We start from the raw sequence: 56285 nt of genomic DNA on the forward strand, positions 1-56285 counted from the left end.
TCGCGGGCCGGCAGACGCTATGGTGCCGGCCACCCGGTGCCGGACCCCACAGCCTCGATGCCCAGATCTTACGGCGCGTTCCCGCGCCCCCTCACGATCCTCGCGGCCCTCGGCCTCGTCGCCCTGGCAACTTCCGGCTGCGGCCGGCGCGGCGGCCTCGAGCCGCCGCCCGGCTCCGCCGCCCCGAGCGTGCCCGCATCGCGGGTCTCCACGGGGGCGACCGCGCCGGCGAGCCCGCGGGCCCTGCCCCAGAGCGTGGGGCTGGGCGGCGGCGCCGCCACGCCCGACCCCGACGCCGTGCGGGCCGGTGACGAGCTCGATGCCGCCGCGGTGCCGGGCGTGGGCCTCGAGGCGCCGATCCTGACCTCGCGCGGGGCCAAGCGCGGCTACGTCGTGCCGAAGCAACCCTTCCTCCTCGACCCGCTCCTGTAGGGTCCGTACCCACCGGACCGGTTCAAGGCACTGCGATGCATCACTTCCACTACCGCGACGGTCGCCTCGCCGCCGAGGATGTCGACCTGACGGCCCTCGCCGACGCGGTCGCGACGCCGTTCTACTGCTATTCCACCGCCACCCTGGAGCGGCACTACCGGGTCTTCGCGCAGGCCTTCGCCGGCGACGACGCCCTGGTCTGCTACGCCATGAAGGCGAACTCGAACCAGGCGGTGCTCACCACCCTCGCCCGCCAGGGCGCCGGCATGGACATCGTCTCGGAGGGCGAACTGCGCCGAGCGCTGGCCGCCGGGGTCGATCCGCAGCGGATCGTGTTCTCCGGCGTCGGCAAGACCCCCGACGAGATGGCCGCCGCCCTCAAGGCCGGCATCTACTGCTTCAACGTCGAGAGCGAGCCGGAACTCGCGGTGCTGTCGGGGGTCGCCTCCGGCCTCGGTCTCACCGCCCCCGTCTCCATCCGGGTGAATCCCGACGTCGACGCCGGAACGCACGCAAAAATCTCGACGGGAAAATCCGAAAACAAGTTCGGCATTCCCATCGGCCGGGCGCGGGCGGTCTACGCGCAGGCCGCCGCCCTGCCGGGGCTGGCGGTCTCGGGCGTCGACATGCACATCGGCAGTCAGATCACCGACCTGACGCCGTTCGACCACGCCGCCCGGCTCCTGGCCGGCCTCGCCCGCGACCTGCTCGCCGACGGCCACGCCCTGCACCACATCGATTTCGGCGGCGGCCTGGGCATCCCCTACCGGGACGACAACGCGCCCCCGCCCGACCCCGCGGCCCTGGCCGCACTCCTGCGCCCGCACTTCGCCGGCCTCGGCCTGCGCCCGGTCTTCGAGATCGGCCGGATGATCGCCGGCAATGCCGGCATCCTCGTCACCCGCGTGCTCTACGTGAAGCGCACCGAGGGCCGGACCTTCGTCATCGTCGACGCGGCCATGAACGACCTCATCCGCCCGACCCTGTACGACGCCTATCACGGCCTGCGCCCCGTCCTCGAACCGGGCCCCGAGACGCCCCGCCTCGTCGCCGACGTGGTCGGCCCCGTCTGCGAGAGCGGCGACTACGTCGCGCTCGGCCGCGACATCCCCGAAGTGGCTCCGGGCGACCTCGTGGCGGTCATGAGCGCCGGCGCCTACGGCGCCGTCCAGGCCGGCACCTACAACACCCGCCGCCTCGTCCCCGAGGTGCTGGTGCGCGGGTCGGACTGGGCCATGGTGCGCCCGCGCCAGACCTACGAAGAGCTCATCGGCCTCGACCGCGTGCCGGATTGGCTGTCGGAGCCGGCTTGAAGGATTGGGTGAACGTTTCGGCGTAAGTCTTTGCTCAAGCTCGCTGAACGCCTGAGCGCATCCCCTCTCCCCGCGCGCGGGGAGAGGGCCGCAGGCACCCCGTCGTGCCTGCGGCGAGCGGAGGCGAAGCCGCAGCGTTGGTGAGGGGGCTGCGTCGGATGTGGCTCCTTCGGACGCGCCCCCTCACCGTCGGCTACCGCCTCGCTCCGCCGACGACGGGGTCGGCGAAGCCCTCTCCCCGCAAGCGGGGCGAGGGGATGCGCTCCGGGTGGTCCGCTGCGTCCCGATCCCGGTCAGCGGATCGCGCTGCGCCTCAAGCCGCCAGTTCCGTCTCCAGCCGAAGCGTGGCTTCATCCGGCACATCGAGGGCCTCGGCCAAGTCCTTCAGGAACTTGCGCTCTTGCAGGGTGTCGGGGTCGATGGCGAGGCGGGCCGCCGCGTAGATGCGGGCGGCCTGCTCGGGGTTGTTCGCCCCCTCGGCGATGGTCTCGACGGTGGCCGGGTCGGCCAGCTCGGCTTCGAGCCAGCGGCGGCCGTCGTCGGCGATGCCCGCCGCCGCCAGGGCGTCGTCGAGGCGCCTGCGCTCGCCTTCATCCACGAGGCCGTCGACCAGGGTCGCCGCCACCATGGCGCGCAGCATGGTCCGGGCCTCGTCCTCGCCGACCTGGATGTGGTCGAACGGCGTGGCGCCGGCCGGGGCGGCCGGGGCGGGCGCTGCCGCGGCGGGCGGCTTGTCCGCGGTGTCCTTCAGGGCCTTGGCGGCGAGGCCGACCACGAGGGCGAGGCCGCCCAGCGCCGCCTGGGCGGAGAAGCCGCCGCGCCGGGTCCGCACCAGCGCGTCGACCATGTGTTGTGCTTCGGACATTGGAGGCCCCTGGCTCACCCGATGGAATCGATCCCCAACCCCCGGCGGGGCGCCGCGGTTCAGATCGCGGACCGGCCCGGCCGGCCATGGGCGGATTTGACCCGATCGACCCCGGCGGCCACCATGCTAGCTTGCCCGTCCAGCGCCCATCGGCGCCAGAGGAACCCGATACGATGGCCGAGGCCGACCCGGCGACATCCGGCGTGACGCGCGCCGCCGCGGCGAATCCCGCCGCCGCGAACCCCGCCGCCCCCCGTGGACGCCTCGACCGCCTCGTCGCCCGCTCCCAGGCCGCCGGCCTGTGGGAGGGCGCCTGGCCGATCCTGTGGCGCGGCCTCGGCGTCGTCCTCGCCTTCCTCAGCCTGTCCTGGCTCGGCCTGTGGCTCGACCTGTCGCCCCTGTGGCGCCGGATCGGCCTCGCCGCCTTCGGCCTCGCCCTGGTGGCCGCCCTCCTGCCCCTCGCAAGGCTGCGGCGCCCGAACCGGCGCGCCGCCCTGGCCCGCATCGACCGCGCGGCCGCCGGCCGTGATGCGGCCCTCGTCCACGGCCCGGCCTCGGCCCTGGAGGACACCCTGGCTCTGGGCCAGGCCGATCCGGCGACCCGGGCCCTGTGGGCCCTGCACCAGCGCCGCTCAGCGCAAGCCGTGGCCGGCCTGAAGCCGGCCCCGCCCCGGCCCGACATGCCCCGGCGCGATCCCTTCGCCCTGCGGGCCGCCGTGCTGGTGGCGGCGGTGGCGAGCCTGTTCGTCGCCGGGCCCGAATGGCGCCAGCGCGTGGCCGGCGCCTTCGACTGGACCCTGCCGCCGCCGCCGGCCCCGAGCTTCCGGGTCGACGGCTGGATCGACCCGCCGCTCTACACCCGCCTGCCGCCCCTGGTGGTGACCATGAACGGCGCCGAGCAGCGCCTGCGGGCGCCGGTGAACTCCACCCTCATCGTGCGCATCGCCGGCCACGGGGAGGCGACCCTCGACGCCCGCTCCGGCCTGAAGGCGCTGCCCGGAGCCCCGGCGGCGAACGCCGCGCAGGCGAGCAAGCCGCCCCACGCGGACCTGCGCGAGGACCGGTTCCAGCTCACGGGCGGCACCGCCGAGCTCACCATCGCGGCGAACGGTGCCCCGCTCCAGCACCTCGTCGTCGAGACGATCCCGGACCTCCCCCCCGAAATCCGCCGCCTGGGCGCCCTCGAGGTCAACGCCCGCGGCACCTTCAACCTGACCTACCGCGCCAAGGACGATTACGGCATCGCCTCGGCCGAGGGCATCGTCGAGCCCCTGGCCGGCACCCGCGCCCTGGTGCCGCCGCCGCGCATCGCCCTGGCGCTCCCCGCCGATGCCAGCGGCGAGGCCGACACCAAGACCCTGGTCGACCTCACCGACAACCCGTGGTCCGGCGCCCGCGTGCGCCTGACCCTGGTGGCGAAGGACGAGGCCGGCCAGGAGGGCCGCACGGAGGCGGCCGAGATCACCCTGCCGGCCCGGGCGTTCACGCAGGCCCTGGCCCGGTCCCTGGCGGAAGAGCGCCGCCGCCTCGTCACCTCTCCGGACGAGAGCCGGGGCCGGGTGCTGACGGCGCTGGATGCCCTGCTCATCGCCCCCGACCGGTTCACGCCGCAGCCGAGCGTGTTCCTCGGCCTCATGACCGCCGCGCGCCGCCTGCGCGCCGCCCGCAACGACGCGGCCCTCATGGAGGTCGCCGACCTCCTGTGGGAGATGGCCCTGAAGATCGAGGACGGCGACCTCTCCGACGCCGAGAAGAGCCTGCGCGCGGCCCAGGACAACCTCAAGCAGGCCATCGAGCGCAACGCCCCCGACGAGGAGATCCGGAAGCTCACCGAGGACCTGAAGAAGGCGCTGGACACCTTCATGAAGAACATGGCCGAGCGCCAGAAGGAGAAGGGGCGGACGCCCAAGGCCGACGGTCAGCCGCCGGCGCAGGGGGGCAAGACCGTCACCCCCGACGACCTCAACAAGATGCTGAAGGACATGGCCGACGCCATGAAGCGCGGCGACACGGCGGAAGCCCAGCGCCTGCTGGAGCAGCTGCGCGAGATCCTAGAAAACCTCCAGACGGCGGAGCCCGGCGGCAAGGCCGATCCGAGCTCCCGCGAGATGGCGAAGCAGGCCGACGAACTCGACAAGCTCTCGCGCGAGCAGCAGGAACTGCGCGACCAGACCTTCAAGGACGATCAGGACAAGGACGGCCAGTCGGGCCAGCCCCGCCCCGGCCAGCGCCCGCCGCGCGGCCAGCCCCAGCCGGGCCAGAAGGGCCAGCCCGGCCAGGGTCAGCCGGGCCAGAAGGGCGAAGGCCAGCAGGGGCAGAAGGGCCAGAAGGGCGAAGGCCAGGGCCAGGGTCAGGGCCAGGGCGAGCGCCAGCAGGCCCTGCGCGAGCGGCTTCAGGACCTCCAGCGCAAGATGAAGGACCTCGGCATGGAGGGCGAGGAGGGCCTGTCGGAGGCGGAAGGTGCCATGCGCGAGGCCGAGGGGGCCCTGGGCCAGGGCCGCGAGGGCGACGCCGTCGATGCCCAGGGCCGCGCCCTCGACGGGCTCAAGCGCGGCGCCGAGGGCATGCAGAAGCAGATGCAGGAGATGGCCGAGGGCGAGGGCGAGGGCGAAGGCGAGCAGGAGGGCGGCCAGAATCCGAGCCGGCAGGGCCAAGCCGGCACCGGCGAGAACGATCCCCTGGGTCGCCCCAACAAGGGCCGCACCACCACGGGCGGCAATGCCCGCGTGCCGAACGCGGACGAATCCGCCGTCCAGCGCACGCGCCGGATCCTGGAGGAGCTGCGGCGCAAGCTCGGCGACCCGAGCCGCCCGCGCGAGGAGCTCGACTATTTCGAGCGCTTGCTGCGCCGGAACTGAAAGTCCCGGCGCGCCGCCACCCCCTGGGCGGCCGGTGCGCCGAAGTCCATATGAGGGGCGTGACCCCAGCCGCGAGACCGTGACGCCGTGATGTCCTCCAACGCCCTCGTCCTCGTCGCCTGCGTGGCGGTGGCCGTCATCCTGCTGCTCGGCCTCGTCAACATGATGCGCGGCGGCAGCGCCAACGTCTCGCAGAAGCTGATGCGCCTGCGCGTCCTGCTGCAATTCATCGCCATCATCCTCATCATGGGCGTGGTGTGGTGGCGCTCGGCCTGACGGCGTCGCCCGCGCCGCACTGTGGCGGCGAGGTCTCACCGGCGATCTATCGCGGGGTCGGGTAAGGATTACGGGGCCGGCGGCCTGACGCGGCTCCGCCGGCCCATGCTAGACCTGCCCGGTACAACCGGATCGGTCCCGATGCTCTCCAACACGTCCCGTCTGCTTGCCGGCGCCCTCGCCCTGGCCATCGTTCCGGTCCAGGCCATCGTCCCGGTTCAAGCCGCCGACCTGCGCGGCGGGTCGCTGCCCGTCGCCTACGCGGCCCCGGTCCAGCCCATGAGCATCGTCTCGGAGGTCCGCATCGGCGGCGCCGTGCAGGACCCCGGCAGCGCCGAGCGCGACACCAACAACATCAACGGCGAGATCCTGTTCGCCAAGCCCCTGGTGAGCCTCGATCCGTTCTGGCAGGCCTTCGTGCCCCGCCCCACCGTGGGCGGCAGCTACAATTTCGGCGGCCGCACCAGCTACGCCTATATCGGCGCGACCTGGACCGTGGACCTGTTCCCCAAGACCTTCAACAACATCGTCTTCCTCGAGGGCTTCTTCGGCGCCGGCGCCCATAACGGCCATACCGGCCTGAAGGCCACCACCCCGCCCGGATTCAACTCCCTCGGCTGCAACCCCCTGTTCCGCGAGGCGGCCGCCCTCGGCTTCCGCCTCACCGAGCATTGGAGCATCATGGCCACCGTCGAGCACATGTCGAACGCGGGCCTGTGCAGCAACAACCGCGGCCTGACCAACTACGGCGGCAAGATCGGCTACACGTTCTGACCTGACCCGCTCCCTCGCAGATCGGACGGCCCCGTGGTCACCCTCAACCGCATCTACACCCGCACCGGCGACAAGGGCTCGACGGCCCTCGCCAGCGGCGCGCGCCGCTCGAAGGCGGACCTGCGCATCGAGACCTACGGCACCGTGGACGAGACCAACGCCTGCATCGGTTTGGTCCGCCTCCATGCCGAGCCGTCCCTCGACGCCATGCTGGGCCTGATCCAGAACGACCTGTTCGACCTCGGCGCCGACCTCGCCACGCCGGAGACCGGGGAGCCCCTGCCCTACGAGCCCCTGCGCATGGTCGACGCCCAGGTGAAGCGCCTCGAAGCCGACATCGACAGCCTCAACGCCCACCTGTCGCCCCTGAAGTCGTTCGTGCTGCCCGGCGGCTCGGCGGCGGCGGCGAACCTGCACCTTGCCCGCACGGTCTGCCGCCGGGCCGAGCGCCTCGCCGTGGCCCTGGCCGCCACGGAGGGCGAGATCGTCTCGGCCCCCGCCCTGCAATACCTCAACCGCCTGTCGGACTTCCTGTTCGTGGCGAGCCGCACGGCCAACGCCAACGGCGCCGACGACGTCCTCTGGGTGCCCGGCAAGAACCGCTGATCGGTCGCGGATCGGATCGTCGCCGGCCCGCCCTCCCCGCCCCCGGACACGGGGTGCGTCCGCGCACCCGCGTTGACAAGGCCGAAACCTCGTCGTTACGGTCCGCCGCCTCAATCGAGAGGGTTCTGGATCGCCGGGCGTGCCGGGGGTCCTCCGCGCGCCGCGCCGGCCCTCCCCAAAAACAGTCCGCGCGGAGGATAGTGACCGCCATGAAGGTTCTGGTGCCCGTCAAGCGGGTCGTCGACTACAACGTCAAGATCCGCGTCAAGGCCGACGGCTCGGGGGTCGACCTCGCCAACGTCAAGATGTCCATGAACCCCTTCGACGAGATCGCCGTCGAGGAGGCGATCCGCCTGAAGGAGAAGGGCAAGGTCACGGAGATCGTCGCCGTCTCCATCGGCCCGCAGCAGGCGCAGGAGACCCTGCGCACGGCCCTCGCCATGGGCGCCGACCGGGCGATCCTGGTGAAGACCGACGGGCTCGTCGAGCCCCTGGCCGTCGCCAAGATCCTCAAGGCGCTGGTGGCCAAGGAGAGCCCGGAGCTCGTCATCCTCGGCAAGCAGGCCATCGACGACGATTCCAACCAGACCGGCCAGATGCTGGCCGCCCTGCTCGACTGGCCGCAGGGCACCTTCGCGTTCCGGCTCGAGTTCGGCGACGGCGCCATCGACGTGACCCGCGAGGTCGATGGCGGCCTCCAGACCGTGAGCCTCAAGCTCCCGGCCATCGTCACCACGGACCTGCGCCTCAACGAGCCGCGCTACGCGTCCCTGCCCAACATCATGAAGGCGAAGAAGAAGCCCCTCGAGGAGCTGACCCCCGAGGCCCTCGGCGTCGACGTCACCCCCCGGATCACGGTGCTGAAGACCGTCGAGCCGGCCGGCCGCAAGGCGGGCGTCAAGGTCGAGTCGGCCAAAGCTCTGGTGGAAAAGCTCAAGGTCGAAGCCGGGGTCATCTGACCCCCTTCGGTCTCTCTCCCGTCCCCCCGCCCCTTACCCCCGTGCGAGGCCCGGCGCCGCCCCGGCGACGGGCCCCCGGATACGCTCCGAGGTCCCCCGAATGGCCACCCTCCTGTACATCGAGCACGACAACGGTGCGGTTCGCGACGCGAGCCTGAAGGCGCTCACCGCCGCCACCCAGCTCGGCGCCCCCGTCCACGTCTTGGTGCTCGGCTCGGGCAGCCACCCGGCGGCGGAGGCCGCCGCCAGGCTGGAGGGCGTCGAGAAGGTGCTGGTCTCCGAGGACGCCGCCTACGACCACGCCCTGGCCGAGCCCACCGCCGCCGGCATCGCCGCCATCGCGAGCGCCTACGACGTGGTCATCGCCGCCGCCTCGACCACGGGCAAGAACGTCCTGCCCCGCGTCGCCGCCCTGCTCGACGTCGCCCAGATCTCCGACATCATCACGGTGGTCTCGCCCGACACGTTCGAGCGGCCGATCTACGCCGGCAACGCCATCCAGACCGTGCAGGCGACGGAACCTAAGAAGGTCATCACCGTGCGCACCGCCGCGTTCAAGGCGGCCGTCGAGGGCGGCGCCGCCGCCGCCGTCGAGGCCGTGTCGGCCGCGGCCCCGGCCCCCGGCGGCTCGACCTTCAAGGGCGAGGAGATCGCCAAATCCGACCGTCCCGAACTCGCCGCCGCGCGGATCATCGTCTCGGGCGGCCGCTCCCTCGGCTCGGCAGACAAGTTCAAGGAGCTCATCGAGCCCCTGGCCGACGCCCTCGGGGCCGCCGTCGGCGCCTCGCGCGCGGCGGTGGATGCGGGCTACGCCCCCAACGACTGGCAGGTCGGCCAGACCGGCAAGGTGGTGGCGCCCGACCTCTACGTGGCGGTGGGCATCTCCGGCGCGATCCAGCATCTGGCCGGCATGAAGGACTCCAAGGTCATCGTCGCCATCAACAAGGACGAGGACGCGCCGATCTTCCAGGTGGCGGATTACGGCCTCGTCGGCGACCTGTTCCAGGTGGTGCCCGAGTTCCAGGCCGAACTCGTCAAGGCCAAGGGACAGTAAGACCAAGGGCCAGTCAGATCAGGGGACACTCGTCCGGCCCCGGCCGGCCCGGCGCGGAGAATAAGCTCCCGCGCCGGGCTGCCCTGGACCCGGAAATGGTCTAAGATTCTGGTGCGACGCGCGTTTTCATAGCCGCAGACCCGCCCTGCCCCCGGATGGCTCCGGCGACGGGCGGGCAGCGCTTCGGGGGTTTGGATTCACCGCAATGGGCATCGATATCAGGACCGTCGGCATCGTCGGCGCCGGGCAGATGGGCAGCGGCATCGCCCATGTCTGCGCCATGGCGGGCCTCGACGTCCGGCTGAACGACCGCGACCCCGCCCGCATCCGCAGCGGCCTCGCCACCATCGACGGCAACCTCGCCCGTCAGGTCGCCAAGGGCACGATTCCCGAGGAGCAGCGCCGCAGCGCCATGGCGCGCATCGTCGGGGCCGAGACCTTCGACGACCTCGCCCCGTGCGACCTCGTCATCGAGGCGGCGACGGAGGACGAATCGACCAAGCGCCTGATCTTCAGCACCCTGTGCGCGTCCCTACGCCCCGACGCCCTCGTCGCCACCAACACCTCGTCCATCTCGATCACGCGGCTCGCTGCCTCCACGGACCGGCCCGAGCGCTTCATCGGCATCCACTTCATGAACCCGGTGCCGGTGATGCAGCTCGTCGAGCTCATCCGCGGCATCGCCACGGAGGACCCGACCTACGAGTCGGCGAAGGCGTTCATCGCCAAGCTCGGCAAGACCTCGACCATGTCGGAGGACTTCCCGGCCTTCATCGTCAACCGCATCCTGCTGCCGATGATCAACGAGGCGATCTACACCCTCTACGAGGGCGTCGGCTCGGTGGAATCCATCGACACGGCGATGAAGCTCGGCGCCAACCACCCCATGGGCCCGCTCCAGCTCGCCGACTTCATCGGCCTCGACACCTGCCTGTCGGTGATGCAGGTGCTGTACGAGGGCCTGGCGGATTCGAAGTACCGCCCCTGCCCGCTCCTGGTGAAGTACGTCGAGGCCGGCTGGCTCGGCCGCAAGGTCAAGCGCGGCTTCTACGATTACCGCGGTGAGACCCCGATCCCGACCCGCTGACCGTCGCGGGGCGGCGGATGGCCGCCCGGCTTGGGCGGGTGAAGCGCGGATGGGTTTTCCTCAAGCGCTCGGACGCGTGTCGGACCGCTTCGACGGATCGCGGCGGGCTCCCTCGCCGTCCTGTCAGGGCGCCGCAAATGATGGTCGCGACCTGAAGCCGCCGCAGAAGAGGGTTGTCGAACAAGCACGGCCCCCGCGCGCATCCCCTCGCCCCGCCTGCGGGGAGAGGGCTCTGCCGACCTTGTCGTCGGCAGAGCGAGGCGGCAGCCGGAGGTGAGGGGGCGAATCCGCGTGAGACTCGTCCGGAATCGCCCCCTCACCGTCGCTGCGGCTTCGCCTTCGCTCGCCGCAGGCACGACGGGGTGCCTGCGGCCCTCTCCCCGCAGGCGGGGAGAGGGGATGCGCGCGGGCGCTCTGCGCAACGAGCCAGGGGCTGCCGCAGGCTGAAGCGGGAGCCCGTCGCGGTTCATCGGCCCTCCCCCGCCCCGCGAAGCCGCCGGACGGGACGCCGCGGCCGCACGCAAGCACAGATCGTTCGGTAGGAGGCTACACCCATCCACGTCCCAGGGATAAATTTAATCCCAGCCCCGCAACTCCAGCACACGAAAACGATTCTTCTCCAAATCCCCAAATCTTTGCAAGTTGATCCGTACCCCGTCCGATTGCGTTGGCCTCGGAACGAATCTAACACCTTCCCCAGGCGCACGCCCCGACCGCGAACCGGCCTCGATGACGCCGGCGGGCATGCGACCGATCTGGACCCGTCTTGGGTTGGACGGCACCGGGGATGGCATGACGCGCGGACGCACGAGCCTGCTGGCGGGCGTAGTCGGGTTGATCGGGGTCCCGGTGGAGGCGGCGGAGCTGCCGGGGGAGCGCCGGAAGGGGCCGGCCGAGGCGGTCCGGATCTGCCCGGCCTCCGGCACGGGGTTCTTCACTATTCCGGGGTCGGACACCTGCCTGCGCGTCTCCGGCCGGGCGCGCTTCGAGTACGCGTTCCAGAACGCCTACAGCCGCAACTCCGCCGGCGACATCAGCGGCTACCAGTCCCGCGCCCGCATCAACTTCGACGCCCGGACCCAGACGGATTACGGCGCCCTGCGCGGCTTCACCCGCATCGACGTGGGCAGCCGCACCGGCTTCGCCACCATGCATGCGGGCGCGTTCAACCGCATCGGCAACGCGTTTCCGGCCACCGGCGTCGACACCGCCGGCCGGGTCCAGCAGCAGGTGACCCTCGACAAGGCCTTCGTGCAGTTCTCCGGCCTCACCGCCGGGCGGGCCTCGTCGTTCTTCGACTTCTACGCCCACGACTTCGAGTTCATCGTCGCGTCCCTAGGCTCGAACATCCCCTCCACCAACCTCGCCGCCTACACGGCGAAGCTCGGCCGGGGCTTCTCGACCACGCTCTCCGTCGAGGACCCGCATTTCCGCCAGACGGCGGTCTATTCGAGCCAGAACGCCCGGCCCCTGACGCCGGGCCTCGACGGCGGGTTCGCGGCCCGCGCCGTGGCGCCGATCTTCGTCGGGTCCGGCGCCGACGGGGCGCCGACGGGCATCGGCTTCGTCGATGCGGCCCAGCGCAGCCGCGTGCCCGACCTCGTCGGCGTGCTGCGCTACGACGACACCTGGGGCGCGGCCCAGGCCTCCGCCGCCCTGCACGAGGTCGGCCCCGGCACCCTCGACCGCGACGCCTATCTCGGCACCCACCTCGGCGCGCCCGCCTCCCCCACCAACAGCCGCGACGCCGGCCGCGCGCCCGCGGCCTACGGCTTCGCCGTCCAGGGCGGCGTGAAGGTCAACCTGTCGGCCCTGGCCCCCGGCGACACCCTCTACCTCCAGGCCGCCTACGGCGAGGGCACCGCCCTCTACACCGGCCTGCCGGCCTATGTCGGCCCCTACGCCCAGGCCGCCACGGCGATCCAGGGGGCGCCGTTCTCCCAGTTCCTCAACGACGCCGTGCTGAACCCCCTCACCAACCGCCTCGAACTGTCGACGAGCGTCTCGGTGACGGCCGCCGTGCTGCATTACTGGACGCCGTCCGTGCGCTCGGCCGCGTTCGGTTCCTACGGCCGCATGACCTTCGCCCCCGGCGCGCGCCGGGTCCAGGGCCTCGCCTCGGCCGTGACCGGCACCGGACCGGGCGTGCCCGGCACGCGGTTCTTCGAGCTCAGCCAGGTCCTGCGGGATTCGGACCGGTTCGTCGTCGGCGCCAACCTGATCTGGTCGCCCGTGAAGGAGTTCGATATCGGCGTCGAGGCGATCTACACCCGCTACGGCGTGCAGGATGGCCGCGTCCTCGACCTCAGCCGGGTCCCGACCCCGAATGCGGGCTTCGTCAACGACCCCGCCAACGCCGTCGCCACCGTGACCGGCGTCGACGCGGTCCAGATCCGGGCCCGGGTGCAGCGGGATTTTTGAAAGTCCGCTCCCACGAAAAAGGCCGGCCCCAGGGGGACCGGCCTCATGTTCCACCGTCCGGACGCTCAGCGGGCGGAGTTGGTCGACGGCTGGGTGTTGGCCGGGACGGTGCTGCCGGTGCTGGCGGGCATGTCCGACTTCAGGCCGTTGTTCGGCTGGGCGGCGGCGGCGGGGTTCTGGGCGCCGGCCTTGGTCTGCGCCGCGTAGTCCGGCGGGGACTGCGAGCCCTGCCACGACATCAGGCCGACGATGGCCACCGCCAGGAGGGCGAGGCTGCCGAGCAGGACCGCGAGGACCGGCTTGCCCTTCTTGCCCTGACGGGATTCCTGTCCGTGAAGCTGCTCTGCCATGAAACCCTCGTTGATGGCGCCGACCCCGCGGGGCCGGACGCGCGAATCCGTGATAAAGGTCAAACGCCGGGTCGGATCGGGAGTTCCTGTCCTCAGCGCCCGGTCACCAGCATGATCTTGCCGAGGTGCGCGCTCGATTCCATGAGTTCGTGGGCTTTCGCCGCCTCCTCCAGGGGGAACGTCGCGTGGATGACCGGCCGGATCGTCCCGGCCTCCAGGAGCGGCCACACGTCCCGGGCGAGCCCCCGCGCGATGCCGGCCTTCTCGGGTTTCGGCCGGGCCCGCAGGGTGGCGCCCGTGAAGGTGAGGCGCTTCATCATGATCGGCGTCATGCTGAAGGCGTCGACCTTGTAGCCCTGCATGAAGGCGATCTGGACGAGGCGCCCCTCGATGGCCAGGGCCGACAGGTTTTTCGCCAGGTACGGCGCGCCGACCATGTCGAGGATCACGTCGACGCCGTTGCCGTCGGTCAACGCCTTCACCCGCTCGACGAAGTCCTCCTCGCGATAATTGATGGCGGCTTCGGCGCCGAGGTCGACGCAGAACGCGCATTTCTCGGCCGAGCCCGCCGTGGCGAAGACGCGGGCGCCGTGATGCCGGGCGATCTGGATCGCCGTCGAGCCGATGCCGCTCGACCCGCCATGGACGAGAAAGGCCTCGCCGGCCTGGAGCCGCCCGCGCTCGATCACCGTGGAATAGACGGTGAAGTAGTTTTCCGGGATGCCGGCCGCCTCCACCAGGGACAGGGGCGCCGGGCGCGGCAGGCACTGGCCGGCCTCGGCCACGGCGAACTCGGCATAGCCGCCGCTGATGGTGAGCGCGCAGACCTCGTCGCCCAGGGAAAATCCCTCGGCGCCCTCGCCCAACGCGACGATCCGCCCGGCGACTTCGAGGCCGGGGATCTCCGTGGCGCCCTTCGGCGGCGGATACTTGCCCTCGCGCTGCTGGATGTCCGGCCGGTTCACCCCCGCCGCCACCACCTCGATGAGCACTTGGCCCGGCCCGGCCTCGGGCAACGCCACCGTCTCGACGGCCAACACCTCCGGCCCGCCGGCGGCGGTGAACCGGATCTGGCGCATGGTTTTGGGCAGGGTTTCGGGGAGGCTGGCGGTCATGGCGGGGTTCCCTTTGGCGAGACCCGTCATGTGCGGTGGGGTGGGGTTTTGGCAAGGGATGGGGTTTTTGGGTGGGGCGGATCGGTGCCGCCGGGGGCCGGATCACCCTCTGCTCTGCTCCGGGTGTCCGGGGTGGAGGCGAATTTAAAAGCACCGCTTTAAAGAGCGGTTGACAAACCCGCTAATGGTTGATGATAGCGCTTCGGACCGCTAGGAATGACCTTGGCCGTTTGCGATCTAGCAAAGGAGGGTTTGCCTCTGCCAGGAGAGTAAGTTGACGACTGCAATTCCTGTATCCCGAGGTGGCAGGGATGGCCTGCTGAGTCTATTTTGCGGCGCCGGAGGCCTAGATCTGGGCTTCGAGAAGGCAGGCTTCGATGTTGATGCCGCGTTCGACCTGCGGCCAGACGCAATTCTATCTTATAATTATAACCGGTCGCTTAAGTCGCGCGTTGCACGAGTCGGCAACGTCCGAGATATTACCTGCGAGACGCTTGATTTTCTAGCTGGGCGCAAGTTTGAGCCTCGCGGTATTATTGGCGGTCCGCCGTGCCAAAGCTTCAGCAGAGCGACGCACAGCGGTGAAGATGATCCGCGTCATGATCTTCCGCTCAAGTATGCGAAGTTGTTGAAAGACTTGAATGCGCGTAAGCCCGTCGAGTTTTTCGTGCTTGAAAACGTACCTGGTCTTTTGAAGCATAAGCATGCTGACCGGCTGAAAAATTTTCTTCAAGCGTTCGAGGATGCAGGTTTTAGCGTTACGCAGAGCCTACTCAATGCTCGCAGCTTTGGCGTAGCTCAGAACAGGCCTAGATTGATTTTCATTGGTATAAATCGCAATATTTTCGGAAATCTTGAGTGGGAACCTCCTGCTTCAAAGAAGGGATCAGAGAAGACTGTTCGTGATAAAATTGGCCATCTGCCGGAAGCTACCTTCTGGACGCGTGATTTAGTTCGTATGGAAATTGAGCATCATCCCAATCACTGGTGTATGATGCCGAAGTCGATTAGTTTCTCAACGCCTGGCCGACTTTCTCCGGGAACAGCTCGCGGGCGAAGCTTTCGCACACTCGAATGGGACAGCGTTAGTCCTACGGTTGCTTATGGCAATAGGGAAGTTCACGTTCATCCAAGCTGTCATCGGCGCCTTTCTGTGCATGAAGCCTTATTACTTCAAGGCTTCCCAAAGAATTTTACGTTGATGGGTAGCTTGTCCTCCCAGATTACGCAAGTTAGCGAGGCTGTGCCACCTCCTTTGGCAAAAGCAGTTGCAGTAAGCCTAATTCGCTTTCTTAAGCAGGCGGCACGAGATCTGGATATCGGTAAGGCGGCGTAGTTTGCCCTTGAATGGACTGCGCCTGCAGAGGAGCCAGCGCCTCCCGTTCGTAGCCGATTTCAGCAAGGAGGTCGTGCGTTCTTGCGTTCAGGGTTTCAGCGAGCACTGCATCCTGCTCCATTAGACTGTCTAAATTATCGATCTGGCATGCAGCCGAAAGAATCTGCATTGAGGGGTTCTCGGGCGATGCACCCGGCGAAGGCTGCTGGCGAGTAACCCCAAATGGGTCTGTTAGTCCGACGGGCGGCGGGATAAACTCAAACGCCAAAGAGCACATGGACGGATCGGGATTGTCCATTGGCCGAGTAGAATAGCAGTGAGATCTTTTAAGCTTCACCGACCACTGCTTCTGCTCCGCAAGATGTAGAAGCCACTTCGAAATACCAAGAGAAAACAGGTCTAAAAGGGATCGTCCATCTTTATTTTTTGCAGTTGCAATGGCATTATCAATGTTATCTGTTTCTGGGTCCAAGAGGTCGCATGCACCATTGCTAAACTCGTTACTATGCGCTGCGTTTTCGCGAATCGCATTACAAATAGCGTCAAGTGTCTCCATGTCCATATCACCGGATCTAACGTCAACAGTGAGAAAGAAGAGCCAGCGATGGTTAGCCTTGCTGAGCTGCAGTTCAACTAGACGGTAGATCGCGTCAATCAAACGTCCTGAATGTTTTGCCCGAGTTGGAGCAATTGATCCGCAGGCATCAATATTGACGACATGGAAAGGAGCGCGCCGCCTCAGTTCTGCCAATGTACTCCCATCAGATTTGCAGATTGACTCAAAGCTTCGCGGAAATGTCACCGACTTGTCACTGATATATCCTGCTTGAACGAGCCCCGTCTCACGGACTATTGCGCGTGCCATCAAGGGAGCCTCAACTGCATCACTGAGAAAGCCCACAGATGTGAGATGACAATCTTTTCCAGAGCACATTTCTGCAATAAGCCGCACGTCGAGATAGTCTAAACCCGGTAGAGTTAAGTAGCGTACTTCGGGATAAACTCGTGCCGTGGTGCCATCGGGCATAACGATATCGCGATGAACGAGGTTATTCTGTGCCTTAAGCCTGTCTATCAAGCCAGTGGCCAGCCCTACCCACTGATCCTGACGCACTTTTTGTTTGCGAGGCCTATGCCAGGCAAAAAGCTCAGTCAGCTTTATGGGAACAGCATCTAAGGTAACTTCGTTTGGAAGGGATTCTTCGGCGAATTCATTACCGAAGAATTCATCATCACTTGGAGCCATGAGCACGCATCACTTGGATAATGTCATTGATAAGGGCGGCGCGATCAACAGCCCGCAGCTCGGACAGAACGCCATAAGCCTCAAGAACGACAGACAATGCCGTCGCAAGTGGCACGTCCTCTTTCTTCGGTTGCCGATCCCAAACTATGCTGGCTTCGGAAACGCTTGTAGGAAGCTCGACGAAGGAGGTAGATGTGCGAAGCGGCGGGTCCGCCTCTTCTCCCCGTCTTGCCGCCCAGATCGAGTATGCTGATCCCAAAATCGCCTGCTGTGTTTTTGCGCGGCCTTCTTCGCGTTCCCGTCCAAGATCCTCACTCGCCAGCAGCTTGAGCCGATTTACGAGAAGCCTCAGCGCACGATGCAGCCATTTCTGAATGTAGATATAATGGGGATGGCTGTAATTGAATGATTCTCGATCAATATTTATTGCGCCGTCTAGGCCCTCCAGTACATATATTTCAGCAGTGATTTGCCGAAGTCGGTTCTGTTCAGAAACTTGATAATCTAAAAATCTTTGATCATAGAGCGTTCCACTAGCTTCGCGTACGCGTATTAATGACCCTTGGATATCTTTAGGGCTTATTTTGCTGTTCCAGTATAGATACGCCTCAAACCGAAGCCTTCCACCAGCGCGGCCTAGCGCTGCCTCAGGAAATGGTGCCTCGTCGGCTCCGACCATCATTACGGGTTGGCCAACACGTGAATCGTTCGCAAGCTGCATCGATAGTTCAATGGGCCGCCGTAGAAGTACTCCATCAAATAAGACATCGAAGCTTCCAATGATATCAGCCTGACCTGATACAAGCCCAAGCTTGCTCCTGACACTTTGGCCTGACTTCAGCTCAATGGCTTCTGGGCGCCTATTGCCCTGCGGGACGTCGAGAAATAGGACTCCGCTCCCTCCTTCGAGATCGAACGGATGTCGGTTGATATATTGAAGGGGCAGCGCCAAGCTTAGCTTCCAGATTGAACGCAGGTATTCGTCCAGCTGCTCAAGTGAGGGCGAGCGCTTGGCACCTCGTTCACTCTCAGACGCTGCACGAACAAGTCCTTGGAACCGGGCAAGTGGACTATCGTTGTCGTGCCACGGTAGATTCGCCTTCAACCCCTCCAGCTTCCGTTTCTGGTCAGTTAGGCATCCAATGTGATATTTAGGCGGCGTAACAATCGGTTCACCTGTAGGCCCAAGCTCAGCTTGAGCTTGCCATAGATTTACACTTTGAAGGAGGCGGCGAATTTCAGGCCGAAGCTCGTGAAGAACTATAGTCGTGCCATGCGAATCTTTTTCACATTCAGGCACTTCTTCGGAGCTGATACTGACACGGCCTGCCTCGAACTCGGCGTCTGGAGCCGTTTCTTTTAGGCGGCTTTCGTTATGCGTGCTGAGAACAACTGTTGCCCAAGTGCGAACCCGTTCTCCTTTGGCTTTCGTGATAATCTGGAAATGCTGGGTGAGTTGGGCGACAGCGAACAGCCCGATCCCAATTTTTCCAATCAGCGGACGGCCGCCTGGGCTGAGGTCAGGGTCGGCTTCTTGCGCGGTGTGGAAGACCGCCCCGGCGCTTGTCCGCTTGCTGCTACCGCCAATATTCTGAACAACGTAAGCAAGCGTCTCTGGATTCATCCCGGCGCCATCGTCTCGCACGATGATTTGATCAAATTCCGGCGAGCCGGTTTCAATGACCACGCGCTGGGCATCGGCATCGTAGGCATTCGCACAGAGTTCTCGGAACGCCGCCCATGGTTCGCGGTAAATTCCATCGGTCACCCGAGCGATAATGCGCTGACTAGTGGAAAGGGGCAGCTGAATCACATCACCTTCAACTGCCTGCCTTATCTTCTCGCCTAGTGCGACTGCGTGAGCATTCCGGTCGGACCGTATGGTAGCCGAATCTGAAATCATTAGTTCCTCAGCCCAGCCTACTTATCCGCATCGGCTAGCGAAACGCCATCGCCAGCTGCAAACGAGATGCCACCATTGTGCTTAATAAGCGACTTGCTGACCAATGATTGAGAAATCCCCTGAAGACGACCGGCGAGCTGCTCTCGATCACGGATCACGCATTCCCAAATGACCTCTACTCCCCAGCCTAAGCTTGCCAAGGAAACTCGTGCTTCTTCGTCCCGTCTGACGTTGCCAGAGAGCTTTGGTTCCCAATATTCAGTTCTGGTTTTCGGCTTTGAGGCTAGTCGGCAATTTGCATGCTGATGCCAGAAACAGCCGTGGACAAAGATGGCGAGTTTGTGGCGTGGTAGAACAATGTCTGGCTTGCCGGCAAGATCGCGTCTGTGAAGTCGAAAGCGTAGCCCCATTGCGTGCAGCATTTGGCGCACCGCTAGCTCAGGCCCCGTATTTTTTGAGCGTATACGAGACATCAGCTCGCTACGTTGCGTAGAAGCTGTGATTGTCAGCTTTGCCGCCATTTCTGGCATGCCCCCTTTATCTTACCCTCCATAAAGCCAAAAATCTCGGCCTGAAGGCGCCGGTCGCCAAGCGTTTTCAGACCTTACCGCATATCGTCCGTAACAGCCACAGGTGGTTGATTTACAAGAGTGCTACCCCGCGACAGGTCTGAACTCGTCACTTGCGTCCTCTCGTACGGTCCCTTCAGTCTTAAAAAAGGGGCGGCATACCGCGGAAGATTCAGAAGCGAAATGCCTGCGTTCAAGGTCGCGACTACCTTCTGCTTCTGGTGCGGAGCTGCCTATCGTTTCTCAAGCGGTAAGTGCACGTTTTCTTCGCCTCCTGAAGGCTTAACGGTAAAGGTTCACTCCCTGCTGAAGTCAAGCGCGGCCACCAGCCCCCAAAAAACCCCTACCGCGTGCCGTACATCCGATCCCCCGCATCCCCCAGCCCCGGCACGATGTAGCCGTGGTCGTTGAGGTGGCTGTCGATTGACGCCGTCCAGATCGGGATGTCGGGGTGGCTGGCCCGGAGGTGCCTGATCCCCTCGGGGGCGGCGAGCAGGCAGACGAAGCGGAGGTCCTGGGCGCCGCGGGCCTTGAGGAGGGTGATGGCCGCCACCGCCGAGTTGCCCGTGGCGAGCATGGGATCGAGGACCAGGACCGTGCGGTCGGCGAGATCGGACGGCGCCTTGAAGTAGTATTCCACCGCCTCCAGGCTCTCGGGGTCGCGGTAGAGCCCGATATGGGCGACCCGGGCCGAGGGCATCAGCGACAGCATCCCGTCGAGGAAGCCGGTGCCGGCGCGCAGGATCGGGGCCAGCACGAGCTTCTTGCCGGCGATCTGCGGCGCCTGCATCGCCTGGATCGGGGTCTCGATGGTCACCGATTCGAGGGGCAGGTCGCGGGTGACCTCGTAGGCCAGGAGCATGCCGATCTCGTTGAGGATCTGGCGGAACCCCTTGGTCGAGCGCGCCCGGTCGCGCAGGAGCGTCAGCTTGTGCTGGACCAGGGGGTGGTCGACCACCCGGACTGCCGCCGCGTCCTGCATCGCCGCAAACACCTTCCCGGTCGGGCCGGCGAAAGGCGGACCCGAGCCCAGATGTCTTAGCGCATCGGGGCATCCCCCGCGACGGGTGGGCCCACGAAAAAGGGGCTCCCGGCTTTTCGCCGGAAGCCCCCGTCGTGATGTCACGCCGAAAGAATTCAGACGGAGCGGGTCGAATCGGCGGCGCGCTTCTGCGCCATGTAGGCGTCGAATTCCTCGCGGTCCTTGGCCCGCTTCAGGCCCTCGACATACTCCGAGAACGCGCGGCTCTCCTCGGCGAGCGCCTTGCGCTGGGCGTCGAGGCGGTCGAGCTCGGCCTTGCGGTAATCGTCGAAGGCGCGGTTGCCGGTGGTGCCGTTGGCCGCCTCGTAGGCGGCGGCGAAGCGCGAGCGCCCGGTGCCGCCGGCGTTCCAGGCGTTGCCCCAGGCGCTGCCGCGGCTGGCGAGGCCTCGCATCTCGCTGAGCGCCGGATAGCCGGCGACCTTCCAGGCGACGTAGGCCACGGCCGCCGGCCACCAGTAGATGAAGCCGACCACGATGGCGCCGATCTCGAACGAGCGCTTGGGAAACGGGCCGCTGCGGCAGGCTTTGCCGGAGGACCAGGGGGAAGTGGAGGATAGACTCACGGCTCACGTCTCCGATGTTAATGTGAACGACATTCACTTGCGGATGCGGCGGCGGGCTTTCAAGGGGGCGCGGCGCGCATTCGTGCAAGGGGCGCGGCGCGCATTCGTGCGTCCGCCCGTTCCATGGGGGGGGATGCGCCGTTCCATGGGGGGCGTGTGACGGCGCGCCGTGCCGCGCGCGCGCCGGGCGGTCCCGGCTCAGTCGCGGGCGCGCGCCGGTCCGGCGCCGTGCACCAGGGCGAGGACGCCGGCGCGCAACAGCTCGTACTTGTCGGGCACGCCGGGCCCCTTCGGCAGGTGTCCGGAGGCGGCGAGCGTCGCCAGACCGTGGGACAGGGCCCAGACCTCCAGGGCGACGAAGCGTGGGGCGACGCCGCCGAATCCCTCCGGAAACGTCGATTGCAGGGCGTCCACCAGGAGGTCGAACGGGCTCGGCCTGGGCCCCGCCTCGGGGTTCGGCACGGCGGCCGGCAGCCCCCGCGTCTCGAAGATCGCCGCGTAGTAGCCCGGCTCCTCCTCGGCAAAGGCGAGGTAGGCCTCGCCCATGCGGGTGAAGCGCTCCAGGGGCGTTCCCTTGGCCGCCAGAGACCGGGCCAGGCGCTCGGCGAGGTCGGTGAAGCCGCGCCCCGCCACCTCCTCCAGCAGGGCCTCGCGCCCCCGGAAATGGCGGTAGAGGGCGGCCGGCGTCACCCCGACGAGGCGGGCCGCGTCGACGAGGGTGAAGCCGCCGACGCCGCGCTCGGCGATGAACCGGCGCGCCGCCTCGATCAGGGCCTCCTTGAGGTTGCCGTGATGGTAGCTGCGCCGGTCGTCGGGGCCTTCGCGCCAGGGTCGCACGCTGTTGTCCTCATCGGGTCCGCCCCATCATGACGAGCGAGACGCCAAGCGGTTGCAGACCGGAGCCCTCCCCTAGCACGCGAACGGGATTTTTTAAGCCATCTCTGTCGATTAGTAGACAGAGCGTACGCCATCGACGCACGGGCGCAACAGGGCGCGATCCTAGATCCGGAAGATCGACCCCGCCGCGTCGCGGGCCGCGTTCTTGGCGTCGCGGGCGGCTTCGAGGCGGGCGATCTCGCCCTGCAGGAGGGCGATGCGCTCGGAGAGGTCCGCCACCGACAGGGTGTCGAGGGCCTCGCCGACCCTGTGGCTCGGGCTCGACCCCGAGGGGGTCTCGTCGTCATCGCGCATGGTCGATCCTTCCTTGAACTGTCACCATGCTGGGAACTGTCACCACGCCTGCCCCGCCCCGAGGGGCGCGAGGCCGAGGTGGCGCGCCACCGCGGCGCCGATATCGGCGAAGGTCGGCCTTGCGCCGATGGGTCCGGGCGCGATTCCGGGGCCGAAGGCGAGGACCGGCACCTGCTCGCGGGTGTGCTCGGTGCCGATCCAGGTCGGGTCGTTGCCGTGGTCGGCGGTGACGATACAGAGGTCATCCGCCTGAAGAACCGCATGAATTTCGGCCAGGCGCCCGTCGAAGGCTTCGAGTTCGGCGGCGTAGCCCGGCACGTCGCGGCGGTGGCCGTGCTCCGTGTCGAAATCCACGAGGTTGAGGAAGACGAGGCCGCCGCCGGGCAGGTCGCGAAACGCCGCGAGGGCGGCGTCGAGGCAGGCGGCGTTGCCGGCGGGCTTGATCTCGCGGCCCGTGGCGCGGTGGGCGAAGATGTCGCCGATCTTGCCGACGCTGACCACGGCGCGGCCTTGCGCGGCGAGGCGGTCCAGCAGGGTCTCGCCCGGCGGCTCGACGGCGTAGTCCCGGCGGTTGGCCGTGCGGCGGAACCCCGTCTCCGGAGTGCCGAGGAAGGGCCGGGCGATGACGCGCCCGACCCGGTGGGCGTCGCACAGGTCGCGGGCGACGCGGCAGGTCTCGTACAGGCGCTCCAGGCCGAAATGGTCTTCGTGGGCGGCGATCTGGAACACGCTGTCGGCCGAGGTGTAGCAGATCGGTTTGCCCGTCCGGATGTGCTCGGCCCCGTAGCGCTCGACGATCGCGGTGCCGGCGGCGTGGCAATCGCCGAGGATGCCGGGGAGCTCCGCCCGCGCCACGAGGTCGCCGACGAGGGCCCGGGGGAAGGCCGGGACCGTGTCGGGAAAATACCCCCACGGCTCCAGGACCGGCACGCCCGCGATCTCCCAATGGCCCGAGGGCGTGTCCTTGCCGGCGGCCGTCTCGGCGGCGTGGCCGTAGGCGCCCGTGACCGGAGCGGTGGGGGCGAGGTTCGGCGGGATGCGCCCGGTGGCGCCTTCGGCCGCGAGGCCGAGGCCCAGCGCCGTGAGGTTCGGCAGGCGCAGGGGGCCGGCGCGCAGGCCGGCCCGGTCGCCGCGACCGGCCGCGCAGGACTCCGCGATGTGGCCCAGGGTGTCCGCGCCGGAATCGCCGTAGGAATCAGCGTCGGGGGCGCCGCCGATGCCGACGGAATCGAGGACGATGAGGAGGGCGCGCGGCATCGGGCGGCTCAGGCCGGGACCGGGTCGGCGATGGCGTCGCTCCGCAGGTCGAAGGCGGCGGCGAACAGGGCCCGGGTGTAGGGGTGGCGCGGGTCCGAGAAGATCGTCTCGGCGGGGCCTTCCTCGACCACGCGGCCGTTCTGCATGACGAGGACGTGGTTCGCGAGCGCCCGCACCACCTTGAGGTCGTGGCTGATGAACAGGTAGGCGAGGCCGCGCTCGCGCTGGAGATCGCGCAGGAGGGTGACGATCTGCGCCTGGACCGAGCGGTCGAGCGCCGAGGTCGGCTCGTCGAGGACGACGAATTTGGGTTTGAGGACGATGGCACGCGCGATGGCGATGCGCTGGCGCTGGCCGCCGGAGAATTCGTGCGGGTAGCGGTCCATGGTCGCCGGATCGAGGCCGACATCGGTGAGCGCGCCCGCCACCACGGCCTGGCGCTCGGCCCGGCCCTTCACCGCGCCCTGCACCACCAGACCCTCGGCGATGATGTCGCCCACCGTCATGCGCGGGGAGAGCGAGCCGTAGGGGTCCTGGAACACCACCTGCATGTCGCGGCGGAACGGCCGCATGGCCGCCGGGGTCAGGCCGGCGATGGAGCGGCCGAGGAAGACGATGGGACCCTCGCAGGCCGTCAGCCTGAGGAGCGCGAGGCCCAGGGTGGTCTTGCCGGAGCCCGATTCACCCACGACGCCCACGGTCTCGCCGGCCCGGACCCGGAGCGACACGCCGTCCACGGCCTTCACGTGGCTGGTGGTGCGCCGGAGCAGCCCCTGGCGGATGGGAAACCACACTTTGAGGGGGCCGGCCGCGAGGAGGTCGGCGGCGCCCTCCGGCACCGGGTTGGCGCGACCCGTGGGCTCGGCGGCGAGAAGCCTTTGCGTGTAGGCGTGCCGGGGCCGGGCGAAGACCTCGGCCGTCGCCCCCGCCTCGACGATGCGTCCCTCCAGCATCACGCAGACGGAGGTGGCGATGCGCTGCACGATGCCGAGGTCGTGGGTGATGAACAGCATCGCCATGCCGAGGCGCTTCTGCAGGTCGGCGAGCAGGGTGAGGATCTGCGCCTGCACGGTGACGTCCAGCGCCGTCGTCGGCTCGTCGGCCACCAGCAGGTCCGGCTCGCAGGCGAGCGCCATGGCGATCATCACCCGCTGGCGCTGGCCGCCGGAGAGCTCGTGCGGATAGGCGGCGAGGCGCTGCTCGGCGTCGCGCAGGCCGACGAGATCGAGGAGTTCGAGGATTCGCGCGCGCGCGCTCCTGCCCCTCAGGCCCCGATGGACCTCCAGCACCTCGCCGATCTGCCGCTCGATGCTGTGAAGCGGGTTGAGCGAGGTCATCGGCTCCTGGAACACCATGGTGATGTCCGCGCCGCGCACCTTGCGCAGGTCGCGCTCCGGCAACGTCAGGAGGTCCCGCCCCCGGAACAGGATGCGCCCGCCCGGATGATGGGCGCTGCCGTCGAGGAGGCGCAGGATCGACAGGGCGGTGACCGACTTGCCGGAGCCGGATTCACCCACCAGCGCCAGGGTCTCGCCCGGCGCGATGGCGAAACTCACACGATCCACCGCCAGGGTCTCGCGCTCGCGGGAGCGGAAGGCCACGGACAGGTCCTGGACCTCGAGCAGCGTGTCGGTCATCGGGCGGACGTCATGGAACAAGCCGGGGCGAGAAGATCTCGGTCGGTTATAGCGCGCGCGATGGCGATGGGCGAACGGCGATGCGCGATTGATCGCGCGCCTCCGCGCGCTACAACCCCGTGCGTGATCATCCTGCGCCCCGCCCTTCTCGCCGCCGTGCTCGTCCTCGCCGGCGCGGCCCCCGCCTCGGCGGCCCCGTCGGACGGGGGCGAGACCGTGGAGCAGGCCCTGTGCCGGCTCATCGAATCCTCGGCCAGGGCGCGCGCCATCCCCGTCCCGTTCCTTACCCGCCTGATCTGGCGCGAGAGCGCGTTTCGCGTGGGCGCCGTCAGTCCCGTCGGCGCGCAGGGGATCGCCCAGTTCATGCCCGGCACGGCGCGCGAGCGCGGCCTCGCCGATCCGTTCGACCCCGAGCAGGCGATCCCGCACGCGGCCCACCTGCTCTCCGATCTCAACCGTCAGTTCGGCAATCTCGGCCTCGCGGCGGCGGCCTACAATGGCGGCCCCGGCCGGGTCTCCGCGTGGCTCGCCGGCACCGGCGGCCTGCCGAGCGAGACCCGCAACTACGTCCTGGCGATCACCGGCGCTCCGGCGGAGGATTGGCGCGCGGGCGCCGGCATCGAGATGCCGCCGGACGAGGGCGCAGCCGACAAGAAGGCCGCCGCAGCCAAGCCCGACTCCGAAAAGACCTGCCTTCAGGTGACGGCGGCCCTGCGCGTTCCGTCGCGCGGCGACCGCTTCGCCATCGGCGGAAACGAGGGACCGGCGGCGCCCTGGGGCATCCAGCTCGCGGGCAATTTTTCCAAGGCCTTGGCCCTTCAGAGCTTCACCCGCACGCGTAAGCTCTACACAAGCGTGATCGGCGAGGTTCGGCCGATGATCATCGGCACACGCCTGCGCAATCGCGGGACCCGAGCCTTCTACCGCATCCGTATTCCGGCCCAGAGCCGCGAGGCCGCCGATGCCCTCTGCGGCCGGATTCGCGGCGTCGGCGGGGCCTGCCTGGTCCTGCGCACGTAAGCGTGTCGATCACGATCCGGTTCGCCCGCGATTGCGCCATCAATCCGCCGTGTGCGCCCTGTCACAGGACGGTGACGCCGCCTTCAGAGAGATGCATGACCCGGGTCCCCACCGTCCTTGCCAGCCTCATCGGTCTTGCCTTCCTCGCCCTCGGCGTCACGGCGTGTTCGCCGCTCGCTCTGTTCGATGCCATCGGTCCGCGTGACGATGGCGGTCGGCTGACCCTGCGCAACGCGGCCTTCGGCCCGCATCCGCGCCAGCGCCTCGACGTGTTCACCCCCGTGGCGGCGGCCGGGGGAGCGCCCGTGCTGGTGTTCTTCTATGGCGGCTCGTGGAAGAACGGCACCAAGGAGGATTACGCCTTCGTCGGTCAGGCGCTGGCCGCCCAGGGCTTCGTGACGGTGCTGCCCGATTACCGGCTCTACCCCGAGGTCCGCTTCCCCGACTTCCTCGACGATGGCGCGGCCGCCATCGCCTGGGTCCGGGACAACATCGCCCAGTATGGCGGCGACCCGCGCCGGATCGTCCTCGCCGGCCACTCGGCCGGGGCCTACAACGCGATGATGCTGGGGCTCGACCCGCGCTATCTGCGGCGCGCCGGCGTCGACCCGAAGGTGGTCCGCGCGGTGGCCGGCCTGTCCGGTCCCTACGACTTCCTGCCCCTCGATGCCGGTACCGCCACCGAAATCTTCGGCGAGGCCCGCGACAAGGCCGCGACCCAGCCGGTGAGCTTCGCCGGCCCGCATTCGCCCCCGGCCTACCTCGCCACCGGCGACGCCGACACCATCGTGCGCCCGAGCAACACCCGCAGCCTCGCCGCCCGCCTGCGCGACGTCCGGGTGCCGGTGCAGGAACGGATCTATGCCGGGCTCGACCATTCCGACACCCTGCTGGCGCTCTCGGTGACCTTCCGCTCCAAGGCCCCCGCCCTGGCCGAGATGGCCGCCTTCCTGAGGCAGCATTCCGGCGGCGAGCGTGTTCCGGCCCGGACGGTGAACCGCTGAGCCGAGCGCCGGTCTATCCCCGCCGCAACCGGTCCCGCGCCACACGGTGGTCCGGCGCGTCGGAGAACGCCCGGTGCATCGCCCGCCACAGGGGCGTGCGGGCGAAGCTCTCGTCGAGGGGCAGCGCGCGCTGAATAGACCCGTCGGCGCGGCGGCGCTGCGGGTTGGTGTTGAGCCACGAGTTGGCGTTGGTGATGTCCCAGGTCAGCACGTTGAGGGTCGCGGGCTCGTCCAGCACCACGTCGAGGAAGCGCCGCGCGAGGTCCGACACCGCCCGGTCCCGGCTCGGCAGGTCGGCGAGAAAGTCCTTGTCATTCACGTCGAATTCCGTGACCTCGATGGCGAAGCCGAGCCCCGCCACGTCGCGCAGGAAGCGGCGCAGCGTGTCCTGATCGAGGGGATGCTTGGCATAGAGGTGGCCCTGCAGGCCGAGGCGCCGGACCGGCACGCCGCGCCGGACCATCCCCTCCAGGGTCCGCAGCACCATGGCCCGGCGCGGGGCGATCCAGTCGGCGTCGAGTTCGAGGTCGTTCTCGTTCCAGACCCCGGCCGCCGCCGGATCGGCTTCGTGCAGGAGCGTGAAGGCTAGATCGACGTAGCGCGGTCCGAGGGCGGCGAGCCAGGGACTCGCCCGAAGTCCGTCGGCGCGTCCATTGTCGGGGCCGCAGATTTCGTTGACCACGTCCCAGGCCTCGATCCGCCCGCGGTAGCGCCCCGCCATGGCGCCGATCCAATCGCGCAGGAAGCCCTCGGCGTCGCGGGCGATGCGCTCGCGCGCCCAGGCGGGGATGCCCTCGTGCCAGACCAGGGTGTGTCCGCGCAGGCGCTGGCCGTTGCTCGCTGCGAACGCGGCGGTCTCGTCGGCGAAGGAGAAGTCGATGGGGCCGGGTGCCCGCCACGCATAGGCGAGCTTCATGGCGTTCTCCGGCACCAGGACCCCGCATTCACGGGCGAGCGCCCGGCCGTAGGCGGGATTCTGGCGCAGGGGCGTGATGTTCACTGCAGACCCGTAGGCGACGCCCTTCCTGGCCGCCGCCGCGTTCAGGCCATCGTCCGCCCACGAATCCCGTGGCGCGGCCGAGACGGAGCCGGTGGCCAGAGCGAGGGCGCCAATGCCAAAAACATCGCGGCGGGTCGGCGTCATGCGTCCTCCGGTGGGATCGGGCGCGGGCGCCGGTCGGGGCCGATGGCAACGAAGGTGAACAGGCCCTCGGTGACCTTCATGGTGACCTCGCCCTCGCGCTCGCGGCGCCAGACCTCGGCCTGGATGCGCATGGAGGTACGCCCGACCTTCACGATCCAGGCGTAGATGCTGACCTCGTCGCCGACGAAGACCGGCCGGTGGAAGGTCATCGCCTCGGCCGAGATGGTGGCGCAGCGCCCGCGCGAGCGCCGGGCCGCGACGTTGCCGGCGGCGAGATCCATCTGGCCCATGAGCCAGCCGCCGAAGATGTCGCCGGCCGGGTTGGTGTCGGCCGGCATGGCGATGGTGCGGACCACCGGCGGACCCCGGTCGGTGGGCTGTCGGGTCGGATGAGGAACGCTGTCGTGGGGCATGGGGCTGGTCCGGTGGGGTGAAATCCGGCCCGTCGCAAGCCGCGCGCCGATGCCATCGGACCTAATCCGGCAGGGCGAACACCACGAGGGCATCCCCGGTGCCGAAGCCCGAGCCCTTGGTGAAGGAAGCCCCGCCGGCCGCCACAGCGACGTATTGCCTGCCGTCGAGGGCGTAGGTGATGGGTGGCCCGCCGATGCCGGCGCCGCACTGGAAGCGCCACAGGATCGCGCCGGTCTTCGCATCGTGGGCGTCGAGGTGCCCGTCCTCCTCGCCGGAGAAGACGAGGCCGCCGGCGGTGACCAGCGTCCCGCCGGAGAGCCGGCTTCCCGCCTTCACCGACCATTTGATGGCCCCGTCGCGGGCCAGATCGACGGCCGTGAGGGTGCTGAAGGAGGGCTCGCCCTTGGCCTCCGTGGTCTCGGTGTAGCGGATCTCCGGACGGCCGCCCGAGGCCGGCGCCGTCTTCACCACGTAGGTGGTGGCTCCGTGCCGGACCTGCGCGTAGGCCGTGGCGGCCTTGGGGTCGTAGGCGACGGGGTGCCAGGAGATGGCGCCGAGCGGCCCGGGGCTCACCACCGTGCCGGCGGCGGTCGGCGGCGCGTAGAGGTTCTTCTGCGCGACGAGGGGCGCCGAACGGGTCAGTAGCTTCCCGTCCCTCCGGTCGTGGACGTAGAGCCAGCCGGTCTTGCTCGCCTGCGCCACGGCCTTCACCGGCCCCTGCGGCGTCGCGTGGTCGAGGAGGAAGGGCGGGCTCGCCACGTCGTAGCCCCACTCGTCGTGCGGCACCTGCTGATAGTACCAGCGCAGCTGGCCGGTGGTCACGTCGAGGGCGACGAGGCTCATGGTGTAGAGGTTGTCACCCGGCCGCGAGAGGCCGAAATTCTGCGGTGCCGGGTTGCCGGTGCCGACGTAGATGAGGCCCAGTGCCGGATCGAAGGCCGGGGTCATCCAGAGCGACCCGCCGCCGACCTTCCAGGCATCCCTGTGGGCGGGCGCGGCGGCCTTCTCGGCGGCGATGTCGCGGTGCAGGGGCACCCCGTCGGGGGTGCTGTCGACGAATCCGCCCTCCCAGCCGTCGGCCTTGGTGACGTACCAGCGCCAGCGCTCGGCCCCCGTCTTCGCGTCGTAGGCGGCGAGCCACCCGCGCCGGCCGTAACCGCCCTCGATGCCGACGACGGCGCCGCCGTCGAGGCCGCCCTTCTCGTCCTCGACATGGAGGCCGTAGCCGGCGCCGGCGACCCCGACGATGACGAGGCCGTTGGCGACGAGGGGCGGCATCTTGAAGCCCAGTCGGCTCGAACCCTGGACGGTGCCGGCCCCGAGGGTGTCGGCCAGGGCCGAGGCGGTTTCGGACTCGCCCTCCTCCGGGCGCACGGCCTCGTGGTCCCACACCACCTTGCCGGTCCGGGCGTCCAGGGCGATCACGCGCCCATCCATGGTCGCCTCGAACACCAGCCCATCGGAGACGGCGACGCCCCGGTTCGAGGGTGGCCCGAAGATCTTTTCCGTGCGGGCCTTGTGGACGTAGGTCCAGCGGACCGCGCCGGTCTTGGCGTCCAGGGCCGCGACGTGGTTCTGCGTCGTCGAGACGTAGAGGGTGCCGTCCACCATCACGGGCTCGGCCTGGAAGTATCCGGTGACGCCGGTCTGGAAGATCCAGGCCGGGCGCAGGCGCGCCACGTTGCCGGTGTCGATGGTCGTGAGCCCCGAGAAGTGCCGATTGGTGTGGTCGCCGCCGAACATCGGCCAGTCCTCGGCCGCGCAAGGGCCGAGTCCGGCGAGGACGAGGAGGGGGCCGGCGAGCAGCCGTCGGGTGGTGCGGCGGACCATGGCGTTCTCCTCGGGCCGTTTTTCTTGTTGAAGCGCGCCTCGGCAGGCGTGGCTTGCCGTTATGGATGCACCGGGTGGGCCATCATCGCAATGTGCGCTGGCGTGCCCGCGCGTCGAGGACGAGGCCGAGGCCCAGCATCAGGGCGAGACCGCCGAGGTTGACCGCGATCTGGAGCGGCCACAGCGGTTCAAAGGTGCGGTAGAGGATCCGGCCGACGAGGGCCGCCAGGCAGCCGGCCGCGAAGATCTCCAGGGAGTTCCGGCCGCAGGCGTCGAAGGGGCGGAGCCAGGGGCGGCTCGAGAGCCGCAGCACCGCCGGCGAGGCGAAGACCAGGCTCGTCAGGGCCAGGATGTGGAGAAGGCGCAGGGGGGCGACGCGGCTCTTGTCCGGCGCGGTCATGGCGAGGGGCCGCAGGTCCCAGAGGCCCCATTCCGCCCACGGCAAAGCCTGCAGCAGGGCGCCGACGAGGTAGATCAGGGCGGCGGCCGTGAGGATCGGATGCCGGGGCAGGAGCCCGCCGCGGGCCCGGACCGCGACGCTGAGGGCCGCTCCGATCACGAACAGGAACTGCCACGCGAACGGGTTGAAGTACCAGCCGTCGTCGACGGCGGCCGCGTTGGGAAGGTTGAGTCGGTGATCGACGTTCGCGGCGAGCCAGATCAGGCCCGACACGGCGAGCGTGCCCCACGGGCTGCGCCGCAATCCGACATAGACGAGCGGGAAGAGGGCCAGCAGCAGGATATAGAGCGGCAGGATGTCGAGGTAGTTCGGCAGGGCGTTGAGCATGAGGCCGCGCAGGGCACCCGGCAGCAGGCCCATATCGAGGAGCGCCCGCACGCCGAAGCGCGGGACGAGGCCGGTGAGGTCCATCCAAACGCGCACGACGAGCAGGGTCGCCAGCAGGAGGCCCGCCTGGAACAGGTAGATCTTCAGGCAGCGCCACGCGATGCGCGCGAGGGTCGCCTTCGTGCCTGCGCGCCGGAACAAGCCGCCATAGGCCACCATCGCGGAATAGCCCGCCAGGAGCACGAAGATCTCGGCCGCGTCCGAGAACCCGAAATTGTGCAGGGTGAGCAGCGCCGGCGCGTTGCGGGGAATGTGATCGATGAAGATCGTCAGCAGGGCGAAGCCCCGGATGACGTCGATGCGGGCGTCGCGCCGGCGCGCCGGATCGGGCGGGAGAGCCGCAAGCCCCGGGTCATGGCGTGGTTGGGCGCCCGGCGTGACAGGCCCGGGGTGGGTCAGCGCATCACCGACAGGCTCGTGAGCCACAGCCGGTAGAGGCGCGGCCACAGGGTGACCGACGCCTCGGCGTTGCCGATGCCGAAGCCGTGGCCGCCGACGGCGAAGCGATGATACTCGACCATCACCTTGGCCCCCCGGCACGCCTCGTCGAGGATACGGCTCTGCTGGGGGGCGACCACCTGATCGTCGTCCGCCTGCACGAGGAAGATCGACGGGCAGTCCGCGCCGACATGGGTGTGCAGCGACCAAGCCGCGCTCGCCTCCGGCGTCGGCGTCTCGCCCACGAGGGACCGACGGGTGTTCGTGGTGTCGAAGGGCGGTTGCAGGCTCACGACGGGATAGATCAGGGCCGCGAAATCCGGTCGTGCCGACAACGCGTCCACGGCGTCGACGGGTGCGTAGGAGCGGAAGGCGGAGCGGGCCGCGATCATGCCGCAGAGATGCCCGCCGGCCGAGAACCCCATCACGCCGATGCGGTTCGGATCGAGGCCGAACCGGTCGGCATGGGCGCGGATCACCCGCAGGGCGCGCTGCCCATCCTGCACCGCCACGGCGGGACCGTCGGTCCAGTTCTCGCTGGGAAGCCGGTAGGTCAGGACGAACGCCGTGATGCCCTGCGCCGCGAGCCAGTAGGCCGCCGGATAGGCCTCCTTGACGAGGCTGATGCGCCTGTAGCCCCCGCCACCCGCGACCAGGACCGCCGCGCCGCTCGGCTTCTGCGGAAGGAAGACCTCGAGGGTGGGCGTGGCGATGTTCGACACCGCGCCGCCGTCGTCCTGGACGAGGGCACCGGCCGGTCCACCGCCGCCGGGCGGCTGGCCGGGCCAGAGCGTCAGCCGGGCAAGCCCTGCGGCCGCATGAGTTCTCGGAACGAAGGCTGCCGCCGCAGCGAGACCCATGATGACGGAGCGGCGACCGGGCAGGGAAAACTCGTTCGCCACGCAGCCCCTCCGGACGCCACTTCGCAGAGGCAAAGGCGCCAGGCGAGGAATCCGTTCCATCCGCCCTGTGGACCGGGCCGAAGGATCAGCGGAACGCCATCACCAGGGCGCCGACGGCGATGGCCCACAGGGCCACGGTGGACCAGATGGCGCGCCGCCGCGTGGCGCGGGCGAAGGCATCGAGGCGGTCGGCGTTGCCGGTGCCGGCCTCGTCGAGGCGCACGAGAATGCGGCGGAGGCGCTGCGCCAGGTCGGGAATGTCCGAGACCACATCGGTGATGGTGAGCGCCGCGCGTCCCACGCCTTCGATGCGCCCGAGGGGGCCGAGGTTGCGGGCGATCCAGCTCCGAACCACGGGCTCGGCCCCGGTCCACATGTCGAGCTGAGGGTCGAGGGAGCGGGCGACGCCTTCCACCACCACCATGGTCTTCTGGAGCATCACCAGTTCCGTGCGCGTGCGCATGTCGAACAGGGCGGTGATGTCGAACAGCAGGGTCAGCACCTTGGCCATGGAGATCTCGTCGGCCTTGCGCTGGTGGATCGGCTCGCCGATGGCGCGGATGGCCTGGGCGAAATCGTCCACGGAATGGTGCGCGGGCACGTAGCCGGCCTCGAAATGCACCTGCGCCACGCGCTTGTAGTCACGCAGGATGAAGCCGAGCAGGATCTCGGCGAGGAAACGCCGCTCGGGGTGGCCGAGGCGGCCCATGATGCCGAAATCCACCGCCACCAGGGTGCCGGTCGGATCGACGAACAGGTTCCCCGGATGCATGTCGGCGTGGAAGAATCCATCCCGGATCGCGTGGCGCAGGAACGACTGGATCACCGCGCGCCCGAGCGCCCGCGGATCGTGCCCGGCGGCGACGATGGCGGCGCGGTCGTTGAGGCGAATGCCCTCGATCCACTCGCTCGACAGGACGTCGCGGGCGGTGAGCTCCCAGTCGGGCCGGGGCACGCGGAAATCGACGTCGTCCTTCGTGTTCTGGGCGAGCTCCGACATGGCCGCCGCCTCGAGGCGGAAATCCATCTCCATGGTGACGGAGCGGGCCAGGATCTCCACCACCTCGCGCGGGCGCAGGCGCTCGGCCTCGGGCGACAGGGCGTGGACGATGCGGGCCATGAACCGCATGACCTCGAGGTCGCGCTGGAAGCGCTCGCGCACCCCCGGCCGCATGATCTTGACGGCGAGCACCCGCTCGGTGCCGTCGGCATCGAGAATGTGCGCCTTGTGGACCTGGGCGATGGAGGCCGCCGCGATGGGCGGGCTGAACGAGACGAACAGCGTGGACACGGGTTTGCTGAAGGCGGCCTCGACGACGCGGAGCGCCACCTCCTGCGGGAAGGGCGGCACCCGGTCCTGCAGGGTCTCGAGATCGCGCGCCGCGTTCATGCCGACGATGTCGGGCCGGGTCGCGAGGAACTGCCCGAACTTGACGTAGGACGGCCCGAGCCGGGTCAGCGCCCGCTGCAGGGGGCCGGCCCCCGGGCCGAGGCCCCGTCGTTCCAGCATCCGCCCGGCCTTCAGGGCGAGGCGGAGGTGGGGCGGCAGGTCGCGGGGGTCGATGAGCGACAGCCCACCCTCGCGGGCGAGGACGAAGCCGACATGGGCCCCGCGGAAGAGGGAGCGGAGCATCAGGCGTGCCGCCGATCTCGGTCCCGCCTCGGCTTGTCCCGAAAACCGGATTCCCCTTGCCGGGCCAAGGCGGTCACGAGACCTTCCAGCCCGAATGGATCGCCACGATGCCGCCCGACAGGGGCCGGTGGCTCACATGGCGGAACCCGGCCGCCTCGATCATGCCGGCGAACCGCCCCGGACTCGGGAACTTGCGGATGGATTCCACGAGGTAGCGGTAGGATTCGGCGTCGCCTGCCACCTTCGAGCCCAGGCGCGGGATCACGTGGAACGAATAGGCGTCGTAGATCCGGTCGAGGACGGGCAGGTCGACCTTCGAGAATTCGAGGCAGAGGAAGCGCCCGCCGGGCTTGAGGACCCGGTGGGCTTCGGCCAGGGCGTGGTCGATGCGCGGCACGTTCCGGATGCCGAAGGCGATGGTGTAGGCGTCGAAGCTCTCCGACGGCAGCGGCAGGGCCTCGGCATTGGCGGTGACGAAGTCGATGCGCCCGGCGAAGCGGTTCCCCGCCCGCTCGGCGCCGACGCGCAGCATCGCCTCGTTGATGTCGAGCACCGTGACGTGCGTCGCCGGGCCGCCGGCGTCCAGGGCGCGGAAGGCGATGTCGGCGGTGCCGCCGGCCACGTCGAGGTGGTGGAACGGACGGTTCCGGGGCGGGCGCAGCATCGAGATCAGCTGCGACTTCCAGACCCGGTGCAGGCCGCCCGACATGAGGTCATTCATGAGGTCATAGCGCTTGGCCACGGAGCGGAACACGTCGTCGACGCGCGCCTGCTTCTCGCCGAGGGCGACCTGCTCGAAGCCGAAATGCGTATTCTCGTCGGGGGGGGACCGCTCGGCGTGACTCATGAACCTCACCTCTTGGGGTGAGCGTCATAGCGAAAGCCGGGGCGAACCGCCATGTTCGCCAGCACCGCATCCCGTTTCCGCCCCGATGGTCCGTACCGGAGAGCCATGCCCGAACTGCCCGAAGTCGAGACCGTCCGCCGCGGGCTCGTTCCCGCCATGGTCGGCGCCCGGTTCGCCCATGTCACCCTGCGCCGTTCCGGACTGCGGTTTCCGTTCCCGGAGCGGTTCGCGGAACGCCTGACGGACCGGTCCGTGACGGCCCTGGAACGGCGCGCGAAGTACCTCGTGGCCGGTCTCGATTCCGGCGAGTCCCTGATCCTGCACCTCGGCATGACCGGCCGCTTCGACGTGGCGATGCCCGATGGTAGCAACCTCTCGCCGGGCGACTTCTACCTCGACGGGGCGCTCGGTACCCCGAAGCACGATCACGTGGTCATGGCCATGTCGAACGGCGCCACCGTCACCTACAACGACGCCCGCCGCTTCGGCTTCATGGACCTCGTGGCGACGGCGGAACTGGCGACCTGCCGGCACTTCGCCGCCATGGGCCTCGAGCCCCTGAGCGAGGCCCTGACGCCGGAGGCGGTGGCGCGCCTGTTCCGCCACAAGATCACGCCCCTGAAGGCGGCCCTCCTCGACCAGCGTCTCATCGCGGGTCTGGGCAACATCTACGTCTGCGAGGCGCTCCACCGGGCCGGGCTCCATCCCGGGACGCCGGCGGGACGGCTGGCCGCAGCGGATGGCGGCCCGACCCCGAAGGCGCGCCTGCTGGTCGAGGTGATCCCGCAGGTCCTCAAGGAGGCGGTGGCCGCCGGCGGCTCGACCCTGCGCGATTACGTCCACACGGATGGGAGTGCCGGCGCCTTCCAGCACGCGTTCCGAGTCTATGATCGCCTGGGCGAACCCTGCCGGACGCAGGGCTGCACCGGATGTATTGCCCGTATCGTGCAATCAGGACGTTCGACCTTCTACTGCGAGACGTGCCAGACTCCTTCGACCGAATAGGTCAGTGGACCTGAGACCCGATAAAATTTGTCGAAAAGCGGTGGAAAGGATGCGTCGAATCCTGTCCCGACACTGGGTCCGGCTCGATTGGCGGACCCCGTTAAGGAGGGATTTGCATTCCTGGCCGATAGCTCGTGTTCGGTTCGAGCGATCGCGTACAACGCGGAAGGTTTCGGAGCACGCATGTACCCCCTTCCCGCCAACGAAACGGAGCGGCTCGCCGCCCTGCGCGATCTGGCCATCCTCGATACGCCGCCCGAGATGCAGTTCGACGCCGTCTGCCGCACGGCCTGTTCCCTGTTTCGGGTTCCGATGGCAACCGTCACCCTCGTCGAGGCGGACCGGCAATGGTTCAAGGCCAAGTGCGGCTTCTCGGCCGCCGGCACGCCGCGCACGGGCTCGTTCTGCACCTACGCGATCCTGACCGACGACGTGCTCGTGGTCGAGGACACCTGGGCCGATCCACGCTTCGCCGACAGTCCCCTCGTCACCGGCGAGCCGCATGTCCGCTTCTATGCCGGGGCGCCGATCATCCTCGCCCCGGGTGTCCGCGCCGGGACCGTGTGCGTGCAGGACACCAAGGCGCGGGTCTTCTCGGCCGCGGAGCGGGCGCAGCTGGCCGACTTGGCGACGGTCGTGGCCGCACAGATGTCCCTGCACCGGACCGAGGCTCGCCTGCGCGAGAGCGAGGCGCATTACCGGCTGCTCGCCGACAACACCTCCGACATGATCGTCCGCTCCAGCCTCGACACCCGACGCCAGTACGTTTCCCCGGCGTCGCGGACCCTCCTGGGTTACGAGCCCGACGAACTCGTCGGGACGTTGCCCATGGACCAGATCCACCCCGACGATGCGGAGACCTTCACCCGCGTCCTCGCCGCCCTCGGCGCCGGCCGCATGGCCCGGGCGGTGACCCGGCAGCGCTACCGCCGCAAGGACGGCTCCTGGGTCTGGGTCGAAGTCACCTTCAACCTCACGCGCCACGCCGTGGACGGGCGCCCGACGGGCTACGTCGCGGCCGTCCGAGACGTCTCGGAGCGCGAGGAATCCGCGCGCCGGATCAGCCACATGGCCCGGCACGATGCCCTCACGGATCTGGCGAACCGCACCCTGTTCCGCGAGCGCCTGACCCAGCAGCTCTCCGCGATTCGCCGGGGAGCCGGTGGCTTCTCGGTGCTCTGCCTCGACCTCGACCGGTTCAAGGCGGTCAATGACGGCCTCGGCCATCAGGCCGGCGACGCCCTCCTGTGCCGGATCGCCGACCGCCTGAAGGGTCTCGTCCGGGACGAGGATACCGTGGCGCGGGTCGGTGGCGACGAATTCACCATCATCCAGTCCGGCGCGGACCGCCCCGAGGAGGGGCAGCATCTCGCCCGGCGCCTCATCGAGGCGATCCGCGAGCCCATCGACCTCGAGGGCGAGCGCGTGGTCGTCGGCGCCAGCATCGGCATCGCCCGCGCTCCCCAGGACGGCGACAGCCCCGACGCCCTGTACCGGCATGCCGATCTGGCCCTCTACCGCGCCAAGGCGGCAGGCCGGAACACGTTCCGGTTCTACGAGCCGGGCATGTGCTTCGACCGGACGGTCCGGCCCCGCGCCGCCGGGTAGGGCGGGAGCCGGGTCGCGCGGGGGCCCTGCGGCTCCCGGACCCTACCAGCCGCGGGCATCGTCTCCCGTCGGACGCCGGCCCTGGGGCGTCAGGCGGTCGATCACCTGCGGCAGGGCCTGGGCCAGCTGCGACAGGAGATCGTCCCGCTGCAGGCCCGTCCGTTGCGCGAGTGTGTCGACGGCGTCGGGGCCGAGGGCATCGGCGAGCTGGCGAGGCTGGACCGGACGGTTCTCGCCGTGGCCGATCCAGGATCCCATCATCTCGCCGAGGCCGCCGCGCTGGAAGCGGTCGATGAGTCCGTCGAGCCCGGTCTGTCCGTCGCCGGCCTCGTGGTCGAGGCGCGCATAGGGACCGGCCCCTGGATCGCGCTCGTCCCGTCCGCCACCGCCCTCGCCCGGACCGTCGAGCATTCCGGCGAGGTCGCCGAAATCGCCGCCTTGACCCCCGCCTTGATCGCCGCGCGGCTCGTAACCCGTATCCCGGCCGCGATCCTGGCCGCGATCATCCCCTCGATTCTGGCCGCGATCTTGGCCGAAGCCACCGAGATCGCCGTCGTCACCGGTGTGATCGGGCTCGCGCCGCCCCTGGGGCTCGCTTTGCGCGCCGCCGCCCAGGAGGTCGCCGAGCCCCCCGGCGCCCTTGGACATGAGCAGCATCAGGAGTGCTTGAACGATGGGCGAGAGGTTGCCCAGGCCACCCCCCATGCCACTCCCCATGCCACCCCCCGATCCACCCCCCTGACCCCCGCCCTGCTCGTGACGTCCGCCGCCCAGGACCTGTCCGAGAACGCCGCCGATAACCTGATCGAGGAGGCCCATGGTCGTTTCTCCTATGGTGCGCTGAAAGGTCTATCGCTGCCGGCTGCCGCCCGTGGCGGCGCGCTCATGCGCGGGCAGGTGATCGAGGGGATTGGTCGTCGTGCCGCCCGATCCGACCACCGTGGTCGAATGACCGATGGCCGCGGGCGCGGAGACCTGGCCCGTCGACCGCCCGGCGGCGCGCGCATCCCGCGACGGCACGGTCCCGGGAGTCGGCTGGTCGTTGGGGTTGGCCGCCGACTGGGCCAAGGCGGGCTTGCCGCCGAAGGGGGTGACGAGCATGCCGAAGGCGGCCGAGACGGCGAGGCCCGCGACGAACAGGCTCGTGGCGGCGGTACCGGCGCGGGGGCGCAGGGCATGGCGCCGGCGGGCGGAGGTGGTGGTCATGATCAAGGCGGACTCCGGCGGGAGGGCGGGATCGGCACCGCGCGGTGCCCCATGCCCAACCAAGCCCGGGCCGGGCCGGCTGGTTCCTCCGAGCCTGTCCCGCCGGTCCGCGTTTCAGCCCTTCTTGCGACCGCCCCCGCCCTTGTATTTCGGTTTCTGGCCGCCGAGCCCCTGCGTCGAGCGGGCCTTGGGCCGCTCGGCCCAGGCCGGCGCGGCGTGACCGACGGGCAGCTCGCGGTCGGTGCCCGGCCCCATGTTGTCGAGGGTCGGCTTCGCGATCCGGCTCCGCTTCGCGCCGAAGCGACCGGCCTCGCGCTCGACGTCGCCCTGGCGCGCCATGGGGTCGTCGGAGACGAGGAGTTCCGTGGCCTGGAGGCGCTTGAGCTCGTCGCGCAGGCGCGCGGCTTCCTCGAAGTCGAGGTCGGCGGCGGCCGTGCGCATGCGCTTCTCGAGGTCGGCCATCACCGCCTTGAAGTTGTGGCCGATGGTGGCGGCGTTCTTGGCCAGTCCCGTATCGACCTGGACGTGGTCGCCCTCGAACACGCTGCTGAGGATGTCGGAGATGCCGCGCTTCACGCTCTGGGGCGTGATGCCGTGCTCGACGTTGTAGGCGAGCTGCTTCGTGCGACGGCGCTCGGTCTCGGCCATGGCCCGCTCCATGGAGCCGGTGATGTTGTCGGCATAGAGGATGCAGCGCGCGTCGGCATTGCGGGCCGCGCGCCCGATGGTCTGGACCAGGGAGGTCTCGGAGCGCAGGAACCCCTCCTTGTCGGCATCGAGGATGGCCACCAGGGCGCATTCGGGAATATCGAGCCCCTCCCGCAGCAGGTTGATGCCGATCAGCACGTCGAAGGCACCCAGTCGCAGATCGCGAATGATCTCGATGCGCTCCAGGGTGTCGATGTCCGAGTGCATGTAGCGCACGCGCACGGAATTCTCGTGCAGGTACTCGGTCAGGTCCTCGGCCATGCGCTTGGTCAGCGTCGTCACCAGCGTCCGGTAGCCGGCCTGGGCGACTTCGCGGACCTCGCCCAACAGGTCGTCCACCTGGGAGCGGGCGGGCCGGATCTCGATGACCGGATCGACGAGGCCGGTGGGGCGGATGACCTGCTCGGCGAAGACGCCGCCGGTCTGCTCCATTTCCCACTTCGCCGGGGTCGCCGAGACGTGGATCGACTGCGGCCGCATGGCGTCCCATTCCTCGAACCGGAGCGGGCGGTTGTCGAGGCAGGACGGCAGGCGGAAGCCGTACTCGGCCAGCGTCGCCTTGCGGCGGAAGTCGCCCTTGTACATGCCGCCGATCTGCGGGACCGTGACGTGGCTCTCGTCGGTGAACACGAGGGCGTTGTCAGGCAGGTACTCGAACAGGGTCGGGGGCGGCTCGCCGGGCTTGCGGCCCGTCAGGTAGCGGGAATAATTCTCGATGCCGTTGCAGGCACCCGTGGCCTCGATCATCTCGATGTCGAAGGTGCAGCGCTGCTCGATGCGCTGGGCCTCGATGAGGCGGCCCATCTTCGTCAGCTCGTCGACCCGCAGCTTCAGCTCGGTCTTGATGCCCTTCACCGCCTGCTGGAGGGTGGGGCGCGGCGTGACGTAGTGCGAGTTGGCGTAGACCTTCACGAATTTGAGGTCGTTGATCTTCTTGCCCGTGAGCGGATCGAACTCGGTGATGGACTCGACCTCGTCGCCGAACAGGCCGATGCGCCATCCGCGATCGTCCAAGTGGGCGGGCCAGAGCTCGATGACGTCGCCGCGCACCCGGAAGGTGCCGCGGGCGAAATCGGACTGGATGCGCTTGTACTGGAGCGCCACGAGGTCGGCCACGAGCTGACGCTGCTCGATCTTCTCGTTCAGCGACACCGTGAACGACATGGCGGTGTAGGTCTCCACCGAGCCGATGCCGTAGATGCACGAGACCGAGGCGACGAGGATCACGTCGTCGCGCTCCAGGAGGGCGCGGGTGGCGGCGTGGCGCATCCGGTCGATCTGCTCGTTGATCGAGGATTCCTTCTCGATGAAGGTGTCCGAGCGCGGCACGTAGGCCTCGGGCTGGTAGTAGTCGTAGTACGAGACGAAATACTCCACCGCGTTGTCGGGGAAGAAGCTCTTGAACTCGCCGTAGAGCTGCGCCGCCAGGGTCTTGTTCGGCGCCAGGATCAGGGCCGGGCGCTGCGTCGCCTCGATGACCTTGGCCATGGTGAAGGTCTTGCCCGAGCCGGTGACGCCGAGCAGCACCTGGTCGCGCTCGGCCTTCCTCACCCCGTCCACGAGTTCGGCGATGGCGCGGGGCTGGTCGCCCGCCGGCTCGAACTCGGACTGGAGGCGGAACGGCACGCCGCCCTCGGACTTCTTCGGCCGTTCCGGGCGGTGCGGCGCCCAGTTCTTGCCGTCCTTGAACAGGGGGTTGCCCTCGGTGAGCAGCCGCGACAGGGCATCCACCGTGGCCGAGACGCCGTCGGTGGCGAGCGAGGTGTCGCCGTCGTCGGCGAGCCCTTCCGGGGCGGGCCCGTCCTCGGGCGGGGTCAGGCCCAGGGCCTGGGCAAGGCGCGGATCGACCGCGGCCGCGTCGTGGGTGAACGCGGCCTGCGGCGCCTCGCCAAAGCCCCTCGTGGGCGCGGGTTTCGCCGCCGGCTTCTTCGGTCGTCCGGGCCGGGCCGGGGCGGGCGGCGCGACGTTCTCCACCACCGGCAGGCGGTTTCGGTTCAGGGCCGGGCTGAGCAGGGCGGCGAGATGCTCGTCGAGGGGCTGAAGCTCGGGCTTCGACGCCTTCGGGGCTCCCTTGGGCGAGGAGCCCTTGGACGAGGAGCCCTTGGACGGGGAGCCCGTGACGGTGGAGGAGCGCGGTTTGTTCGGGGCGGCCATGGGGACGATATGGGCCTTCCGACGGGGGCCGGGAAGGGTCTGCCTCCCCGGCGGCACCGCTCCCCGCGAGTCTCCGCGTGCCTACGAGGGCCGGACCCTGCAACTCACACATGGCTCACGCGCGTGTTCGAACGGGCCGCCGCCGAAACCGTTGACCCGGCGGCCCGCCCTCGCGGCCACGGAGCATTGAGTTCATGACGGGAACGGCCCTCATCGCCGGTGCCAGCGGCATCGTCGGCAACAACCTCGCCCGCCACCTCGTCGAGACGGGCTGGGACGTCCACGGCCTCGCCCGCCGGCCCGTGGACATCGCCGGGGTGACGCCCGTGGTCGCCGATCTCACCGACCCGGCGTCCCTGAAGGCGGCCCTCGGCGACGCACGTCCGACGCACGTGTTCATCACCACCTGGATGCGGCAGGCGACGGAGGCCGAGAATTGCCGCGTCAACGGCGCCATGGTCCGCAATCTCCTCGACGCCCTCGACCCTGCGCCCCTGGCCCACGTCGCCCTGGTGACGGGATTGAAGCACTACCTCGGCCCGTTCGAGGCCTACGGGAAGGGCACCCTGCCCCAGACCCCGTTCCGCGAGGACCAGGACCGCCTGCCCGTCGAGAACTTTTATTACGTTCAAGAGGATGAAGTCTTCGCGGCGGCCGCGCGGCGCGGCTTCACCTGGAGCGTGCATCGGCCGCACACCATCGTCGGCTACGCGCTCGGCAACGCCATGAACATGGGCGTGACGCTCGCGGCCTATGCCAGCCTGTGCCGGGAGTCCGGGCGGCCGTTCGCGTTCCCGGGCTCGCCCCAGCAATGGCATGGGCTCACCGACGTCACCGACGCGCGCCTGCTCGCCCGTCACCTCGCCTGGGCCTCCACCACGCCGGCCGCCGCCGATACGGCCTTCAACGTGGTCGACGGCGACGTCTTCCGCTGGTCGTGGATGTGGGGCCGCATCGCGGAGTGGTTCGGTGTCGAACCGGCACCCTATTCGGGCGAGGCCATGCCCCTGAAGCAGCAGATGGCGGGGGCGGCGCCCCTCTGGCGCGAGCTCGCCGCCCGGCACGGGCTCGTCGAACCCGACCTCGACCGCCTCGCGTCGCCCTGGCACACGGATGCGGATCTCGGCCGGCCCATCGAGGTCGTCACCGACATGAGTCGCAGCCGCCGCCTCGGCTTCCTCGATTACCAGCCCAGCGACGACGCGTTCCTCGACCTCTTCGCGAGACTCCGGGCCGAGCGGGTGATTCCGTAGGGGCTCGACCCTGCCCCCGGCTGGACAGGCCGGGGGTCGAAACCCAGATCACGTCGGACACGAGACCGGACGGAGCCCGATGCAGCCGCAAGACCCCGAAACACCCGAACGCCAGAAACCCGAGCTCGACGATGCGACCCTCGCCTTCGCCGGCAAGATCTTCCAGTTCGCCCGCCTGGGGCACGCCCGGGAGCTCGCGGAGCTGTTCGGCCAGGGACTGCCGGCCAACCTGCGCAACGACAAGGGCGACAGCCTGCTCATGCTCGCCGCCTATAACGGCCAGGCCGAGGCCGCGCAGGCGATCCTCGAGCATGGCGGCGACCCGGAACTCGCCAACGACCGGGGCCAGACGCCCCTGGCCGGGGCCGCCTTCAAGGGCGACCTCGCCATGGCCGAGCTGCTCCTGGCCCACGGGGCCCTCGTGGACGGCACCGGCGACGGCAGCCGCACGGCCCTGATGACGGCCGCGATGTTCGACCGCGTCGCGATCATCGACCTGCTGCTGGCCCATGGCGCCGACCCGGACCGGCGCGACGGGGCCGGCCTCACCGCTGCCGAGATGGCCCAGTCCATGGGGGCGGTCGAGGCCCCGGCCCGCCTCGCCCGGGCGCCGCGCCCGAACGCCTGAAGCGGCCTGCATCCGGGGCGGTTCGGGTGTATGGAGCGCGGGCGGCTCCCGACCGTCCGGCCCGATGAGTGACCCATGACCCGCTCGCTTGAGAACCGCCGCATCCTCCTCGTCATCGGCGGTGGCATCGCGGCCTACAAGTCCCTCGACCTCATCCGGCGCCTGCGCGAGCGCGGGGCGCAGGTGCGCCCCCTCCTCACCCGGGGCGCGCAGGAATTCGTGACGCCCCTCGCCGCCGCGGCCCTGGCCGGCGCGCGGGCGCATACGGACCTGTTCGACCGGGCGGACGAGGCCGAGATCGGCCACATCAAGCTCGCCCGCGACGCCGACGCCATCGTGGTCGCGCCCGCCACCGCGAGCCTCATGGCGCGGATGGCCACCGGCGAGGCCTCGGATCTGGCCGCCACGGTGCTGCTCGCCACCACCCTGCCGATCCTCATCGCGCCGGCCATGAACGTGCGGATGTGGCAGCACCCGGCCACGCGGCGCAACCTGGCGACGCTGCTGGGCGACGGTGTGCGCGTGGTGGGTCCCAACGACGGTGCCATGGCGGAGGCCGAGTTCGGTCCCGGCCGCCTCGCCGAGCCGAACGAGATCGCCGCCGCCTTGGAGGCGATGCTGGCGGGGGGCGAGCGGCCCGGCGGCTTCGGCTTCCTCGCCGGGCGGGCGCCGGCCGGGGCCCTCGCGGGACGGCGCGTCCTCGTCACCTCGGGGCCGACCCACGAACCCATCGATCCCGTGCGCTACCTCGCCAACCGCTCGTCGGGCCGCCAGGGCCACGCCATCGCGGCGGCGGCGGCGGCGGCGGGGGCCGACGTCACCCTGGTCTCCGGCCCGGTCTCGATCCCCGATCCGGCCGGGGTCCGGATGATCCATGTGGAGACCGCCCGCGCCATGCTGGTGGCCGTGGAGGAGGCTTTGCCGGCGGACATCGCCGTGTTCACCGCCGCCGTCGGCGACTGGCGCCCGGCCGAGGTCGGCCAGAACAAGATCAAGAAGGACGGGAGCGAACCCGCGCCCCTGCGCCTCGTCGAGAACCCCGACATCCTCGCCACCGTCGCGGGCCGGTCGAGCGGGCGCCCGACCCTCGTGGTGGGCTTCGCCGCCGAGACCGACGACGTGCTCGCCAACGCCCTGAAGAAGATCGCCCGCAAGGGCTGCGACCTGCTGGTGGCCAACGACGTCTCGGCCAGCGGCGGCGTCATGGGCGGCCTCGAGAACACCGTCCACCTCGTCTCGCGCGACGGCTCCGTCGAGACCTGGCCCACCCTCGACAAGGACGAGGTCGGGCGCCGCCTCGTCGCGCGGTTCGCCGCCCTGTTGCCGGTGTGACGCCGTCTCGCTGCCGGTGTGACGCAGTGCGGCGAAAACCGGCGGAGCCGATCCCCCATCCGGCGCGTTAAGGCTTGACTAACCCATGCTCCGGCATCATCCCGGCGTCGCCTGCGACTCCGCCCTGCGCCGGTCGTGCGGCCCCATAGGACCTGACTGACCCAATGCCCAGCGACAGTAGTCGATGGACCGTGCCGCCTTCGGCCGTCCGCGTGCGCCACACCTGATCGCTGATCGGGTTCGCCCGCGATCGGCCCCCGGTGGCCGGTCGAACGAGGTGAGCCCATGACCGTCTTGAAGCTTTCTGCCTTTCCGGCCGCTTTTCGCACGAACCTCCGGCCCGCGAGCGAATTCCGCCTGCGCGTCGCCGGACGTCGGCCCGTGCGCAAGTCCCCCACCAAGTCTCTCGCTAAGTCTGCCCCGAAGAAAACGCGCGATGCCAACGTCGCCCTGATCATGGTGGTGATGATGAGCCTCGTCTTCGCGCCCGTGGTCGCCATGCACCTGTTCGCGACCTTCGGGCCGGTCGACCTCGGCGTGCGGAAGCCCGCCGCCGAAGTCGTGTCGCGGTCCGTGCCCGCCCTGCCCCCGGGCTGAGTCAGGCGCACGGAGTTCCTGTCAAACCGGAGCGCCCCGACCGAGCCTTGGCCCGGGACCGACCCTGGCGCGGGGCGTCCGCTGCGGGGGGCACGGAGGTCGCTCGCCGCGGTCCCGACGGGTCGATGGGGGCTCAGGCTTGGGCCGGCTCCACCTCCTGTGAAGCCGCGTGCTCGGCCGACAGGGCGGCATCCGCCGCCGCAACCTTGACGGCGGCGGGGCGGCCGTTGACCCGGTCGATGTAGGCCCGGATCGCCGGTTCCTCGGGCACGAGCTTGAAGCTCGTGGTCCAGCCGAGCGCCGTGCCCCACAGGACATCGACGGCGGTGAAGCGCTCGCCGAGGAGATACGGGTCCTTGTCCAGGGCGCCCAGCAGGGTCGCCATCACCGTATCGAAATCGCCGTAGGCCGACATGGCGCGCGGGCCGGCCTCGCGCTGGAGGGCCCTGTCGATGACCGCCGGCTCGAAGCTCGACCCGTAATACACCATCCAGCGGAGGTACGGACCGCGCAACGGATCGTCGAGGGCCGGGGTCAGGCCCGCCCCGGGGAACAGGTCGGCGAGGTAGAGGTAGATCGCCGCCTGCTCGGTCACGACGGCGTCGCCGTGGGTGAGCGCCGGCACCTTCCCCATGGGGTTGATGGCGCGGTAGGCCGCCTCGCGATGCTCGCCGGCCTTCATGTTCAGCACCTGCAGCCGGTGCGGCGCGCCGAGTTCCTCCAGGAGAATCCGCACCCCCGTCGAGCGGGTGTTGGGCGAATGGTAGAGCGTGATCTCGGATGCCAAGCGGAATGCCTTTCGCGAATCGTCGGCCGCAGGGTCTGCGCCTGAAGCGGCAGCGTCAATCGGAGCGTTTCATTCGCGGCGCGCCGCGACGGCCTGGGCCAGGAGGCACAGGATCTCGAACGCCAGGGTGGCGCCGGCCAGCGCCGTGATGCCGGATGGGTCGAGGGGCGGGGCGACCTCGACGAGATCGGCCCCGACGAGGTCGAGGCCGGCCAGGGCCCGCACGAGGAACAGGGCCTCCCGGCTCGTGAACCCGCCCATCTCCGGGGTGCCGGTGCCGGGGGCGTAGGCCGGATCGAGGGCGTCGATGTCGAAGCTGAGATAGGCCGGCCCGGCGCCGAGGACGGCGTGGGCCTCGGCTGCCACCTCGGGCAGGCCCCGCACCATGACCTCCTCCATGGGGACGATCCGCACGCCCCGGGCCCGCGCCCAGTCGAGTTCGTCGGCGGCGTCGACGCTGCCGCGCAGGCCGATCTGAACCGTGCGCCTCGGGTCGAGGACGCCGTCCTCGATGGCCCGGCGGAACGGCGTGCCGTGGGTGAGCCGGCTGCCGTCGTACTGGCCGTCGTCGGTGTCGCTGTGGGCGTCGATATGGACGAGGCCCAGCGGTCTGTCGCGGCCGAGCGCGCGCAGGACCGGATAGGTCACGAAATGGTCGCCGCCGACGGACAGGGGCACGATGCCGGCGGCGGCGAGGGGGGCGTAGAAGGCTTCGATCCGCGCGGCGGTGGCGGCGACGTCGATGGGATTGACGCAGACGTCGCCGAGGTCGGCACAGGCCGCGAGATCGTAGGGCGCGATACCCGTGCTGGCGTTCAGCGTGCGCGTGCCCGTGGAGGCCTCGCGCACGCCGCGCGGTCCGAGGCGCGCGCCCGGCCGGTTGGTGGTGGCCCCGTCGAACGGGATGCCGACGAGACCGATATCGATCCGGCCCGGGGCCTCGGCGGGATCGAGGATGGGAAGGCGCATGAAACTCGCGACGCCTGAGAAGCGCGGGCTTTCCATGCCGGATGGCGGGCGATGGCGCGCGATCCGCGCCGCATCCGGTTCCCTCGGCATCGTTCCCCCTTCCCGCGTTCCGAACCGGATCATCGCGTGCGGGTGGGGCATCGATCAAGCGAGGGAGATTGGCGAGGCGAAGCGACACGGCGATGACGCTCGCGTTGACGGATCGGCGGTGCGTGGCTATAGAGCGCGGATTGCCGACGGTCGCGGTCATCCCTGCCCGTCGGCTTCGCCATTGCCCGAACAACCTGCACGCGATCGTACGACACTCCGGCCCGCGGGCCCGTCGGGATCGCCTCAAACGTGATGAGGATGCCCCATGGCCAACACCGTGTCGGCCAAGAAAATGACCCGCAAGATCGCGAAGCGGACCGCTGTGAACCGCTCGCGCCGCAGCCGTATGCGCACCTTCGTCCGCAAGGTCGAAGAGGCCATTGCCGGCGGCGACCAGACCAGCGCGCTGACCGCCCTGCGGGAAGCCGAGCCCGAGATCATGCGGGCCGCCCAGCACGGCATCGTGCACAAGAACAACGCGTCCCGGAAGGTCTCGCGCCTCGCGGCTCGGGTCAAGGCGCTCGCCGCCTAAGCCTTCCTTCTTCAGGACCCATTGCGAAGAAAGCCCGGCAGCGATGCCGGGCTTTCTTCGTTTTCGGCCGTCGCTCGACCGCCCGCGCTCGTCCACCCGCGCTCGTCCACCTGAGCCCGCCTGCTCCGGATCGCCGTCCCTTCCGCGGACTCGGTCGCGGCGGCGGAGGCCATGGCTCGTTAACCCTGATGGCAAATCTCCCGAGTTGAAGAGTCTTAACGCCAAGTGTAGCTTAACGATCGCTTGAGAAGACACGACAAAAGCCGTGCATCCTCGAGTCGAGGGCGAATCATGCACAAGGTCGGTCTGCTCGTTCGACTCGTCGTGCCAAACCCTCGTCCCGATACGTGCTTCTTTCGCTATCCCCGTTAGTCCCGTTGTTAGGAGAACCGTAGCTTATTGTTGATAGGCTGGTTTCATCGGCAAAAGGCGCCCCGGATGCATTGACTCCGGCGCGAAGATCTGGGCTCCGCGAATGGCTCGCGGGGCGCGACGTCAGTCAAGTGTGCGTACGTACCGGTGGCGGCTCTCCGTCCTCGGCGCGAGGAGAGCGATGATGCATGTCGACGGTAGCGTGTCCGGCAACGCCGAGACGGGCATGAGCGGCGTGAGCGGCACCGATCCGGTGGCCGCCTGGGCTCGAGTGAAACGCCGCCTGCGGGCGGAACTGGGAGAGGATGTGTTCGCGAGCTGGTTCGCCCGGCTCGAATTGCTGGAGGTCTCCGGCGCGACGGCGCGCCTCACGGTGCCCACCCGCTTCCTCAAGAGCTGGATCGAATCCCACTACATCGACCGCGTCCTCAACACCTTCCGCAGCGAGGTCGAGGACGTCTCCCGCATCGACGTGTCGGTGCGTGGTCCCGCCGCCGCCCGCCCCGCCGCCACCGCGAGCGCGGCCCAGAAGCCCGCCATGGCGCCGAGCCCCCTCGCCCGTCTCCAGGCCGCCGGCTCCGGGATGCAGGCACCGAGCGACTCCGAGTCCGACGCCCCCGTCTCGGCCCGCGCCGAGGGTGGCTCCGGCGATCTCAACGGCGCGCCCCTCGACAACCGCCTCACCTTCACGAGCTTCGTCGTCGGCCGCTCCAACGCCCTTGCCCACGCGGCCGGCGAGCGTGTCGCCCGCCACGACGGCCAGGGCGCGCTTTACAACCCGCTCTACCTCCATGCCGGGGTCGGCCTCGGCAAGACCCACCTGCTCCACGCCATCGGCCACGCCGCCCGCGATTCCGGCCGCCGGGTGATCTACCTCACCGCCGACCGCTTCATGTACGGCTTCGTCAACGCCCTGAAGACCCAGAACGCCCTGGCCTTCAAGGAGCGCCTGCGCGCCATCGACCTCCTCATCCTCGACGACGTGCAGTTCATCCAGGGCAAGTCGATCCAGGCCGAGTTCGGCCACACCATCAACGCCCTCATCGATGCCGGCCGCCAGGTCGTCGTCGCCTCCGATCGGCCGCCCACCGAGCTCGAAGCCCTTGAGGAGCGCGTCCGCTCGCGCCTCGCCGGCGGCCTCGTGGTCGAGATCGGCACCCTCGACGAGCAGCTGCGCACCTCGATCCTGTCGGCGCGCCTGGCCGCCGTCCAGGTCTCGCATCCGAGCTTCGAGGTCTCGCCGACGGTGGCGACCTACGTCGCCCGCGCCATCACGGCCAACGGCCGCGACCTCGAAGGCGCCGTGAACCGGCTCCTGGCCCACGCCACCCTCACGGGGGCGGCGGTGACCATGGAGACCGCCGAGGCCGCGATCCGGGATCTGGTGAAGAACCGCGAGCCCAAGCGCATCAAAATCGAGGACATCCAGAAGCTGGTGGCCTCGCGCTACAACGTCTCGCGCTCGGACATCCTGTCCGAGCGGCGCACGGCCGCCGTGGTCAAGCCGCGCCAGATCGCCATGTACCTGTCGAAGGTGCTGACCCTGCGCTCCCTGCCCGAGATCGGCCGGCGCTTCGGCGGCCGCGACCACACCACGGTGCTCCACGCCGTGCGCAAGATCGACAAGCTCATCGGCGAGGACAACGTCCTGAACGACGAGGTCGAGCTCCTGAAGCGCATGCTGCAGGATTGAGCCCCGGGCCGGGACACGCACGCGTGCGGTGTCCCGGCCGGATCAACCCCGGGATAGGCCGCCTCTCGCACTTGCGTTCGCGGACCGCCTTCGCCAAGTTGCTCGGCCAGCGAAGCTGCTCGGCCACGATGCCCGGCGCCGCGCGGGGCCGGCTTCCGCGACGTTCTCCTGCGACCACGAGTTTTTGCGATGAGAGTCACTGTCGAGCGCGCGGCCCTCCTTCGTTCGCTCGGCCACGTGCACCGCGTGGTCGAGCGCCGCAACACGATCCCGATCCTGTCCAACGTGCTCCTGCGCGCCGGCCCGTCGGGCCTGGAGCTGCGTGCCACCGATCTCGACATCGAGGTGACGGAGACGATCCCGGCCGACGTGGCGGATGCCGGGGCCACCACGGTGCCCGCGCACGTCATCTACGACATCGTGCGCAAGCTGCCCGACGGCGCCCAGGTCTCCCTCGAGACCAGCGGCGAGACCGGTCAGATGACCATCCGCTCGGGCCGCTCGCGCTTCTCGCTGGGCGCCCTGCCGGAGGGCGATTTCCCCGATCTCGCCGCCGGCGAGCTGCCGAACCGCTTCACCCTGGCGGCCGCCGACCTCAAGCGCCTCATCGAGAAGACCCAGTTCGCCATCTCCACGGAGGAGACGCGCTACTACCTCAACGGCATCTACCTCCACACCACCGAGTCCGAGGGCTCTCTGAAGATGCGCGCCGTGGCCACCGACGGCCATCGCCTCGCCCGCGTCGAGATCGAGGCGCCCGACGGCAGCCGCGACATGCCGGGCATCATCGTGCCCCGCAAGGCAGTCGCCGAGATCATCAAGCTCGTGGAGGACGGCGGCGAGGGCGTCGAGATCGACCTGTCCTCGGCCAAGATCCGCTTCAAGTTCGCCAGCGGCGTGGTGCTGATCTCCAAGCTCATCGACGGCACCTTCCCGGACTACCAGCGGGTCATCCCCTCCGGGAACGACAAGTTCCTCACGGTCCAGCGCGACCAGTTCGCCCGCGCCGTGGACCGCGTCTCGACCATCTCGTCCGAGCGCGGCCGCGCGGTGAAGCTCGCCGTGCAGGAGGGGCGCCTCGCCCTCTCGGTGAACAACCCGGATTCCGGCAGCGCCACCGAGGAACTCGACGTCGACTACGACGCCGCCGCCCTCGATATCGGCTTCAACGCCCGCTACCTCCTCGACATCACCGGGCAGCTCGAGGGCGACACCGCCCTGTTCAAGCTCGCCGACCCGGGCTCCCCGACGCTGATCCAGGACCGCGAGGGCGCGCCCGCGCTCTACGTGCTGATGCCGATGCGGGTGTGATCGCGACCGTTTCGTCCAATCCCATTGAGACCGCGTGCGAGGAGACTTCAGCGGGCCGGGGCCTTCGCCTCACCCGCCTGATCTGCCGCGACTTCCGCAACCACGCCGACCTCGACCTCGCCGTCGGCCGGCGCTTCGTGGCGCTGGTCGGCGAGAACGGGGCTGGGAAGACCAACCTGCTGGAAGCCGTGTCCCTGTTCTCGCCGGGGCGGGGCCTGCGCCGCGCCGATCTCGCCGGCATGGCCCGCACCGGCGGCCCCGGCGGCTTCGCCGTGTCCATGACCCTCGCGGCGGGCGAGGGCGAGCACCGGGTCGGCACCGGCTACGAGCCGCCGGGCTTCGACGGACGCGCCTCGCGCCTGTGCCGGATCGACGGCGCCACCGCGCCCTCCCCCGTCGCCTTCTGCGAGTTCCTGCGCGTGGTCTGGCTCACCCCCGACCTCGACGGCCTGTTCCGGGGGCCGGCCGGCGACCGCCGCCGCTTCCTCGACCGTCTCGTGCTGGCGGTGGACGCCACCCACGGGGCCCGCGTCAACGCCCTGGAGCGGGCGCTTCGCTCCCGCAACCGTCTCCTGGAAGAGCGTCCCAACGACGGGCAGTGGCTGGATGCCATCGAGCGCGAGGTCGCCGAACTCGGGGTCGCCGTGGCGCTCGCCCGCCGCGAGACCACGGAGCGCCTCGACCGGCTCATCGCCGCGGGGCGCGACGACGCCCAGCCCTTCCCCTGGGCGGCCCTGCGCCTCGAAGGCGACCTCGACGACCTCGTCGCCGTCTGGCCGGCCCTCGAAGCCGAGGACCGCTTCCGCATGGCCCTGCGCCAGGGCCGCGCCCGCGACCGCGCCGCCGGGCGTACCCTGAGCGGGCCCCAGACCAGCGACCTCGTGGTGCGCCACGGCCCCAAGGACGTGCCCGCCGCCACCGCCTCCACGGGGGAGCAGAAGGCCTTGCTCATCGGCCTCGTGCTGGCCCATGCCCGCCTCGTCCAGGCCATGTGCGGGATCGCCCCCCTCGTCCTCCTCGACGAGGTCGCCGCCCACCTCGACCCGCGCCGCCGCACCGGCCTGTTCGACGCCCTGGAAGCCCTGTCGGGTCAGGTCTGGATGACCGGCGCCGACCCGGCCCTGTTCACGGAACTGGACGGCCGCGCCGATCTGGTGAGGATCGTCGACGGGCGCGTCGCCGCGCCTTGAGGCGCCGTGGGCCATGTCGATCGCGAATCTCATCCTGTTTGCCGGCGTCTACGCCGTCGCGGTGGCATCCCCGGGGCCCGGCATCGCCGCCCTGGTGGCGCGGGTCCTGGCGCGCGGGACGGGCGGCATCGGGGCCTTCATCGCCGGCTTCGTCGTGGGCGACCTCGTCTGGTTCGGCGTGGCGGCGGCCGGGATGGCCCTCCTCGCACAGTCCCTGACCGTGGCGTTCGTTGCCCTGAAGTACGCCGGTGCCGTCTATCTCGCGGCCCTCGCCTGGAAAGCCTGGACCGCGCCCGTGGAGCCCGTCGAGACCCCACGCGTGGACGCGGACGGCCGGGTACGCCCGTTCCTCGGCGGCCTCGTCCTCACCCTCGGCAACCCGAAGGTGATCCTGTTCTTCCTCGCGCTCCTGCCGGGTGTGGTCGATCTCGAGCACCTGACCTTCCTCGGCTTCGCCGGGATCGGCGCCACGATCGTGGTCGTCCTCGGTACCGTCCTGGCGGCCTATGCCGCGGCGGCGGCCCGCGCCCGGCGGGTCTTCACCTCGGTTCGCGCGCGGCGGGCGATCAATCGCGGCGCCGGGACGGTGATGGCGGGCGCGGCGGTCGCCATCGCCACGCGGTGAGCCTCACGCGAGGGCGGACGGAATGTCGGTCCGGGAAAAATCGTTGCCGACGAACAGAAGCGGAACGCTTTGCGTCCGGGCGCAAGCATAGGAAAAGCAATCGCCGAGGTTGAGTTGCGCCGGGTGGCCCTGGCCCTTGCCGTATCGCGCATAGGCGGAGATCGCTTCACGCGTTTCCGGCTCTGCCAGGGGTACGAGGGCGACGGCAGCTTGCCGCAGGAAGGCCGCGACCACTTCGTGCGCGACTGGGATCGGAACTCTATCGATACGATGCAGGGCGAGCACGGCTTCGAGCACCGAGAGACCGGATGTTGATAAGTGCGGCGCGGTCTCCATCCGTTCGATCAGCAGCCCGGAGCCTGCTTCCCGCGTCAGGATCGCGACGATGGCGGACGCATCGAGGAACATCAGGATTCCTCGTACAAGCCGTCGTAGAAGGCCTTGTCCGCCTTGAGGCCGGTCCTGGGATAGGCCTCCAAGGCATCCTGGATCGGTCGCAACCGCTCGCGCAGCGAGGGCTTGCCCTCCAGCCGCTCGACTTCGTGCGCCAGCGCGATCCGCACCGCCTCGGTCTTGCTGACCTTGGCCAGGGCCGCCACCTTCTCCGCGAGGCGATTGACCTCCTCGCTTCGGATGTTCAGAGGCATTAGGATCGTTCCTGTGTAGACAGTCGAAGCGTAGTGCCTACACGGCGGCCCTTCAAGCCGACCCCCGAAATCACCACCTCAAGGTTTGCGATGACCAGCCGTCTCGACGAGGCCCGCGCCGCGTTGAAAACGACCTTCGGCTACGACGATTTCCGCCCGGGCCAGGACGAGGTCATCGGTGCGGTCCTCGACGGCACCGACGTGTTCGCCGTGATGCCCACGGGTTCGGGCAAATCGATGACCTACCAGCTGCCCGCCCTGGTGGAATCGTCCCTGACCGTGGTGGTGTCGCCCTTGATCGCCCTGATGCACGATCAGGTGCAGCAGATGCTCGGCTTCGGCGTCGCGGCCGCCACCCTCAATTCCTCCGTGCCCGAGGCGACCTCGCGCGAAACCTGGCGCCGGATCCGCTCCGGGGACCTTCGCCTCCTGTTCGTCTCGCCCGAGCGGCTGATGATGGAGGGGTTGATGGACGCCCTGCGCGGCGTCGGCGTCCGGCGGCTCGCCGTCGACGAGGCCCATTGCGTCTCGCAATGGGGCCACGACTTCCGGCCCGAGTACCGCGACCTCTCGCGCGCCCGCGAGGCCCTGGGCAACGTCCAGACCGTGGCGCTGACGGCCACCGCCGACAAGGCGACGCGGGCCGACATCACCGAGCGGCTGTTCCCGGCGGGCCGGGAGCTCAAGGCCTTCGTCCATTCCTTCGACCGGCCGAACATCCGCCTGACCTTCGTGCCGAAGGACAACCCGACCCGGCAAATCGAGCGCTTCCTCAAGCACCGCCGCTCCGAGAGCGGGATCATCTACTGCTCCTCGCGAAAACGCACGGAGCAGCTCGCCGAGAGCCTCGCCAAGGACGGGTTCAACGCCCTGCCGTATCACGCCGGCCTCGACCAGGGCACGCGCATGAAGAACCAGGACACCTTCCTGCAGGAGGACGGGGTGGTGATGACCGCGACCGTGGCCTTCGGCATGGGCATCAACAAGCCCGACGTCCGCTTCGTCTGCCACGCCGACATGCCCTCCAACGTCGAGGGCTACTACCAGGAGATCGGCCGCGCCGGCCGCGATGGCCTGCCGGCGGACACCCTCACCATCTACGGCCTCGACGACATGTCGCTCCGCCGCCGCCAGATCGACGAGAAGGAGGTGCCGGACGAGCGCCGCCGCGTCGAGCGGCGCAAGCTCGAGGCGATGATCGCGCTGTGCGAGGGCGCCACCTGCCGCCGCCAGTCCCTGCTCGGCTACTTCGGCGAAGCCAGCGAACCGTGTGGGCGCTGCGACCTGTGCCGCTCGGGCGTCTCCCTCGTCGACGCCACGGTGCCGGCGCAGAAGCTGCTCTCGGCCATCGTCCGCACCGGGCAGCGCTTCGGGGCGGCCTATGTCTGCGACGTGGTCCACGGCAAGGAATCCGACCCGATCCGCCGCAACGGCCACGCTGCCCTCAAGACCTTCGGCGTCGGCGCCGACAAGCCCATCGCCGCCTGGCGCGCCATGCTGCGCCAGCTCTTCGCCGCCGGCGCCGTCTCCGAGAACGGCGACGGCTTCGGCGGGCTCTCGCTCACCGACAAGGGCGAGGCGATCCTGTTCGGCCGCGAGACCATCCAGATGCGGCCGGACCCCGAGCCGAAGGTCGCCGAGCCGCGCGACCGCAAGCGTGCGGCCTCCCGCGACGATGCCAGCCTCGACCTCGATCCGGCGACGGAGGCCCTGTTCCAGCACCTGCGCGGCCTGCGCGCCACCATCGCCCGGGCCGAGGGCATCGCCGCCTTCATGGTGTTTCCCGACCGCACCCTCATCGAGATGGCCCGCTCGAAACCCGTCGATCTCTACGCCCTGCGCACGGTCCACGGCGTCGGCGAGCGCAAGCGCGAAGCCTACGGCGCGCGCTTCGTCGAGGCCATCGCTGAGTTCCTGTCGCACGCGCCGGCCGGATCGGCGTGATGCGGTTTGGCACTCGTCGGACGGGATGCGCATCGTGTAGGGACGGGCGCTGTCGCCCATCGCGCCCGGCGCGAATCACTCACATCCACGCATGACCGGACGGACCGACCCATCCCTCAGGACGCCCCTTCAGCCGAGACACGGCCGCGCGAGACCTTCCGGCGCCAAGTCTTCTACATGCCGGGGTTCGACCCGCGCGCGCCCGAGACCTACTGGGGCCTGTTCCGCCGCGAGAGCCGCCTGACCGCGACCCGGCGCGCCATGGCGATCACGGTCGGCGATCCCGACCGCTCGCCCGACGGCCTTCGCCTCGACTGGCGCGTGGAGGCGGACGGGGCGCAGACCCGCTACACCCTCCTGCGCTGGGACGACATCGTCGCCGCCCGCTTCCCCCGCGGGAACGCGCGGCGGCTCCTCGCCGTGCCGGCCCTGTGGTGGCGGCTGTGGCGGTCGGGCTACCTCCGGCGCTTCCGCCGCGAGGCCAGGCGCTTTTCCCGGGTGATCATCGGCGTCCACCTCATCTACCTCGCGCTCGTCGGCCTCAGCGTCCTGGGTGCCATCGGCCTCGTCGGCCTGCTTCCCTTGCCGGCGGGGCATTGGACCGACCTCGCCGTGCCGGTCCTCGCCTACGCGATCCTGGCCGGGCTCATGGGGGCGACGCGCGGAAAACCGTTCTACGTCGCCCACCTCGTCGACGACAC

Annotated in this window: 52 protein-coding genes (1 of these 52 only partly in view); 26 read left to right on the forward strand and 26 right to left on the reverse strand. The window is 69.4% G+C overall.

The annotated features are described in order from the left end of the window. The first annotated feature begins 57 nt into the window (after positions 1-57). On the forward strand, positions 58-432 hold the full coding sequence (locus ASF28_RS17550; protein WP_056095577.1) for a lipoprotein: 375 nt from the start codon (positions 58-60) through the stop codon (positions 430-432). A gap of 35 nt (positions 433-467) precedes the next feature. Continuing rightward, on the forward strand, positions 468-1745 hold the full coding sequence (gene lysA, locus ASF28_RS17555) for a diaminopimelate decarboxylase (RefSeq protein ID WP_056095580.1): 1278 nt from the start codon (positions 468-470) through the stop codon (positions 1743-1745). 313 nt (positions 1746-2058) lie between these two features. Here the strand turns inward: lysA and ASF28_RS17560 are convergent, their stop codons facing one another. Beyond that, a complete protein-coding gene (locus ASF28_RS17560; RefSeq protein ID WP_338011697.1) occupies positions 2059-2592 on the reverse strand; it encodes a tellurite resistance TerB family protein in 534 nt (177 codons plus the stop codon). 191 nt (positions 2593-2783) lie between these two features. On the opposite strand from ASF28_RS17560, the gene ASF28_RS17565 reads away from it, so the two are divergent. The 8 genes from ASF28_RS17565 (at position 2784) to ASF28_RS17600 (ending at position 12645) form a co-directional block, all read left to right on the forward strand. Continuing rightward, positions 2784-5468: a TIGR02302 family protein gene (locus ASF28_RS17565; protein WP_157085637.1), complete on the forward strand. Its 2685-nt coding sequence runs from the start codon at positions 2784-2786 to the stop codon at positions 5466-5468. A gap of 90 nt (positions 5469-5558) precedes the next feature. Next, entirely contained in the window at positions 5559-5744 is a 186-nt protein-coding gene (locus tag ASF28_RS17570) for a twin transmembrane helix small protein (protein ID WP_056095586.1), read from the forward strand. A 141-nt stretch (positions 5745-5885) separates the two neighbouring features. Continuing rightward, the gene (locus ASF28_RS17575) at positions 5886-6518 is read left to right on the forward strand and encodes an acyloxyacyl hydrolase (protein WP_056095589.1); all 633 of its coding nucleotides are present in this window, start codon (positions 5886-5888) and stop codon (positions 6516-6518) included. Positions 6519-6551: 33 nt separating this feature from the next. Further along, positions 6552-7124 carry a cob(I)yrinic acid a,c-diamide adenosyltransferase gene (locus ASF28_RS17580; RefSeq protein WP_056095592.1) on the forward strand — a complete coding sequence of 191 codons (573 nt, stop codon included), beginning with the start codon at positions 6552-6554 and terminating at the stop codon, positions 7122-7124. Positions 7125-7333: 209 nt separating this feature from the next. Beyond that, positions 7334-8083: an electron transfer flavoprotein subunit beta/FixA family protein gene (locus tag ASF28_RS17585; protein WP_056095595.1), complete on the forward strand. Its 750-nt coding sequence runs from the start codon at positions 7334-7336 to the stop codon at positions 8081-8083. 100 nt (positions 8084-8183) lie between these two features. Beyond that, the gene (locus ASF28_RS17590; protein WP_056095597.1) at positions 8184-9137 is read left to right on the forward strand and encodes an electron transfer flavoprotein subunit alpha/FixB family protein; all 954 of its coding nucleotides are present in this window, start codon (positions 8184-8186) and stop codon (positions 9135-9137) included. 205 nt (positions 9138-9342) lie between these two features. Further along, on the forward strand, positions 9343-10224 hold the full coding sequence (locus tag ASF28_RS17595; RefSeq protein ID WP_056095600.1) for a 3-hydroxybutyryl-CoA dehydrogenase: 882 nt from the start codon (positions 9343-9345) through the stop codon (positions 10222-10224). 792 nt (positions 10225-11016) lie between these two features. Further along, complete coding sequence (locus ASF28_RS17600) at positions 11017-12645, forward strand: porin (protein WP_056095841.1); 1629 nt, start codon at positions 11017-11019, stop codon at positions 12643-12645. A 65-nt stretch (positions 12646-12710) separates the two neighbouring features. Here ASF28_RS17600 and ASF28_RS17605 read toward each other — a convergent pair whose 3' ends face one another. Together ASF28_RS17605 and ASF28_RS17610 are read right to left on the reverse strand one after the other, a co-directional pair. Continuing rightward, the gene (locus ASF28_RS17605; RefSeq protein ID WP_147710254.1) at positions 12711-12995 is read right to left on the reverse strand and encodes a hypothetical protein; all 285 of its coding nucleotides are present in this window, start codon (positions 12993-12995) and stop codon (positions 12711-12713) included. Positions 12996-13087: 92 nt separating this feature from the next. Then, positions 13088-14110 (reverse strand): NAD(P)H-quinone oxidoreductase, encoded by a 1023-nt coding sequence (locus ASF28_RS17610; RefSeq protein WP_056095605.1) that lies wholly within the window; start codon positions 14108-14110, stop codon positions 13088-13090. Positions 14111-14384: 274 nt separating this feature from the next. Here ASF28_RS17610 and ASF28_RS17615 point away from each other — a divergent pair, with 274 nt between their 5' ends. Continuing rightward, positions 14385-15446: a DNA cytosine methyltransferase gene (locus ASF28_RS17615; RefSeq protein WP_200912691.1), complete on the forward strand. Its 1062-nt coding sequence runs from the start codon at positions 14385-14387 to the stop codon at positions 15444-15446. On the opposite strand, the gene ASF28_RS22630 is transcribed toward ASF28_RS17615, so the two are convergent. The 9 genes from ASF28_RS22630 to ASF28_RS17650 all read right to left on the reverse strand — a co-directional run bounded on the left by ASF28_RS22630 (position 15403) and on the right by ASF28_RS17650 (position 24854). Next, positions 15403-16692 (reverse strand): PP_RS20740 family protein, encoded by a 1290-nt coding sequence (locus ASF28_RS22630; RefSeq protein WP_157085638.1) that lies wholly within the window; start codon positions 16690-16692, stop codon positions 15403-15405. The genes ASF28_RS17615 and ASF28_RS22630 overlap by 44 nt on opposite strands. Beyond that, complete coding sequence (locus tag ASF28_RS21995; RefSeq protein ID WP_162240011.1) at positions 16679-18505, reverse strand: ATP-binding protein; 1827 nt, start codon at positions 18503-18505, stop codon at positions 16679-16681. Before ASF28_RS21995 ends, ASF28_RS22630 begins: the two co-directional genes overlap by 14 nt. A 107-nt stretch (positions 18506-18612) precedes the next feature. Beyond that, a complete protein-coding gene (locus tag ASF28_RS17620) occupies positions 18613-19125 on the reverse strand; it encodes a very short patch repair endonuclease (protein ID WP_244475070.1) in 513 nt (170 codons plus the stop codon). 382 nt (positions 19126-19507) lie between these two features. Next, positions 19508-20146: a uracil phosphoribosyltransferase gene (gene upp / locus ASF28_RS17625; RefSeq protein ID WP_056095607.1), complete on the reverse strand. Its 639-nt coding sequence runs from the start codon at positions 20144-20146 to the stop codon at positions 19508-19510. A 155-nt stretch (positions 20147-20301) separates the two neighbouring features. Continuing rightward, the gene (locus ASF28_RS17630) at positions 20302-20769 is read right to left on the reverse strand and encodes a DUF2852 domain-containing protein (RefSeq protein WP_056095612.1); all 468 of its coding nucleotides are present in this window, start codon (positions 20767-20769) and stop codon (positions 20302-20304) included. 198 nt (positions 20770-20967) lie between these two features. After that, a complete protein-coding gene (locus ASF28_RS17635) occupies positions 20968-21606 on the reverse strand; it encodes a TetR/AcrR family transcriptional regulator (RefSeq protein WP_056095615.1) in 639 nt (212 codons plus the stop codon). A gap of 162 nt (positions 21607-21768) precedes the next feature. After that, on the reverse strand, positions 21769-21960 hold the full coding sequence (locus ASF28_RS17640) for a DUF1192 domain-containing protein (protein WP_056095618.1): 192 nt from the start codon (positions 21958-21960) through the stop codon (positions 21769-21771). Positions 21961-21999: 39 nt separating this feature from the next. Continuing rightward, positions 22000-23217: a phosphopentomutase gene (locus tag ASF28_RS17645; RefSeq protein WP_056095621.1), complete on the reverse strand. Its 1218-nt coding sequence runs from the start codon at positions 23215-23217 to the stop codon at positions 22000-22002. 8 nt (positions 23218-23225) lie between these two features. Further along, complete coding sequence (locus tag ASF28_RS17650; protein ID WP_056095846.1) at positions 23226-24854, reverse strand: ABC transporter ATP-binding protein; 1629 nt, start codon at positions 24852-24854, stop codon at positions 23226-23228. Positions 24855-24920: 66 nt separating this feature from the next. On the opposite strand from ASF28_RS17650, the gene ASF28_RS17655 reads away from it, so the two are divergent. Together ASF28_RS17655 and ASF28_RS17660 are read left to right on the forward strand one after the other, a co-directional pair. Continuing rightward, a complete protein-coding gene (locus tag ASF28_RS17655; RefSeq protein ID WP_056095849.1) occupies positions 24921-25874 on the forward strand; it encodes a lytic transglycosylase domain-containing protein in 954 nt (317 codons plus the stop codon). Between the two features lie 95 nt (positions 25875-25969). Continuing rightward, positions 25970-26878 carry an alpha/beta hydrolase gene (locus ASF28_RS17660; RefSeq protein WP_056095624.1) on the forward strand — a complete coding sequence of 303 codons (909 nt, stop codon included), beginning with the start codon at positions 25970-25972 and terminating at the stop codon, positions 26876-26878. A gap of 13 nt (positions 26879-26891) precedes the next feature. Here the strand turns inward: ASF28_RS17660 and ASF28_RS17665 are convergent, their stop codons facing one another. The 7 genes from ASF28_RS17665 to ubiE form a co-directional block, all read right to left on the reverse strand. After that, complete coding sequence (locus tag ASF28_RS17665) at positions 26892-28022, reverse strand: endo-1,4-beta-xylanase (RefSeq protein WP_056095627.1); 1131 nt, start codon at positions 28020-28022, stop codon at positions 26892-26894. Continuing rightward, positions 28019-28435 (reverse strand): acyl-CoA thioesterase, encoded by a 417-nt coding sequence (locus tag ASF28_RS17670; RefSeq protein ID WP_056095630.1) that lies wholly within the window; start codon positions 28433-28435, stop codon positions 28019-28021. The genes ASF28_RS17665 and ASF28_RS17670 overlap by 4 nt, the downstream gene beginning before the upstream one ends. Positions 28436-28496: 61 nt before the next feature. Further along, complete coding sequence (locus tag ASF28_RS17675) at positions 28497-30266, reverse strand: pyrroloquinoline quinone-dependent dehydrogenase (protein ID WP_056095633.1); 1770 nt, start codon at positions 30264-30266, stop codon at positions 28497-28499. Positions 30267-30348: 82 nt separating this feature from the next. Continuing rightward, the gene (locus ASF28_RS17680; RefSeq protein WP_244475071.1) at positions 30349-31539 is read right to left on the reverse strand and encodes an OpgC family protein; all 1191 of its coding nucleotides are present in this window, start codon (positions 31537-31539) and stop codon (positions 30349-30351) included. Further along, positions 31509-32411: an alpha/beta hydrolase gene (locus tag ASF28_RS17685; protein WP_056095852.1), complete on the reverse strand. Its 903-nt coding sequence runs from the start codon at positions 32409-32411 to the stop codon at positions 31509-31511. Before ASF28_RS17685 ends, ASF28_RS17680 begins: the two co-directional genes overlap by 31 nt. A 127-nt stretch (positions 32412-32538) precedes the next feature. Then, positions 32539-34086, reverse strand: a complete 1548-nt coding sequence (gene ubiB / locus ASF28_RS17690; RefSeq protein ID WP_056095635.1) for a 2-polyprenylphenol 6-hydroxylase — start codon at positions 34084-34086, stop codon at positions 32539-32541. A 73-nt stretch (positions 34087-34159) separates the two neighbouring features. Beyond that, positions 34160-34933, reverse strand: a complete 774-nt coding sequence (ubiE, locus tag ASF28_RS17695; RefSeq protein ID WP_056095638.1) for a bifunctional demethylmenaquinone methyltransferase/2-methoxy-6-polyprenyl-1,4-benzoquinol methylase UbiE — start codon at positions 34931-34933, stop codon at positions 34160-34162. A gap of 105 nt (positions 34934-35038) precedes the next feature. Here ubiE and mutM point away from each other — a divergent pair, with 105 nt between their 5' ends. Next, positions 35039-35938 carry a bifunctional DNA-formamidopyrimidine glycosylase/DNA-(apurinic or apyrimidinic site) lyase gene (gene mutM / locus ASF28_RS17700; RefSeq protein ID WP_056095641.1) on the forward strand — a complete coding sequence of 300 codons (900 nt, stop codon included), beginning with the start codon at positions 35039-35041 and terminating at the stop codon, positions 35936-35938. Positions 35939-36121: 183 nt separating this feature from the next. Next, positions 36122-37546 carry a sensor domain-containing diguanylate cyclase gene (locus ASF28_RS17705; RefSeq protein ID WP_244475073.1) on the forward strand — a complete coding sequence of 475 codons (1425 nt, stop codon included), beginning with the start codon at positions 36122-36124 and terminating at the stop codon, positions 37544-37546. Positions 37547-37588: 42 nt separating this feature from the next. Here the strand turns inward: ASF28_RS17705 and ASF28_RS17710 are convergent, their stop codons facing one another. From ASF28_RS17710 to uvrB, 3 genes are all read right to left on the reverse strand, one after another. After that, a complete protein-coding gene (locus tag ASF28_RS17710; protein WP_056095644.1) occupies positions 37589-38365 on the reverse strand; it encodes a YidB family protein in 777 nt (258 codons plus the stop codon). A 30-nt stretch (positions 38366-38395) separates the two neighbouring features. Next, complete coding sequence (locus ASF28_RS17715; protein WP_443189746.1) at positions 38396-38752, reverse strand: hypothetical protein; 357 nt, start codon at positions 38750-38752, stop codon at positions 38396-38398. Positions 38753-38866: 114 nt separating this feature from the next. Continuing rightward, positions 38867-41614: an excinuclease ABC subunit UvrB gene (gene uvrB, locus ASF28_RS17720; RefSeq protein ID WP_056095647.1), complete on the reverse strand. Its 2748-nt coding sequence runs from the start codon at positions 41612-41614 to the stop codon at positions 38867-38869. Positions 41615-41808: 194 nt separating this feature from the next. Between uvrB and ASF28_RS17725 the strand changes: the two genes are divergently transcribed. From ASF28_RS17725 to ASF28_RS17740, 4 genes are all read left to right on the forward strand, one after another. After that, the gene (locus ASF28_RS17725) at positions 41809-42867 is read left to right on the forward strand and encodes an SDR family oxidoreductase (RefSeq protein WP_056095650.1); all 1059 of its coding nucleotides are present in this window, start codon (positions 41809-41811) and stop codon (positions 42865-42867) included. 79 nt (positions 42868-42946) lie between these two features. Beyond that, the gene (locus ASF28_RS17730; protein ID WP_056095653.1) at positions 42947-43495 is read left to right on the forward strand and encodes an ankyrin repeat domain-containing protein; all 549 of its coding nucleotides are present in this window, start codon (positions 42947-42949) and stop codon (positions 43493-43495) included. 75 nt (positions 43496-43570) lie between these two features. Continuing rightward, complete coding sequence (coaBC, locus tag ASF28_RS17735) at positions 43571-44827, forward strand: bifunctional phosphopantothenoylcysteine decarboxylase/phosphopantothenate--cysteine ligase CoaBC (RefSeq protein WP_056095656.1); 1257 nt, start codon at positions 43571-43573, stop codon at positions 44825-44827. A gap of 285 nt (positions 44828-45112) precedes the next feature. Then, the gene (locus tag ASF28_RS17740; protein ID WP_147710399.1) at positions 45113-45424 is read left to right on the forward strand and encodes a hypothetical protein; all 312 of its coding nucleotides are present in this window, start codon (positions 45113-45115) and stop codon (positions 45422-45424) included. Positions 45425-45557: 133 nt separating this feature from the next. Here ASF28_RS17740 and ASF28_RS17745 read toward each other — a convergent pair whose 3' ends face one another. Next, entirely contained in the window at positions 45558-46211 is a 654-nt protein-coding gene (locus ASF28_RS17745; RefSeq protein WP_056095659.1) for a glutathione S-transferase family protein, read from the reverse strand. 69 nt (positions 46212-46280) lie between these two features. Next, positions 46281-47270, reverse strand: coding sequence for an agmatinase (speB, locus tag ASF28_RS17750; RefSeq protein ID WP_056095662.1), 990 nt, complete (start codon positions 47268-47270; stop codon positions 46281-46283). A 265-nt stretch (positions 47271-47535) separates the two neighbouring features. Here speB and rpsT point away from each other — a divergent pair, with 265 nt between their 5' ends. From rpsT to ASF28_RS17775, 5 genes are all read left to right on the forward strand, one after another. Next, the gene (gene rpsT / locus ASF28_RS17755; RefSeq protein ID WP_056095665.1) at positions 47536-47802 is read left to right on the forward strand and encodes a 30S ribosomal protein S20; all 267 of its coding nucleotides are present in this window, start codon (positions 47536-47538) and stop codon (positions 47800-47802) included. A gap of 556 nt (positions 47803-48358) precedes the next feature. Then, positions 48359-49867, forward strand: coding sequence for a chromosomal replication initiator protein DnaA (gene dnaA / locus ASF28_RS17760; RefSeq protein WP_056095860.1), 1509 nt, complete (start codon positions 48359-48361; stop codon positions 49865-49867). A 189-nt stretch (positions 49868-50056) separates the two neighbouring features. Further along, positions 50057-51178 carry a DNA polymerase III subunit beta gene (gene dnaN / locus ASF28_RS17765; protein WP_056095667.1) on the forward strand — a complete coding sequence of 374 codons (1122 nt, stop codon included), beginning with the start codon at positions 50057-50059 and terminating at the stop codon, positions 51176-51178. Further along, positions 51178-52368: a DNA replication/repair protein RecF gene (gene recF / locus ASF28_RS17770; RefSeq protein ID WP_443189749.1), complete on the forward strand. Its 1191-nt coding sequence runs from the start codon at positions 51178-51180 to the stop codon at positions 52366-52368. Before dnaN ends, recF begins: the two co-directional genes overlap by 1 nt. A gap of 13 nt (positions 52369-52381) precedes the next feature. Next, positions 52382-52993, forward strand: coding sequence for a LysE family translocator (locus ASF28_RS17775; protein ID WP_056095670.1), 612 nt, complete (start codon positions 52382-52384; stop codon positions 52991-52993). Positions 52994-52996: 3 nt separating this feature from the next. Here the strand turns inward: ASF28_RS17775 and ASF28_RS17780 are convergent, their stop codons facing one another. Further along, the gene (locus ASF28_RS17780) at positions 52997-53401 is read right to left on the reverse strand and encodes a type II toxin-antitoxin system VapC family toxin (protein ID WP_056095673.1); all 405 of its coding nucleotides are present in this window, start codon (positions 53399-53401) and stop codon (positions 52997-52999) included. Next, positions 53401-53640 (reverse strand): type II toxin-antitoxin system VapB family antitoxin, encoded by a 240-nt coding sequence (locus ASF28_RS17785; RefSeq protein ID WP_056095676.1) that lies wholly within the window; start codon positions 53638-53640, stop codon positions 53401-53403. Before ASF28_RS17785 ends, ASF28_RS17780 begins: the two co-directional genes overlap by 1 nt. A gap of 90 nt (positions 53641-53730) precedes the next feature. Here ASF28_RS17785 and recQ point away from each other — a divergent pair, with 90 nt between their 5' ends. Both recQ and ASF28_RS17795 read left to right on the forward strand, forming a co-directional pair. Further along, on the forward strand, positions 53731-55584 hold the full coding sequence (gene recQ / locus ASF28_RS17790; RefSeq protein WP_056095679.1) for a DNA helicase RecQ: 1854 nt from the start codon (positions 53731-53733) through the stop codon (positions 55582-55584). A 177-nt stretch (positions 55585-55761) separates the two neighbouring features. Then, positions 55762-56285, forward strand: the 5' end (the start) of a protein-coding gene (locus ASF28_RS17795; protein WP_056095681.1) for a hypothetical protein. Its footprint extends 640 nt past the window's final position; 524 of the gene's 1164 nt are visible here — the first part of the coding sequence; it begins with the start codon at positions 55762-55764; its stop codon lies off the right edge, out of view.

Source organism: Methylobacterium sp. Leaf99 (genome assembly GCF_001422375.1).
GTDB lineage: Bacteria > Pseudomonadota > Alphaproteobacteria > Rhizobiales > Beijerinckiaceae > Methylobacterium.

Coding starts and splice junctions, on each gene's coding strand:
- ASF28_RS17550 (WP_056095577.1), top strand. CDS start 58: ATGCCCAGATCTTACGGCGCGTTCCCGCGCCCCCTCACGATCCTCGCG.
- lysA (WP_056095580.1), top strand. CDS start 468: ATGCATCACTTCCACTACCGCGACGGTCGCCTCGCCGCCGAGGATGTC.
- ASF28_RS17560 (WP_338011697.1), bottom strand. CDS start 2,592: ATGGTCGACGCGCTGGTGCGGACCCGGCGCGGCGGCTTCTCCGCCCAG.
- ASF28_RS17565 (WP_157085637.1), top strand. CDS start 2,784: ATGGCCGAGGCCGACCCGGCGACATCCGGCGTGACGCGCGCCGCCGCG.
- ASF28_RS17570 (WP_056095586.1), top strand. CDS start 5,559: ATGTCCTCCAACGCCCTCGTCCTCGTCGCCTGCGTGGCGGTGGCCGTC.
- ASF28_RS17575 (WP_056095589.1), top strand. CDS start 5,886: ATGCTCTCCAACACGTCCCGTCTGCTTGCCGGCGCCCTCGCCCTGGCC.
- ASF28_RS17585 (WP_056095595.1), top strand. CDS start 7,334: ATGAAGGTTCTGGTGCCCGTCAAGCGGGTCGTCGACTACAACGTCAAG.
- ASF28_RS17590 (WP_056095597.1), top strand. CDS start 8,184: ATGGCCACCCTCCTGTACATCGAGCACGACAACGGTGCGGTTCGCGAC.
- ASF28_RS17595 (WP_056095600.1), top strand. CDS start 9,343: ATGGGCATCGATATCAGGACCGTCGGCATCGTCGGCGCCGGGCAGATG.
- ASF28_RS17600 (WP_056095841.1), top strand. CDS start 11,017: ATGACGCGCGGACGCACGAGCCTGCTGGCGGGCGTAGTCGGGTTGATC.
- ASF28_RS17605 (WP_147710254.1), bottom strand. CDS start 12,995: ATGGCAGAGCAGCTTCACGGACAGGAATCCCGTCAGGGCAAGAAGGGC.
- ASF28_RS17610 (WP_056095605.1), bottom strand. CDS start 14,110: ATGACCGCCAGCCTCCCCGAAACCCTGCCCAAAACCATGCGCCAGATC.
- ASF28_RS22630 (WP_157085638.1), bottom strand. CDS start 16,692: ATGGCTCCAAGTGATGATGAATTCTTCGGTAATGAATTCGCCGAAGAA.
- ASF28_RS17620 (WP_244475070.1), bottom strand. CDS start 19,125: ATGCCAGAAATGGCGGCAAAGCTGACAATCACAGCTTCTACGCAACGT.
- upp (WP_056095607.1), bottom strand. CDS start 20,146: ATGCAGGACGCGGCGGCAGTCCGGGTGGTCGACCACCCCCTGGTCCAG.
- ASF28_RS17640 (WP_056095618.1), bottom strand. CDS start 21,960: ATGCGCGATGACGACGAGACCCCCTCGGGGTCGAGCCCGAGCCACAGG.
- ASF28_RS17645 (WP_056095621.1), bottom strand. CDS start 23,217: ATGCCGCGCGCCCTCCTCATCGTCCTCGATTCCGTCGGCATCGGCGGC.
- ASF28_RS17650 (WP_056095846.1), bottom strand. CDS start 24,854: ATGACCGACACGCTGCTCGAGGTCCAGGACCTGTCCGTGGCCTTCCGC.
- ASF28_RS17655 (WP_056095849.1), top strand. CDS start 24,921: ATGGGCGAACGGCGATGCGCGATTGATCGCGCGCCTCCGCGCGCTACA.
- ASF28_RS17660 (WP_056095624.1), top strand. CDS start 25,970: ATGACCCGGGTCCCCACCGTCCTTGCCAGCCTCATCGGTCTTGCCTTC.
- ASF28_RS17665 (WP_056095627.1), bottom strand. CDS start 28,022: ATGACGCCGACCCGCCGCGATGTTTTTGGCATTGGCGCCCTCGCTCTG.
- ASF28_RS17670 (WP_056095630.1), bottom strand. CDS start 28,435: ATGCCCCACGACAGCGTTCCTCATCCGACCCGACAGCCCACCGACCGG.
- ASF28_RS17675 (WP_056095633.1), bottom strand. CDS start 30,266: ATGGTCCGCCGCACCACCCGACGGCTGCTCGCCGGCCCCCTCCTCGTC.
- ASF28_RS17685 (WP_056095852.1), bottom strand. CDS start 32,411: ATGGGTCTCGCTGCGGCGGCAGCCTTCGTTCCGAGAACTCATGCGGCC.
- ubiB (WP_056095635.1), bottom strand. CDS start 34,086: ATGCTCCGCTCCCTCTTCCGCGGGGCCCATGTCGGCTTCGTCCTCGCC.
- ubiE (WP_056095638.1), bottom strand. CDS start 34,933: ATGAGTCACGCCGAGCGGTCCCCCCCCGACGAGAATACGCATTTCGGC.
- mutM (WP_056095641.1), top strand. CDS start 35,039: ATGCCCGAACTGCCCGAAGTCGAGACCGTCCGCCGCGGGCTCGTTCCC.
- ASF28_RS17705 (WP_244475073.1), top strand. CDS start 36,122: ATGTACCCCCTTCCCGCCAACGAAACGGAGCGGCTCGCCGCCCTGCGC.
- ASF28_RS17710 (WP_056095644.1), bottom strand. CDS start 38,365: ATGGGCCTCCTCGATCAGGTTATCGGCGGCGTTCTCGGACAGGTCCTG.
- ASF28_RS17715 (WP_443189746.1), bottom strand. CDS start 38,752: ATGACCACCACCTCCGCCCGCCGGCGCCATGCCCTGCGCCCCCGCGCC.
- uvrB (WP_056095647.1), bottom strand. CDS start 41,614: ATGGCCGCCCCGAACAAACCGCGCTCCTCCACCGTCACGGGCTCCCCG.
- ASF28_RS17725 (WP_056095650.1), top strand. CDS start 41,809: ATGACGGGAACGGCCCTCATCGCCGGTGCCAGCGGCATCGTCGGCAAC.
- ASF28_RS17730 (WP_056095653.1), top strand. CDS start 42,947: ATGCAGCCGCAAGACCCCGAAACACCCGAACGCCAGAAACCCGAGCTC.
- coaBC (WP_056095656.1), top strand. CDS start 43,571: ATGACCCGCTCGCTTGAGAACCGCCGCATCCTCCTCGTCATCGGCGGT.
- ASF28_RS17740 (WP_147710399.1), top strand. CDS start 45,113: ATGACCGTCTTGAAGCTTTCTGCCTTTCCGGCCGCTTTTCGCACGAAC.
- speB (WP_056095662.1), bottom strand. CDS start 47,270: ATGCCGAGGGAACCGGATGCGGCGCGGATCGCGCGCCATCGCCCGCCA.
- rpsT (WP_056095665.1), top strand. CDS start 47,536: ATGGCCAACACCGTGTCGGCCAAGAAAATGACCCGCAAGATCGCGAAG.
- dnaA (WP_056095860.1), top strand. CDS start 48,359: ATGCATGTCGACGGTAGCGTGTCCGGCAACGCCGAGACGGGCATGAGC.
- dnaN (WP_056095667.1), top strand. CDS start 50,057: ATGAGAGTCACTGTCGAGCGCGCGGCCCTCCTTCGTTCGCTCGGCCAC.
- ASF28_RS17775 (WP_056095670.1), top strand. CDS start 52,382: ATGTCGATCGCGAATCTCATCCTGTTTGCCGGCGTCTACGCCGTCGCG.
- ASF28_RS17780 (WP_056095673.1), bottom strand. CDS start 53,401: ATGTTCCTCGATGCGTCCGCCATCGTCGCGATCCTGACGCGGGAAGCA.
- ASF28_RS17785 (WP_056095676.1), bottom strand. CDS start 53,640: ATGCCTCTGAACATCCGAAGCGAGGAGGTCAATCGCCTCGCGGAGAAG.
- recQ (WP_056095679.1), top strand. CDS start 53,731: ATGACCAGCCGTCTCGACGAGGCCCGCGCCGCGTTGAAAACGACCTTC.